The following is a 57,240-nucleotide window of genomic DNA, read 5'->3' as shown; positions in this document are numbered from 1 at the left end:
CCCGTTCCCATTCCGAACACGGCAGTTAAGCTCTTCAGCGCCGATGGTAGTTGGGGGTTTCCCCCTGTGAGAGTAGGACGCCGCCAAGCCATTTAAAAAGATCAGCCATCCGGCTGGTCTTTTTTTGCATAATGCAAAGAAAAATCATTGGATATAAAGGGATTATCAATTATGGAAACTTTTATAAAGACATACACGTATTGAAATTCTTCATCATACATTGTTAAAAGCATCCCCGGTTCTCTTAAACTATTTAAATTAATGTATGCGAACAATGGTTTTTGGGGAGAATGCAGGTATGGAGGTGGAGATGTTGGGGACAACAACAACCAAAACAACGGCAGGGGAAACGTGCGCGGTTTGTGAACAAATAAAAGGGATGGGTATACATCTATATACGACTTTTATTTGTGAGGAATGCGAAAGGGATATGATCGGGACGGATACGAACGATCCCAAGTACCAATATTACTTAAAGCAATTAAGAAAAATCACTAATCCTGAAATATTTTCATGAAAAAATAGTTTGTGGAAAGTTAAAGAGTCAGAGAATAAAGAAATGGTGTGTTTCTTTATTCTCTGACTCTTTTTTTGGTACTTTAGAAGAATGCTTGGCAACATGCTCCCATGTTTCTTTCTGTATGTTCCCTCCAAATAGACTGTTCGGAGATGCATAATTGCCTTTCTGTCGACGCAATATGAGATAAAATTGAACTTATTTGATAAAATGAAAAAATACTATGATATGAGGGAAGAGAAGATGAATCAGTCACAGACACCGTTGTTCGACGCAATGAGTGCTTTTCATAAAAAAAGCCCAATATCTCTGCATGTCCCAGGGCATAAAAATGGATGGGTATTTAATAAAAAGGGCCAAGCCTTATACAACCCCCTGCTTGGTATTGATGCCACGGAGATAAGCGGTTTAGATGACCTGCATGCTCCAGAGGGCGCCATTTTAAAGTCCGAGCAACTACTCTCTGATCTATATGGTGTAAAGCGGAGTTATTTTCTGGTTAATGGGTCAACCGTAGGCAACATTGCCATGATTCTTGCTACCTGCCGGGAAGGTGATAAGGTCCTTGTCCAAAGAAACTGCCATAAATCAATTTTACATGGATTGATGTTAGCGAATGTACAACCGATTTTTTTACAACCATCTTATTATGAGAAATGGGGCATTGCTGGGGGTGTAGGATCAAAATTAATTGAAGAAGCCTTAAGTGTACATCCAGATATAAAAGCCATCATTGTTACCTATCCTAATTATTATGGTCTTGGTGAAGACTTGACCGAAATGGTAAGACTCGCACATCAAAAGGGGATTCCTGTGCTGGTGGACGAGGCACATGGCGCTCATTTTCAGTTAGGAAGTCCGTTTCCTAAGCCGGCAATTTCGGCAGGGGCAGATGCCGTTGTCCATTCAGCTCATAAAACACTGCCGGCTATGACAATGGGGTCATTTCTTCATGTGAATTCATCCTTAGTTGATGTCGATCAAGTATCATTCTATTTACAAATGCTTCAGTCGAGCAGTCCATCTTACCCAATTATGGGATCGCTCGACTTGGCCAGGGCCTACTTAGCCGCTTTCACATCAGAAGATAAAAGATCCCTTATTGAAAAGATATCAGACTTCAGAGGGGAATTAGGTGCCCTCCAAACAGTAAGGGTGCTGGAGGCGCCACCAGGCACCTTGGCAGACCCATTGAAAGTAGTCATTCAATCAACAAATGGTTTAAGCGGGTTTGAGTTACAGCAGCTATGTGAAGCCGAAGGTATTTTTACGGAATTGGCTGATCCTGATAATTTATTAATGATTTTACCCTTATTAAAAATGGGTGCCGAATTTCCTTTTCATGAAATCGTTCAAACTATAAAAAGTGCCACTGAAGCCAGAACTGGAAACAAGGAAGCAGAGCTTGGGGTCCTCTGGCCAGATGGAAGGTCAATGACAGGACTTGAAATGCCATACTCCGTCATGAAGCATAGTAAATCAAAACCTGTCGCATTTCGGAAAGCAGTGGGTGAGGTATCTGCCGAGATGGTCATTCCTTATCCGCCGGGCATCCCTTTAATTATGTCCGGGGAAATGATTACTCCTGAACATATATCCAATTTAAGGAGACTGCTGGAACTGGGATCAAGGTTTCATGGCGGTTCCTCCCTTTCAAACGGAGAATTGATCGTTTATGAAAGCGGGCAGACTGGTTAAAATGATATACTAGAAACAAAGAACCTTGGAGGTACATCGATGAAACGTGGTATTTTTATAACAATGGAAGGGCCTGAGGGTGCCGGGAAAACAACAATTACCCAAATGCTTGGCAAGGCTCTGCAACAAGAAGGCTATCAAGTACTATTAACGCGTGAGCCAGGGGGAGTTCCCATTTCGGAGCAAATTAGGGAAGTGATCCTTAATAAAGATAATACAGCCATGGACCCGAGAACAGAGGCTTTATTATACGCAGCAGCAAGGCGTCAGCATTTAGTGGAAGTGGTCATGCCTGAGTTGGAAAGAGGGGGAATTGTCCTCTGTGACCGATTTATAGATAGCTCGTTAGCCTATCAGGGGCATGCAAGGGGTTTGGATATAGAAGAAGTTTACAATATCAATAAATTCGCAATTGGAGATATGATGCCAGATGCCACGTTCTTTTTTGATATCGACCCAGAAGAGGGATTGAGACGTATCCAATCCAATGGGGAACGGGAAGTGAACCGGCTGGATCTTGAAGCCCTCGACTTCCATGAAAAAGTTTGTGAGGGATATCAGTTCATTATAAATAGATGGAAAGACCGTTTCATTATCGTGGATGCAGGCCGGACAATAGATGAAGTCCTTGAGGAAACGAAAGCAAGCTTGTTGAATTTTTTAGCGAAAGCAGGAAATAGGTTTCCATATTAGTCAACCAATACTATTCCAGGCAAGGACTAGTTGCTATAATGGAGTTAGTAAATTCAGAGTAACCGGAGGATGATGAAAATGAAAATGATCATTGCTGTCGTTCAAGACAAGGATAGTCATCGCCTGCTGAATGAATTAGTGGAAAATAATTTCGGAACGACCAAGCTAGCCAGCACTGGCGGGTTTTTAAAATCAGGTAATACGACTTTTATGATTGGCACAGAGGATGAACGTGTTGACCAAGCCATCCAGATCATCAAACAGAATTGTCAGTCACGATCCCAATTAGTATCACCGGTTTCACCGATGGGCGGGAATGCCGAGTCCTATGTACCTTATCCAGTGGAGATTCAAGTAGGCGGTGCGACCATTTTTGTTCTGCCGGTTGAAAACTTTTTGCAATTTTAACGGTTAGTTTCAGGGAGGTTCATTATGAAAATCAACCATGATATCCCTATTAAGCTGGATAAATCGCGTCAGGATGGCAAACCGTTTCAAACCGGAAATGGCAGATTTCAACAAATGGTCCAGACACAGGATCAAAAGATGCAAATCCAAATATTAAACCGTTTGATAGTCGATATTGAAGGGGCGGGTCAGCGTTTAGTAAGGTCACGTACTTTTAGGGAATTGGCAAAATATAAAGCCTTGGTTAAACGGTTTGTTAAAGAAGCGGTTGAAGATGGACTGGAACTGAAGCAATCCACGAGCTGGAATGAATATGGACAGAGCCGGCCGTTGAAAACCGTGGAAACGATAGATGCAAGATTAGTTGAGTTAAGCGAGGAAATTCTTAATAAAGAGAAAAGCTCGCTTGAAATATTAGAAATGATTGGCGAGATTAAAGGTCTTCTGATTAATTTATATACTTAAGTGAGTTGATGGTTTTGGATAAAACATGGCAGGACATGAGTCAAATTCAGCCGCAGGTAATGACGATGCTGCAAAATAGCATAACGAAGAACAGGGTGGCTCATGCGTATTTATTTGAAGGGGAAAAAGGGACAGGTAAGCAGGAGATAAGCAATGCCTTTGCCAAAAGCTTACTATGTGAAGCCCCGACAGCAGGTTATGAGCCATGCGAACTTTGTCGGAATTGCAAACGGATTTCAAGTGGGAATCATCCTGATGTCCATTTGATAGAAAGAGACGGTCTCTCAATAAAGAAAGAACAAATTAAGGGCCTTCAGGAAGAATTTTCGAAAAAAAGCGTAGAGGCAGATCGGAAGGTTTATATGATTGCCGATGCGGACAAAATGTCGGTGGGGGCAGCCAACAGTCTATTGAAATTTTTAGAAGAACCTTTGGCTGATACTGTAGCAATATTGATGACTGAACAGCTTCAGAGGATTCTACCGACTATATTATCAAGGTGCCAAGTGATTTCGTTCAAGCCATTATCTCCGGAGAATGTGAAACGGAAGCTTATAGAACAGGAGTTAGAGCCACAGCTAGCTTCAGTTATCGCACACATAACACAGAATGTGGAAGCTGGAATCGAGCTTAGCCATGATGAATGGTTTGTACAAGCTCAAAAAATAGTGGTAAAATTATATGAAGTGTTAAAACTTAATTCCTTGAAGGCATTGCTGTACCTTCAGGAGGATTGGTTCACACACTTTAAAGAAAGAGAACAGGTTGACAGAGGTCTTGATTTGTTACTTCTTATATATAAGGATTTATTATACATTCAGTTGGACAAAAAGGACTTCGTTGTGTTCCAAAATAAACTGAAGGAATTTGAAACTCACGCTCTTCATCTTTCCCCAAGACGCCTTGCTGAACATATGGGTTGCATTTTGGAAGCAAAAAGGAAGCTGATGTCCAACACGAATCCACAGCTGTTGATGGAACAGCTTGTGCTGAATTTGCAGGAGGGATCATGATTTGTATGATGTTGTAGGTGTCCGTTTTAAAAAGGCGGGCAAAATATACTACTTCGATCCGGGTGAATTCGCTATTCCTAAGGACGATTTTGTAATAGTGGAGACTGTCCGCGGTGTTGAATTCGGTAAAGTCGTTACAGCCCGTAAACAAGTAGATGAAAACGATGTTGTCCTGCCATTGAAAAAAGTACTTCGGGTCGCTGATGCTAAAGATAAGCTGATTGTAGACGAGAACAAGGCGGCTGCAGAAGAGGCTTACTCTATATGTTGTCAAAAGGTTGTGGAGCATAAGCTTGATATGAAGCTGGTTGATGTGTCATATACTTTCGACAGAAATAAAGTCGTGTTTTATTTTACAGCGGATGGTCGCGTGGATTTCCGTGATTTAGTCAAAGATTTAGCTGCCATATTCAGAACTCGCATAGAACTGCGCCAAATTGGGGTAAGGGATGAGGCAAAGATGCTTGGTGGCATCGGACCTTGTGGCAGAATGCTTTGTTGCTCCACATTTCTTGGAGATTTTGAACCGGTTTCCATCAAAATGGCGAAGGATCAGAATTTATCATTAAACCCTACAAAAATCTCAGGTTTATGCGGTCGATTGATGTGCTGTCTGAAATATGAAAATGATGAGTATGAAAGTGCGAAGGAAATGCTTCCTGATTTAGGTGAAATGATTAATACGCCTGGTGGCAAAGGCAAGGTAGTGGGGCTTAATATTCTAGAACGCGTACTTCAGATTGAACTAATCGAGCAAGAAAGAGTATTAGAGTATACTCTAGATGAGATTCTAAAAGAGGGAGCCGTTTCTATTCAAGCCACAGATTATTAAGGTGGTGGGAGAGCGTGGATAAGAAAGATATTTTTGAGTCGGTGACCAATATGGAAACCCAGATAGGCCAATTATATAAGCAGCTTGGAGAATTGAAGCAGAACTTAGCTGAAATCCTTGAGGAAAATCAGTCGCTCAAGCTGGAGAACGAGCATTTGCGCCATCGGTTGGGCCTTGTGGAAGTCAAAAGTGCGCCCGCAGCAGTAAAGGTCAAACAAAAAGTGAAAAACCGTACGGCAAGTACGGACAAGGTTATGGATATCGGGGAAGGCTATGATAATTTAGCCCGTATCTATCAAGAAGGCTTTCATATTTGCAATCTGCATTTTGGCAGTTTACGAAAAGAAGGGGATTGCCTGTTCTGTTTATCTTTTTTAAACAAGAAGTGATAATGGAATAATATAAAAGATGTTCCATCTCTTTTACGTGATAGATAGACCGTTTACAATATATAGTGATTCGGGGTCTGACGCATACTATGAGTCAGACCCCTTTTTGTACGATAGTAATGTAGAAGCATGGTCCCTAAACATGCTTTTTCCATACATGATTAGGAGGGTAACAGCAATGGTAGAACTTAAAGGAGATGAGCGCCTGGATTATCTATTGGCTGAGAATTTAAGGATCATCCAGAGCCCATCGGTGTTCTCTTTTTCATTAGATGCCGTTTTATTATCAAGATTCGTAAATGTACCGATCCAAAAAGGGAAAATCGTAGATCTTTGCTCAGGTAATGGGGTCATACCTTTGCTGCTGAGTACAAGAACGAAAGGGACAATTACCGGTGTTGAAATTCAAGAGCGGTTATATGACATGGCCCAGAGGAGCATGGACTATAATGGCGTATCCTCCCAAATCGAGATGATTCATGGGGATATAAAAGAAATTCCAAAACAGATAGGGTATAGCAAATATGACGTCGTTACTTGCAATCCACCCTATTTCCCGACGCCATCTATCGAGGAAATTAACAAAAATGAGCACTTTGCAATTGCCCGACATGAAATAATGTGTAATCTTGAGGACGTCATTCGTGTTTCAAGTCAGTTGCTGCGTCAAGGTGGGAAAGCTGCATTCGTTCATAGACCGGGCCGTCTGATGGATATCCTGCATTTCATGAGGATGTACAGAATTGAACCGAAGCGATTGCAATTCGTTTATCCGAAGAGTTCAAAAGAAGCGAATACGATTCTTATAGAAGGGATTAAGGACGGCAACCCTGATTTGAAGATTCTTCCTCCGCTTGTTGTATATAATGATCAAAATGAGTATAACCCGGAAATCAGAAGGATTTTATATGGAGAGGAATAAGCATTATTTTTATGTTTTGAAATGCAGGGACGGCAGCTATTATGCGGGGTATACAAATAATTTGCACCGTAGGATCGATGCTCATAATCAAGGCAGGGGTGCAAAGTATACACGAGGCCGGACCCCGGTTGAACTGATTTATCATGAATTATTCGAAACACGGACATTGGCCATGCAGGCTGAATATAAATTTAAGCAATTAACAAGAAAACAAAAGCAAAAGTGGATGGCAAAGGAGGATACATGATATGTGGCAGCAAAAGAGTTTTGAAAAAGAAGGATTGGAGCCAGCTCTATATCTGGTTCCTACACCGATAGGAAACCTTGAGGATATGAGTTTCCGGGCTTTAAGAATCTTAAAGGAAGCGGATGTCATTGCTGCTGAGGACACGCGAAATACGAAGAAATTATGCAACTACTTTGAAATTTCGACACCTATCGTCAGTTACCATGAACATAATAAGGAATATAGCGGGAAGCAAATGCTTGAGAGGCTTCGATCTGGAGAGGTCATCGCATTGGTAAGTGATGCTGGCTTGCCGACGATATCCGACCCGGGATATGAACTGGTCAAAGATGCCATTGCCGAACATTTTAAAGTCATCCCGTTGCCGGGGGCCAATGCTGCATTAACTGCATTGATCGCATCTGGACTGATTCCGCAGCCTTTTTACTTTTATGGCTTTCTACAACGGGGAGCAAAAGAAAAAAAGCAGGAACTGGAAAAATTAAAAAAAATGGAATCAACTTGGATCGTTTATGAATCGCCACATCGATTGAAAGAAACGTTGAAACATATGCATGAAATTTTAGGTGACCGTCGTATAGTATTATGCCGCGAATTAACCAAGAAATTTGAAGAGTTCATTCGGGGGACTGTGAGTGAAGCATTGACGTGGGCGATGGAATCCGAAATCCGCGGTGAGTTCTGTTTAATAATAGAAGGTGGGCAATGGTCGGAGGATGAACCTGAAGAAGCTTGGTGGATGGCCCTTGACATCGTCGGTCATGTTAATCATTATATGGAAACCAAGCAGTTCACTTCAAAGGACGCAATCAAGCAGGTCGCAAAAGATCGCAATATGCAAAAACGTGATGTATATCAAGCGTATCACATTGATATACAATAATAATAAACATAAAAAAACTTCCGAAGACCGGAAGTTTTTTTATATCATTTATTTAGAAGCAGTGAAGTTTTGTTGAATTTCTTGAATAAGTAATTCTGCACCTTCACGGCTAAGAATCAATTTACCATTAGCAAGTGTAAGGTTGTTATCGGAAACTTCACCTGTAACTTGGCAAGTCATGTTTGGTTTGTATTTTTTCAAGATGATGCGCTCATCATCAACATAGATTTCAAGAGCGTCTTTCTCAGCGATACCCAATGTACGACGAAGTTCGATTGGAATAACCACCCGGCCTAACTCATCAACTTTACGAACAATACCTGTAGATTTCATTTTTATAAATTCTCCTCTCAGTTACAATCTAGTACCCTATTTCTATTTTTTTCGCCATTATTCGACAAATTTTTTTATAAATTTATAATACCAGCCATTCCCAAATTCGTCAATGATTTATTTTCATTTTTTTGTAAGAAATAGCATGGCTCATTCCGTGTGATAAAAAGGCTTTTAAAGAGAAAAAATCGGTTATGTCTTTAAAAGTAACGAAATAGCAGGATACAAAGAACTACTAACTTCACCACATTTCGACAAAGTGTGCATATAAAAACATACTTCACTATTATATGATTAAATATCATTTAGTTTCAAAACAAAAGTTCTGAATTAAGGATAATTTTCTGAAAAAGTTTACGAATATGTGAGTTGTTGCACAAAAAAAGAAATTTAGGTATATTTTGTTGAGGTAAGAGGTAATGCTGACATAAGGGAAGTTCACGCTCAGGACCCTTATTTTGAAAATGAGATTTGCTTATAATTTTTTTATTCTATTAACATGTTGATTAGATTAGTGATTATTGTCGCGCAGAATTGTATATAGCGTTAAAATAGAGATAATAGCTTAAATATAGTCTTATGGCTTGGGTCAGTCCTAAAGCCGTTTTTCAAAAGATGAGGAGGGAACGAAGTGCAAGATAAATTAAAAACATTCTATATCACGACACCCATATATTATCCGAGTGGTAATTTACATATAGGGCACGCGTATACGACAGTGGCAGGGGATGCCATGGCTCGTTATAAAAGGATGCGTGGCTTCGATGTCATGTATTTAACAGGCACTGATGAACATGGTCAAAAAATCCAGCGTAAAGCGGCTGAGGAAGGAATCACTCCACAGCAATATGTAGATAATATCGTATCAGGGATTAAAGAGCTCTGGGAAAAGCTTGATATTTCATATGATGATTTCATCAGGACGACGGAAGATCGCCATAAAGAGGTCGTAGCCAAGATTTTCAAAAGGCTATTGGACCAGGGTGATATATATTTGGACCAATATGAAGGATTATATTGTACACCTTGCGAATCTTTCTTCACGGAACGTCAGGTGGAAGAAAGCAATGGAAACTGTCCCGATTGCGGCAGGCCTGTTGAAAAGGTGAAAGAGGAATCTTATTTCTTTAAGATGAGTAAATATGCGGATCGGTTACTGAAGTTTTATGAGGAAAACCCGGATTTTATTCAACCGGAATCCCGCAAAAACGAAATGATCAATAACTTCATCAAGCCTGGATTGGAAGATCTGGCCGTTTCACGTACTACTTTCGATTGGGGCATCAAGGTGCCGGGAGATCCAAAGCATGTTATTTATGTATGGATTGATGCTTTGACCAATTATATAACGGCATTAGGGTATGGAACGGATAATGATTCTAAATACTTGAATTATTGGCCGGCCGATGTACATCTGGTCGGAAAGGAAATCGTTCGTTTCCATACAATCTATTGGCCGATCATGTTAATGGCTCTTGACGTGCCGCTTCCAAAGAAAGTCTTTGCCCACGGATGGCTTCTCATGAAAGAGGGTAAAATGTCCAAATCAAAAGGGAATGTAGTGGATCCCGTTACATTGATTGATCGTTACGGTTTGGATTCTTTACGCTACTATTTATTGCGTGAAGTACCTTTTGGTTCCGATGGAGTATTTACACCGGAAGGGTTTGTGGAACGGATCAATTTTGACCTGGCAAATGATTTAGGGAATTTATTAAATCGAACAGTTGCAATGGTCAATAAGTATTTTGATGGTGTGATTCCGAATTACGGAGGATCCAATGGCGAATTCGAAAAGGCTTTGCTTGAAATGAACCAAGATACGGTAGGCAAGTATGAGGAAGCAATGGAAAACATGGAATTTTCAGTTGCACTAACATCCATTTGGCAACTCGTGAGCAGAACTAATAAATTCATTGATGAGACCCAGCCATGGACTCTTGCTAAAGATGAATCAAGGAAAGAAGACCTTGCTAGTGTCATGGTTCATTTGGCGGAATCATTACGCAGGACGGCAATCCTTTTGAAACCGTTCTTGACGCAAACACCGGAAAAAATCTTTGCTCAGCTTAGCATCAAAGATGATGTGTTAAAGTCCTGGGACAGTTTAGCGGAGTTCGGTCAAATTCCTGCTGAAACAAAAGTCTTGAAGGGAGACCCGATCTTCCCTCGTTTGGATATGGAAGAGGAAGTTTTATATATTAAAGAACAAATGCAGGGGGATGCCCCTAAGGCCGAGGAAAAAGTGGAAGAGACGATTCCCGAGGTTGATGAAATCACTATTGATGACTTTACAAAAGTGGAGCTTCGTGTTGCTCAGGTCACGGAAGTTGAGCCTGTAAAGAAGGCGGATAAGCTTCTTAAACTTCAGCTTGATTTGGGTTATGAGAAACGGCAAGTCGTATCAGGCATTGCACAGCACTATAAACCCGAAGATTTAGTAGGCAAAAAAGTGATATGCGTAACGAATTTGAAACCTGTTAAACTTCGTGGCGAGCTCTCTCAAGGAATGATTTTGGCGGGAAGCCAGGATGGTGTGCTCTCAGTCGCTACAATAGATTCATCGATTCCAAATGGTTCAAAGGTGAAATAAACCGATGAAAACATAAAGGTGTTTCATATGAAACATTTTTATGTTTTTTTCTTTATGATTTTGGAAAAAGTAATTGAATAACAGGTTTATTTTTTGGTCCTGCATTTATTTGTTGGGCATATAAGGTCCTTTGTAATCTGTTTGTTACCTAAATGTGAAACATAAAACTTTCATTTTTTTATAAAATAGTGCTAGAAAGGAAGAAAAATAATGTTATTTGATACACATGTACATGTTAATGCGGAACAATTCAACGAGGATCTCGAAGACGTAATAGAAAGAGCTAAGGAAGCAGGAGTCAATAATATGGTAGTTGTTGGTTTTGACCGGCCTACTATTAAAAGGGCAATGGAATTGATAGAAGCTTATGATTTCATGTATGCCGCAGTCGGCTGGCATCCTGTCGATGCTATAGATATGACAGAAGAGGACTTACAATGGATCGAGGAATTATCCAACCATCCAAAGGTTGTGGCCATTGGTGAGATGGGCCTGGATTATCATTGGGATAAATCACCGAAAGATGTTCAAATGGAGGTGTTCAGGAAGCAAATCCGATTGGCGAAAAAGGTGGGGCTGCCCATTATCATCCATAATCGGGAAGCGACCGCGGATATCGTGAACATACTAAAGGAAGAAGAGGCATCAAGGGTTGGAGGCATCATGCATTGCTTTAGCGGAAGTGCAGAAACGGCTTTGGAATGCATCAATATGAATTTTTATATTTCATTGGGTGGCCCTGTGACCTTCAAGAATGCAAAAAAACCAAAGGAAGTGGCAGCAGCCGTACCTTTAGACCGTTTACTGATAGAGACCGATTGTCCATACTTGGCTCCCCATCCTTATAGAGGGAAGCGTAATGAACCTTCGTATGTGAAGCTTGTTGCTGAACAAATTGCAGAAATAAAACAACTCACAATAGAGGAAGTTTCCCAGGCAACAACGGAAAATGCCAAGAAATTATTCGGCATTAACTGACATTTTTTTTTACAATATCTCCCGGGGTTCGCCAGCCAAAATCGAATTTTTTAAGGTTTCTGCAAATCTCACTGCAACTATAGGCTTATTATGTCGAGAAGTCGCCCTTTCCTTTTCCATATGGAATATGCATAATAGGTAGTAATTTCCTGAATGAGAAGTGAATGGGTTGACAGCTTGATAACTAAGTCTATATAATCACCGGGAGGAAGGAGGAGTTTTTCATTCTATTAAAAACTATGAAAAACCTTATTCCCAAACCTTTTGGGAAGAAGAGAATGGCAATTGCCATTTGCAGTGCTATTCTTGTTTCTGCAGCATTGGGAATACTAATATATCAAGGAACAAAGGATACAGTAACAATCATGCTAGACGGAAAAAAAGAGGTAGTGCGTACACACGCGGCTACTGTAAATGATATGTTGGAAGATTTAGAGATTACCGTTCAAGCCGCAGACTATGTCCACCCATCAAGAAATGCAAAGGTGGACGATGATTTAGAGGTGGTTTGGAAGCCTGCACAAAAAATCGTCATGGTACAGGATGGTAAGAGGAAGGAAGTTTGGTCCACCGCCGATACGGTAAACGAACTTTTAAAAGACCAAGATCTTAGTGTGAAGGAACAGGATAAGATCACCCCTTCAAAAAATACGAAGCTGAAAGCGAATATGGAAGTTGCCATAGACAAAGCCTTTTCACTGAAATTAGTGGTAGGTGGAGACGAAAAGCAGGTTTGGTCAACTTCGACTACTGTCGCTGACTTTTTAAAGCAACAAGGGGTAAAACTCAATGATTTGGATCGAGTTGAGCCAGAATTAACCGAAAAAGTTGAAGCTGAGAATACGGTAAACGTAGTTCGAATTGAAAAAGTCACCGATGTAGTGGAAGAACCAGTTGACTTTGCTGTCATAACTAAAAAAGATGACTCTTTATCAAAAGGGAAAGAGAAAATTGTCAAAGAAGGAAAAGACGGACTCGTTTCTAAGAAATATGCAGTTATTAAAGAAAATGGCAAAGAGGTCAAAAGAGAATTACTTTCAGAAAAAGTAGTTAATGAAAAGCAGGATAAAGTTATAACGGTCGGAACTCGAACGACGGTTGCCCAGGCATCACGCGGAGTAACTAACGTTAGTTCTTCAAGTGGAAAAGAAATATACGTATCATCAACTGCTTATACTGCCAGTTGTAAGGGCTGTTCCGGTGTCACGTCCACAGGCGTAGATCTAAAGAGTAATCCGGGTGCGAAAATCATTGCTGTCGATCCAAGCGTAATTCCTATGGGGTCGAAAGTATATGTAGAGGGATACGGCTATGCTGTAGCTGCTGACAAAGGCGGAGCAATAAAGGGAAATAGGATTGACGTCTTCTTTTCCTCAAAAAATGATGCCTATCGCTGGGGTGTAAAGAGGGTAAAGGTTCGCGTATTGGACTAATAAGGTTTCTCTCGCAGGAGATGAATTCGTCTCCTGTTTTTTGCGTTTTATTTTCCATTTGTTGAAAAACCCTATGTAAAACTGTTTTAATAAGATAGACGTTTCACTATTCCATAAGATTTCAATATATGCGTGTAAACTTTCATAAATGATCTTGACTGGATTCTCTATCCAGAAAATTTTACGGGGGACCTGTTACGTTTATCCAAGAGCTAATCAAAGCGCTTGCGCTTTTCTGTATGGAGGAAACCATGAAAAAGATTAAAGAAATTATTGTTGTAGAAGGAAAAGACGATACGGTGGCGATAAAAAGGGCTGTTAATGCTGATACAATAGAAACCAACGGTTCCGCGGTCAATGAGTCCTGTATTGAGCAGGTGAGGCTTGCACAAAAGACACGTGGAGCCATCATTTTCACAGACCCTGATTTTCCTGGCCAAAAAATCAGGAATATAATTTCAGAACAAGTAAAAGGCTGTAAACACGCCTTTTTAACGAAGAAGGAAGCCCTTCCTAAGTCAGGTAGAGGAATTGGGGTGGAACATGCTTCTCCTGACGCAATTCGTAATGCTTTAAAGGATGCCCAATTAATGGATGAAGAGGCTTCAGAAGAGATTTCACAGCAGGATTTAATAGATGCAGGTTTAATCGGGGGATCCGGTGCCAAGGAACGAAGGGAAAAACTTGGATCTATTTTAAAAATCGGGTTTACCAATGGTAAACAGTTATATAAGAGACTAAAAATGTTCCAAATATCAACTGAGGCTTTTGAGAAAGCGATGGTACAGATAATTCAGGAGGAAAAAAATGAATAAGGATATTGCAACCCCTGTCAGAACGAAAGAAATATTAAAGAAATATGGATTCTCCTTTAAAAAGAGCTTAGGCCAAAACTTTTTAATCGATACGAATATCTTGAAACGTATTGTCGAACATGCCAATTTGACAGAGGAAAGCGGCGCCATCGAAATTGGGCCGGGAATCGGGGCTTTGACGGAACAACTGGCGAAAAGCAGCAAAAAGGTTGCGGCCATTGAGATTGATCAGCGTCTACTGCCCATCTTATCGGATACACTGTCTCCCTATAATAATGTAAACATCATTCACGGGGATGTTCTCAAGGCTGATGTCAAGAAGGTCATCGAGGAGGAATTTGCCGGCTTCTCGGACCTGATGGTTGTTGCAAATTTGCCATACTATGTCACGACGCCCATCATTTTAAAGCTATTGTCCGAGGACCTGCCCATTAGAGGCATCGTGTGCATGCTGCAAAAGGAAGTGGCTGATCGAATTGCCGCAAAACCTGGGACAAAGGAATACGGTTCTTTATCCATTGCCATTCAATATTATACTGAAGCAGAAACAGTGATGATAGTACCCAAAACGGTATTCATGCCTCAGCCTAATGTTGATTCAGCTGTAATCCGCCTTACTAGGCGCGTTAAGCCAATCGTCGAGGTCCTGGATGAGGATTTCTTATTCACTGTGACCCGGGCGAGCTTTGCACAGCGTCGGAAAACGATTTTAAATAACTTAACCAGTCAGCTGCCAGATGGCAAATCGAAAAAAGAACTCATACTTGCCGCTCTCGAGGCCGCAGAAGTAGATCCTTCCAGACGGGGCGAAACACTGAGCATCCAAGAATTTGGCCGCTTAAGTGATGCGTTATTGCCGAATTTCAAATAAAGAAAATGTGAAGATTCAAGTCGGAATGGGGTCACTCCCAGCTTCCGGCTTTTTTTATTTTAAAAGTGGCCCATCATGAGGGGATGTACCCGAAAATGTAAGCAATCTCTATCTTTCACCAATCAAGAATGGTTCGCATAACTTAAGAATGAAAATAAACTAGGGCGGGCTGAAAATAAGTCTTCTCATGGGGTGGGGCCATGAATATTCAAATAAACGATATTGTTGGTCGGGTTTCTTATAAATGTGACGTGTTGTTCCGGGTAATCGATATCCGTGATATTGACGGAAGGCGTGAAGCTATTCTTTATGGGGAAGATATCCGACTGATTGCAGATGCACCTTTTCAAGATTTAATGATTATTAATGATAATGAAAGAAATGATCGACAAAGGTCGAATGAGGTACTTCAAGAACAATCTTACCGCTTATTAACACAAGATCTAGAGCTGCAACAACAAAAAAATGGCTATCAATCCAGTAATGGCTATCGGTATAGCGGTGAATATTTTCAGATACCAGGCAGGGTCCTCCATGTGGATGGGGATGCATCTTACTTAAGGAAATGCATGGATCTATATCAGAAATTCGGTATTCCGGTCAATGGCATCTATTGCAATGAAAAGGAAATGCCCCAAAGAATCGGGGGGTTGTTGGACCATTATCGGCCGGACATTCTAGTTGTCACCGGTCATGATGCCTATTCAAAATCAAAAGGATCGATGTCCGATATTAATGCCTACCGTCACTCAAAGGATTTTGTACAGACAGTTAGGGAAGCGCGAAGGAGGGTTTCTCATTTAGACCAACTGATTATATTTGCCGGGGCTTGTCAGTCGCATTTTGAATCGCTGATCCAAGCGGGGGCAAATTTTGCAAGTTCTCCTTCCCGTGTTAATATACATGCTCTTGATCCGGTATACATCGTCGGAAAGATAAGCTTTACGCCTTTTTCCGAACATATTCATGTATGGGATGTCCTTCGGAATACATTAACGGGAGAGAAGGGGTTGGGGGGAATTGAGACAAAAGGGGTGTTACGGACCGGGTTGCCTTTCAAGCCATTTCAGGAAGAATGAACGAGCTGCATTTTGAAAGAATGCAGCTTGCTTTTGGTGGGGAAGAATTCGGATATCCTCCCCAAAAAACTGGTTTTTTGGGGAGTAATGTCACTAGGTAATGATTTAATTACGAAAATTCGGCTTAATAAATAATGGTATAGTTCGTTTACATAATTTTTCATTTCCCAGGATATAATAAAATTGTTCGCGATTTTGCCGAATTTCAGATAAAAATATATTGACTACATTTTTAAGTGCTGATATAATTTATTATTTTGTTTGCGTATATTTGTAAATTGTGATATACTTAACTTAGTGAGGTGGACCGAAAATGCCAAAAACTCTAGCTGATATTAAAACTGCACTTGATTCAAACCTAGGTAAAAGATTGCTCTTAAAAGCAAACGGTGGAAGAAGAAAGACTGTAGAACGATTTGGAACTTTGGCGGAAACTTATCCGGCTGTTTTTGTAATTGAGCTCGACCAAGATGAAAATGCGTTTGAAAGAGTATCTTACAGCTATGCGGATGTTTTAACGGAAACCGTAGAACTAACATTTTTAAACAAACAACAAGAGATGTAACTTAGACGAGGCAGCGAACAACTTTGTTTGCTGCTTTTTGTTTTGTATAGAATATCCTGTGAGCTCCAATAAAGGCTTAAAAAGGATGTAATGAAATAGCGTATGATGCAAACACTATGCATGTGACGGCATGTGAAAGGGGTTGCTTCGCTTGAGCAGGAAAAAAGGGATTATGTCAAATGATCTTAAAGAGGAATTGGCTAAAGAACTTGGATTTTACGATGTTGTCCAGAAAGAAGGCTGGGGAGGAATCCGGGCCAGGGACGCAGGAAACATGGTAAAACTTGCCATCGAAAAAGCACAACGTCAATTGGTGAACAAAGAGTAAGATAAAACACTTAATTGTATCATGCCGTCATGTTGAAGGAAGCCGGACTCTTTATACAATGTATAGCTCTATTCATTTTTGCTTACATTGTAGTTAAGGAGTCTGGTTTTTTTATGTATCGGTGAATGCTATATGGATATGTAGCAAGTCTTTTGGGGTGCAGGAAGTAGCTGCTCTCCCATGTGCCTACATGTGTCTATTCTCCTCTAAGGGCCAATCTTAGCTTCATTACATTGAAATTACGATGAAAAACCCTTTAGAATATAAACAAATATGATAGAATAGGACAAGAACTTTTAAGAACGTTAAAGTAGGTGGACATATTGAAGCTTATGGAAAAAGCCCCGGCTAAAATTAATTTGGCTTTGGATGTGCTTTTCAAACGGCCTGATGGGTATCATGAGGTGGAAATGATCATGACGACAGTCGACCTTGCCGATAGAATTGAACTAAAGGAAATAACGGGAAATCATATTCAAATTCTATCCCATAATCGATTTGTTCCGGATGATCATCGGAATTTAGCTTATCAAGCCGCATTTATTCTAAAGGAACGTTTTGGGATCAATAAAGGTGTTTCTATAACTATAGAGAAAAATATACCTGTAGCCGCAGGACTTGCTGGTGGAAGCAGTGATGCCGCAGCTACCTTGAGAGGCTTAAATAGATTGTGGAAGCTTGGTCTTTCCATGGATGAACTTGCAGAAATAGGAGCTGAAATTGGCTCTGATGTTTCATTTTGTGTATATGGAGGTACGGCATTGGCCAGAGGGCGCGGGGAAAAAATCACGCATCTTCCTGCACCGCCAAAATGCTGGGTCATCTTGGCCAAACCGACGATCGGCGTTTCGACAGCAGATATATACAAAAGGCTCCAAACTTCAAAAATGGAGCATCCGGATGTACCTGGAATGATTTCGGCTATTATGGAAAACAATTATCACGATGTATGTGAAGGGTTGGGTAATGTTCTGGAACAAGTGACATTGCAGTTATACCCAGAGGTTGCGAACATTAAAGATCAAATGAAGACATTTGGAGCAGATTCGGTCTTGATGAGCGGAAGTGGTCCGACCGTTTTTGGTTTGGTGGAACATGATTCGCGCATGCAAAGAATTTATAATGGACTTCGCGGATTTTGTGATCAAGTCTATGCGGTCCGTTTACTGGGTGATCGAAACAATCTTGAATAGAAACGTACATTAGTGGTATAGTTGCTATATAATATTCGGAATTCACAAAGGGGGTGTCTCAATGAAATTTCGTCGCAGCGAGAGGCTAGTCGATATGACCAATTATTTATTAGAACATCCAGGGGAACTTGTTTCGCTGACTTATTTTGCTGAAAGATATAGTTCGGCAAAGTCCTCGATCAGTGAAGATTTGACAATCATCAAAGATACCTTTGAACAACGCGGGATAGGTTCTTTAACAACCGTTCCAGGTGCGGCCGGTGGAGTGAAATATATTGTTTCCATCAAGGAAGAAGAAGTCAATGCCTTCATTGACGGATTATGCGATACGATCGCTAGTCCCGAAAGGCTACTTCCTGGCGGTTATCTATATATGACAGACATATTAGGACATCCGCAAACCGTGAATAAGGTTGGAAGGATAATCGCCTCAATGTATGCCAAGAAAAATGTCTCAGTCATCATGACAATGGCAACCAAAGGGATATCATTAGCATACGCCGTGGCAAATTATTTGAATGTTCCAGTTGTCATTGTAAGTAGGAATAATAAAGTAACGGAAGGTTCTACAGTGAGCATCAATTATGTTTCAGGCTCTTCAAAGAGGATCCAGACTATGGTACTCTCTAAGAGAAGCTTGGTTGAGGGTTCGAATGTATTAATTGTAGACGATTTCATGAAGGCTGGAGGTACCATTAACGGTATGGTCAGTCTATTGGATGAATTCAAGGCAACAGTTGCCGGAATTGCGGTGCTGGTCGAATCCGAACATACGGAGGAGTGCCTTGTCGAGGACTATGTTTCTTTAATCAAGTTGACACAGGTGGTCGAAAGAGACAAAAAAATCAAGGTCAGCCGTGGGAATTATTTTACGAAAAAGGAATAGGGGGAATCATTTCATGAAAACGATACATACGGATGAAGCACCGGCAGCGATCGGACCATATTCACAAGGCGTGATCGTGGATAAGTTATTTTTCAGTTCAGGACAGATCCCGCTTACTGCTTCTGGTGAAATGGTAACAGGGGATGTCAAGGAACAAACGCACCAGGTCTTTAAGAATCTCCAAGCTGTATTGAAAGAAGCTGGGGCTTCACTGGAAACTGTCATTAAGGCTACAGTATTCATTAAAAGTATGGACGATTTCGGTTCGATTAATGAAATATACGGAGAATATTTTTCTGCTCACAAACCTGCTCGCTCTTGTGTAGAGGTTGCTCGGCTTCCTAAAGATGCACTAGTTGAAATAGAAGTGGTAGCGCTCGTTAAATAAACGGGCGTTTTTTTTATTTCTTAAGGGAATTCGTAATGGGTAATTTTCCTATAATATAAGCTTGATTATGAGTATTTTTGAAAACTAGGCTGAATTTTCTAAAAAAATTACAGATAATAGAAGGAGTTCACGTTTTTTTGTTGAATATGTACTTTAAGTTTTAACAACAACAAAAAGGGATGGTGAGCTTAAATGGAAGTAACTGACGTAAGATTACGCCGTGTGAATACGGATGGTCGTATGAGAGCTATCGCATCAATTACACTGGATAATGAATTTGTGGTTCATGATATTCGTGTGATCGACGGAAACAATGGTTTATTTGTAGCAATGCCAAGTAAACGAACTCCAGATGGAGAATTCCGGGATATCGCTCATCCAATCAATTCCTCGACACGCGGGAAAATTCAAGAAGCTGTCTTGACAGAATATCATCGATTGGGAGAACTTGAAACTGAATTAGAGGAAGCTGGAGCAGGTGCTTCTTAAAATAACCTTACTTTTAAACTTTAAATTTATAATTTGTGCATCTAGAGCCTACTTCATAAGTAGTGCTCTTTTTTATTTATTCATAAACAGATAAGTTTAGAACGTATCCGCTAATCATGCAGACATTTTCTTTAATTGTCTAAATTGTAAAATTAAGGTGATATATTCAAAGTTTAAGTACCCAACCTTTTTATTTTTTAAACCTTTTTGTTCATCCTGATATTGAAATTCATGTAAGTGGAATTAAAGGGATATCCCTCTAATGACCTGTAGATGAAATGAATCGGTAACTTGTTTTCGGAATGGGAGTAACAAAGGTTGCAGTACTTCCTGAGGGCTTATACATAGGGCATGGCGCGATCATGGCGGTGTTTTGGGATAATGGGGGTGGGTGGTGTTAAAAAGGGGAGGAGACATGGTTTCTGTTCATTGACCAGGCATATATCATTAATTTCGTGATGTAAAATAATGCTCCAAGGTCCAATAATAACATTTGTAAGGGTGTCGGAAATTGAATTTTTTTCACCTAATCGGTTGACAATTATATGTACTTTTAATTGTTACCTTGAAAAGAATCACTATTTGAGATAATATTTTTAGTGGATAAAAAGGTGAAAATGGAGGCCTGTTATGAGTAATCGCTATGCAATAATATTGGCCGCTGGGCAAGGTACTAGGATGAAATCTAAGCTTTATAAGGTTTTGCACCCTGTTTGCGGGAAACCAATGGTACAACATGTTATCGATCAAGTCAATCAACTTCAAATAGAAGATATTGTAACAGTCATCGGCCATGGAGCTGAGAAAGTTCAGGAACAACTTGGTGATTCATGCAAGTATGCCTTACAAGAACAGCAATTAGGTACGGCACATGCTGTAATGCAAGCGGAAAGCGTTTTATCCGTAAAAAGTGGTACGACCCTTGTTATTTGCGGTGATACGCCCCTGATTAAAGCGGAAACGATGAAAGAGCTTATAGCATTGCATGAGCAAAGTCAGGCGAAAGCAACAATCTTAACAGCATATGCAGATAACCCTGCTGGCTATGGAAGGGTCCTTCGCGGTGAAGGCGGACTTGTAGAAAAAATCGTCGAGCATAAGGATGCCTCTGATGAAGAAAGATATGTTAAGGAAATAAATACCGGTACATATTGCTTCGATAACCAAGCATTGTTTAGCGCGCTGAAAAAAGTTTCAAATGAAAATGTCCAGGGAGAATATTACTTGCCGGATGTTATTGAAATCTTAAAAGAAGAAGGCGAAGTGGTGACGGCCTTCCAATCCAGTGATTTCGAGGAGACATTGGGTGTGAATGACCGTGTGGCTTTATCGCAGGCTGAGCAAGTTTTACGAAACCGCATCAATGAAACGCATATGAGGAATGGTGTAACGATCATCGATCCACTTACAACGTTCATTGAAGCGGATGTGCAAATCGGACAGGATACAGTCATTAACCCTGGGTCATTCATTAAAGGAAAAAGTATTATCGGGCAGGATTGCTTGATTGGCCCGAATACGGAAATCAGTAATTGTGAAATTGGTGATGGAACGGAAGTCCTCCAATCGGTTGTACACGAAAGCAGTATTGGAAGTTTTGTTAAAATCGGTCCATTCGCACATGTTAGACCTCAATCAGATATTAAGGATTCCGTTAAGATCGGTAATTTTGTCGAAATTAAAAAGACCGTTTTTGGCGAAGGAAGCAAGGCCTCACATTTGAGTTATATTGGTGATGCAGAGGTTGGGGAGAATGTTAATATAGGTTGCGGATCTATTACCGTGAATTACGACGGGAAAAATAAACATTTGACGAAGATTGAAGATAATGTCTTCATAGGCTGTAATTCTAATCTGGTTGCACCTGTGACAGTAGGAGAAGGAGCATATGTAGCTGCTGGGTCAACCATCACGCAAAATGTACCGCAGGAAGCCCTATCCGTTGCACGTGCTCGTCAAGTTAACAAAGAAGATTATGTCAAGAATTTGAAATTTAATAAATAACCGACGGAGGTCATCATGTCAAATCAGTATTTAGATCCTAATTTAAAAGTATTCTCTTTAAATTCAAACTTCGATTTAGCTCAGGAAATTGCTGCTGCAATCGGTGTTGAACTTGGAAAATGTAGCGTAACAAGTTTCAGTGACGGTGAAGTTCAAATTAATATCGAAGAAAGTATTCGTGGCTGTGACGTATACGTGATCCAATCAACAAGCCAACCAGTCAATGAAAATTTAATGGAACTTTTAATTATGATCGATGCTCTTAAACGTGCTTCAGCTAAAACGATCAATATTGTAATGCCGTATTACGGTTATGCTCGACAAGATCGTAAAGCACGTGCGCGTGAACCAATTACAGCTAAACTTGTCGCAAATCTTTTAGAAACGGCTGGTGCCCACCGTGTAATCACATTGGATCTTCACGCACCACAAATTCAAGGTTTCTTCGATATTCTGATCGATCACCTTGTTGCTGTTCCGATTTTAGCTGATTTCTTCAAGGAAAAAGATTTAAGTGATATCGTCATCGTTTCCCCAGATCATGGTGGTGTAACACGTGCCCGTAAAATGGCCGATCGCCTAAAAGCACCGATCGCCATTATCGATAAGCGCCGTCCAAGACCGAACGTGGCTGAAGTCATGAACATCATTGGTAATATTGAAGGGAAGACAGCAATACTGATTGATGACATCATCGATACTGCAGGAACTATTACACTAGCGGCCAATGCCCTTGTGGAGAATGGCGCTAAAGCAGTGTACGCTTGTTGTACACACCCAGTCCTTTCAGGTCCTGCCATCGAAAGGATTCAAAATTCAACGATCAAGGAATTGGTCGTGACTAACACGATTGCCCTATCTGAAGATAAGAAAATCGATAAAATTGTTGGACTTTCTGTAGCACCTTTGATTGCAGAGGCAATTATTCGTGTGCATGAGGAACAATCAGTCAGCACATTATTCGATTGATAACAAAATAAACGAGAACACGGCGAGCCTTCGGGCTCGCCGTGTTTCCGTTTAAAAGTTTCAGAAGATACTTAATTCTCAGTTGACAGATGAGAATAGTAATAATAAAATGGCTATACAAATTCAATTCATATTCAAGGAATGAAAAACTGTACTAACGCAAGTGCATACTGGTTAATGCCGATCGGACTACCGAAGGCTCCTTTTCACTTACCATTGAACATTAGGCATCGTTTTGCCCTATTGTCCTATTGGTGAAGGAAAGGAGCCTTTTATTTTTATATAAATAGTTTAAGAAGGGTGTGCGGAATATGAAGAAAAAACGAAAGATATGGCTGCTGTCCATCTTCAGCATCTTCATGCTGATAGTAAGTGCATGTGGGCAGGAAAAGAACAGTTCCACAAGTGCTGACGCAAAAGAATCAGATAAAACCATCCGAATCGGTTATCAAAAATTCGGGACATTAAATATTTTAAAATCAAAAGGGGAGCTGGAAACACATTTAAAAGAAGTGGGATATACTGTCGACTGGACTGAATTCCCTGCAGGACCTCAGCTGCTTGAAGCCTTGAATGTCGGCAGCATTGATTTTGGGCACACAGGGGAGGCGCCACCGATATTTGCACAAGCAGCCAAGGCACCGCTTGTCTATATTGCTAATCAGCCGGCAAACCCTTCGGGAGAGGCTATAGTCGTGCAAAAGGATTCACCCATTAAAAATGTGAATGATTTAAAAGGTAAGAAGGTTGGCTTGAATAAAGGTTCAAATGTTCATTACCTATTGGTCAAAGCGTTAGAGGAAGCAGGCCTTACTCTTGATGACATACAGCCCGTCTACTTACCGCCGGCAGATGCGAGGGCTGCTTTTGAAGGAAACCAAATCGATGCCTGGGTAATATGGGATCCATTTTTATCAGCGGCGGAATTGGAACTTGAAACGAAAACCATTCAGGATGGAGAAGGACTGGTGGCGAATCGTGAATTCTTTTTGGCAACTGATTCATTTGCCGGGAACGAAGAGGCTTTGAAGATTATCAAAGAAGAACTGATAAAAGTTGATAAATGGATTGAAGAAAACCCAAGGGACGTCGCTGAATTCCTATCTCCGGAAATTGGAATGGGTGTGGAGGCATTGGAAAAAACATTAAAAAGAAAAGAATATGGACTTGAGGAGATTTCCAGTACGGTTTTGGATGATCAACAAAAGATTGCCGATACCTTTTTTAATCTTAAATTAATTCCAAGCAAGATTAATGTTTTAGATGCTTCTGCAGATCTTAAAAAAAATTAAGGGGGAAATAAAATGAAAGTATTTTGGTTTTTGCCATCACATGGGGAAAGTCGCTATTTAGGATCGACAAAGGGAGGGAGGGCGATCACGCTTCCTTATTTAAAACAAATAGCACAGGCAGTCGATCATTTGGGTTTTGAAGGGGCTTTGCTTCCAACAGGTCGGTCCTGTGAGGATGCTTGGGTAGTGGGTTCTTCATTGATCTCTGCAACGGAAAGAATGAAATTTTTAGTTGCGATTCGTCCGGGTTTAATGTCGCCAACCTTAGCTGCGCGTATGGCTTCAAGCTTCGACCGGCTGTCGAATGGACGTCTCTTAGTCAATGTAGTAACTGGAGGGGATCCGGTCGAATTGGCGGGTGATGGCGTATTTCTGAATCATAAGGAACGATATGGGCAAACAGATGAATTTCTTGATATCTGGAGAAAGGAGATGTCAGGGGTTAAAGTGGACTTTGAAGGGGAGCACCTAAAGGTTGAAGGCGGGAATATCCTGTTGTCATCCGTACAAAAACCGTACCCACCGCTCTATTTCGGAGGTTCATCCGACCCGGCCATCGATATATCAGGAAAGCATATTGATGTGTACTTGACTTGGGGTGAGCCCGTGGTGCAAGTGGCTGAAAAAATTGAAAAGGTACGTAAAAAGGCAGCAGAATATGGACGTGAGGTCAGGTTTGGGATACGGATGCATGTCATTGTAAGAGAATCGGAAGAAGAGGCTTGGCGGGCGGCGGAGGAACTCATTAAATATGTGGATGACGAAATGATTGAAAATTCACAAAATATTTTCGAAAGGTTTGATTCAGTGGGCCAGAAGCGGATGTCGCAACTCCATAACGGAAACAGGGATTCGCTTGAAATCAGCCCTAACCTATGGGCAGGTGTTGGTCTTGTGCGCGGGGGCGCCGGTACGGCCCTAGTCGGGAGTGCGGAAAATGTTGCTGCCAGAATGAAGGAATATGAAGAAATAGGAATAGAATCCTTTGTTTTATCTGGATACCCTCATCTTGAAGAAGCGTACAGAGTTGCGGAATTATTATTCCCTTTACTCCCTGTTGAACTTCTGCAAGGCCCCGTTTCAAAAGCTACGAGCCCATTTGGGGAAATACTGGCTAATGACCACTACCCTACAAAAGGAAGTGAAGTTGAAGATGCAGAAAAAGTTAAACAAAAAGTTCAATAGGTCCCACCTCATATCATGGCTTGTGCCCATTCTCCTTTTGGTAACTTGGCAGCTGCTGTCTTTGTGGGGGATTTTGTCGGATCGGATATTGCCTGCCCCGACTGAAGTGTTTCAAGCAGGTGTCGCTTTATTGGGGACAGGTGAACTTATTGATTATATCGGCATCAGTGCTCAGCGTGCCTTCATCGGCTTTTTAATAGGCGGGATTATTGGTTTTGTACTAGGTTTATTAAATGGATTATCATCCATTGCTGAAACCTTATTCGATACCTCGCTTCAGATGTTGCGTAACATTCCGCATTTAGCTCTAATACCGCTGGTGATTCTATGGTTTGGTATAGAAGAAGAAGCGAAAATCTTCCTTGTCGCTTTAGGGGTTCTATTTCCTATCTATTTAAATACATTTCATGGAGTGAAATCGGTGGATAAGGAATTAATCGAAGCGGCGAGGGTTTATGGGTTAAGTGGTTTTTCTTTATTCTGGAATGTGATCCTCCCTGCAGCCTTTCCATCCATTTTGGTGGGCATCCGCTTCTCCTTTGGAATCATGTGGGTCACATTAATTGTCGCAGAAACAATATCCGCTAATTCCGGAATAGGATATATGGCTATGAATGCCCGGGAATTCATGAGGATGGATATTGTTGTTCTCAGTATTCTCTTATATGCCTTATTGGGAAAAATATCGGATGTTGCGGCCAAAATAATTGAAAAAAGATGCTTAAAGTGGCATCCATCATACCAATGAGGAGGTCATAAATATGAAATATCAAAATTCGTTGGAGCTGCAGGGGGTAAGAAAGGATTTTGGGGGGGGTGAAGTATTAAAGGGGATGGACCTCACATTTAAAAAAGGGGAATTCGTAGCCATTGTCGGTAAGAGTGGCTGTGGAAAGAGTACCTTGCTTCGTCTTGTGGCAGGACTGGAAAAGCCGACGGTCGGGCAGATACTGGTGAATGGAAAGCCGTTGAATGGATTAAATAAATCTTCACGTACGATGTTTCAGGATGGAAGGCTTTTTCCTTGGAAAAAAATCCTTGAAAATATTGGGGTAGGCTTAAAAGGGGATTGGAAGCCAAATGCCATGGAATTACTGGAGCAAGTGGGCCTTGCAGATCGAGCAAATGATTGGCCGTCCGTTTTATCCGGGGGGCAAAAACAAAGGGTTGCATTAGCGAGGGCATTGGTGAACGAACCTGACATTCTCCTCTTGGATGAGCCGTTAGGGGCATTGGATGCTTTGACGAGAATTGGCATGCAAAGGCTGATTGAAGAACTATGGAGGAAAAGGGACTTTACTGCCTTACTTGTTACACATGATGTTGAAGAAGCCGTAATGCTTGCCGACCGTGTCATATTAATCGAAGAAGGCAAAGTCGTCATGAATAAGGGAATCAATCTGCCGAGACCACGGAAAAAGGATAGCATTCAATACTCATCACTGGCAGCCCAAATCCTTAACCGAGTGATGCAAGGTGAGGGAGAAATGGAAAACAAATCGATTCACGCTTGAATTAGAGAAAAAAGAATGAAAAAAGATTTTGCAGCGAATTCCTATGTTTACCATATGTTTATCCTCTTCTTGCACCCTGCGGATTTTACCTTTCATGTTTAATGATTCGCCATTTAGGGAAATGTTAAATATAGAGAAACTTGTAATTCATATTTAGGAAGGCGGAGGATGTATGAGTAATATATTAGCTGCAAAAGAACGTACGGATTCAAAACACTCTAATTTAAGGAATTTGAGAGAAAACGGCGAAATCCCTGCGATTGTATATGGCAATAAAAATGACAGTACGGCCATTTCAGTCAATAATATTGAGCTTCAAAAGACAATAAAGGAAATAGGCCGTAATGGAATCATTTCTTTGGACTTGGAAGGTACGAGTTATAAAGTCATGCTCTCTGACTATCAAAAGGATCCAATAAAGAACTCCATTTATCATGCAGACTTTTTAATTGTAGATATGTCCGCTCAATTACAGGCACAAGTTCGCATTAACCTTGTCGGTGTTTGTAAAGGCGTGAAAGACGGTGGGGTCCTTCAGCAGTCTCTTCATGAAGTGACGGTTACGGCTAAACCTAATGACATTCCTGAATCCATCGATGTTGACGTAACCGAACTTCAGGTAGGGGATACAATCTACATATCCGATATCCAAACGAATCAGCAAGTTAAAATCGACCACGACGGTCAAGAAGTCGTTGCATCTGTTTTGGCTCCTCGTCAGGAAGAGGAAATAAGTACAGGTGAACAGCAAGATGGCGGTATCCCTGAAAATGAAGTAGGAAGGGAAACCAAGGCATCACCAGAGTCATGATGCCGGGATTAAACAAGTGAATCGTGATATAATAGGCGTAGCTCTTACGAGTTACGTCTTTTCAATCGCTGGATGCATCCATTTAAACTGGACCATTTTTTGTAATGGATTCCTTTAATTAGGATTTTCCCTAATTAGTTCTCCGGTCGCTTGCAGGCCAGCTTGAAATTAGGGTACTATTTTTCTAAAGGTCAATGATCTTTGAAAAACTTCGTCCCAGCGTAACTCCCTAAATAACCGTAATGACGGAGTGTGAATCATGAAAATTATTGTAGGGTTAGGGAACCCAGGTAGACAATATGAAAAAACTCGGCATAACGTCGGATTTGAAGTAATAGATGAGTTATCCAAAAGATGGTCGATTCCACTTGATCAAGCAAAACATAAGGGGATATATGGTACAGGAATGGTAAAGGGAGAAAAAGTTTTATTGCTTAAACCCTTAACCTACATGAATTTGTCAGGAGAATCCATTTCGGCTGTCATGCATTTCTTTAAGGTGGATATCGCGGATGTGGTCATTATATATGATGACCTTGATTTACCTCCAGGGAAGCTTCGCCTTCGTCAAAAAGGAAGTGCAGGCGGTCATAATGGGATAAAATCTTCAATTGCCCATTTGGGTACGCAAGAATTCAATCGAATCAGAATAGGCATTGGCCGCCCGATTGGCCGTATTCCGGTATCTGATTATGTATTAGGGCGTTTTTCGCCTGAAGAATGGGATCATGTCGGGGCAACGATCGAAAAAAGCGCAGCTTCTTGTGAAGCCTGGATGGAAAAACCTTTTATACAGGTCATGAACGAATATAACCAATAAGCACAGAGTAATTATAAGTAAAGAATAATATCTTCCTGTTTCGCTGAATAAAACCCCTCTACTTTTGTACATACTAACACTATTACTAAATAGGGGGTTACCAAATGGCTCTCCATTATCGATGCCGACATTGCGGAACTAAGCTGGGCTCAATCGAGGCACACTCACTGAGTACGGAGCAGTTAGGTTTTAATCAACTTACCGATGAAGAGCGACAAGAGATGATCGTTTATGATTCTGAAGGGGATATGCATGTAAGGGCGATATGTGAAGATTGCCATGAATCGCTGCAAAGAAACCCTGATTTATATGAAAACGATTATATTATTCATTAGCGGGAGAGGGCTTTGGACAAAATCCAAAGCATTTTTCCGTTTGTCTGGAATACCAGGGCAGGGCACATAAAATTGCCGTTAATAAAGAGGACGCTTGGTGAAATGGCCAAGTTCTAATACAGCAAATGGTTTTTCGCACGTTAAAGAGAGGGGGGAAAGAAAATGAATGGATTGCAGAACTTGTTCTCCAAACAAGATGATGTTCATTCGTTAATAGCCGGCATCGATGAAGGACTTAAGGAGCAAATCGTCTCTGGTCTGACAGGTTCCTCGAGATCACTATTGCTGGCTTCCGTATATGAAAAGACGAATAGGCCTATTTTATTAGTTACCCATAATTTATTGCAAGCACAAAAATTCCATGAGGACTTATCCAGTTTCATTCCCGAGGAAGAATTATATATATATCCAGCCAATGAATTGATTGCGGCTGATTTGAGTGTTGCCAGCCCGGAATTAAGGGCCCAACGTGTAGAGGCATTGAACTTTTGGGCGGAGGGAAAGAAAGGGATTGTCATTGCGCCAATTCCCGGGGTGCGCCGTGTGCTTCCCCCAAAGGATATTTGGAAGAGGCATCAGCTCGCTTTTAATTTAGGGGAAGACATCGAACTTGAACCAACGCTTAATAAATTCGTTGCCATGGGTTATAACCGGTCTGAAATGGTTGCTTCTCCCGGTGAATTCAGTATCAGGGGCGGTATAATCGATATTTACCCGATCACCGAACCTAATCCAATACGAATTGAATTATTCGATACCGAAATAGATTCAATAAGGACTTTTTCAAGCGAAGATCAGCGATCCATCGAGAAACTCAAGAAAGTGACGATTGGTCCCGTCAGTGAGGCTTTGCTAGAGACGGAGCATATCGAAAGAATCATAACAAGGCTGGAGAGCGGATTAAGTAAAAGCTTGAAGAAACTTAAAGACGAGAAAACCAAGGAACAGCTGGTTCAAACGATCAGTTACGAACTTGAACAGCTGAAAATGGGGAATATACCCGATAAAATCTTTAAATACTTAAGTTTAGCGTATGAAGATCCAGCTAGTTTGATAGATTATTTACCGGTAAATGGTTTGGTTTTCTTAGATGAAATCAGTAGAATCCAGGAAATCAATGATTCTTTGGAAAAAGAAGAGGCTGGGTGGTACACGGACCTTTTAAGTCAGGGACAAATTATCCATGACATAAAATTGGCTCATCCCATGCAGGAATTAATAATGAAATCCAGCAGGCCGTTTATATACCTTTCATTGTTTTTACGGCATGTACCGCATACGAATCCTCAGAATATCCTGAATTTTGCCAGTAAACAAATGCAAAATTTCCATGGACAGATGAATGTGTTCAAAGCTGAACTGGAACGTTGGAAAAAAGGGAAATATACAGTCGTCATACTTGGACAGGATGAAGAACGGGTTAAAAAGCTGCATTCGGTTTTAGCCGATTATGATATAGAGGCCGCAGAACTGTTTAATGCGAACAGCATTCTTCCGGGTAAAGTACAGATTTTACGCGGAAGTCTAAATAGCGGCTTTGAGTTACCTATGCAAAAATTCAGTATCATTACGGAAACGGAATTGTTTAATAAGAAGTCAAAGAAATCAATACGGAGACAGAAACTATCGAATGCGGAGCGAATCAAGAGTTATTCCGAACTGAAGATCGGTGACTATGTCGTTCATGTTAACCACGGTATCGGTAAATACTTGGGAATTGAAACCCTTACGATAAATGGGGTCCATAAAGATTACCTGAATATTCGTTATCAAGCGGATGATAAATTGTATGTTCCTGTCGACCAAATTGATCTTGTCCAAAAATATGTCGGTTCTGAAGGAAAAGAACCGAAGCTTTATAAGCTAGGCGGAACGGAATGGAAACGTGTCAAAAGTAAGGTTCAATCATCCGTTGAGAACATTGCCGATGATTTAATCAAGTTATACGCAGAAAGAGAAGCGGCAAAGGGCTATGCCTTTTCACCTGATGGTGATATGCAGAGAGAATTCGAAACATCATTCGCTTATAACGAAACGGAAGATCAATTACGTTCCATAATCGAAATCAAAAAGGATATGGAACGGGAACGGCCGATGGATCGTTTATTATGTGGCGATGTTGGATATGGGAAGACAGAGGTGGCGATCCGGGCCGCTTTTAAAGCCATAATGGATGGCAAGCAGGTTGCATTTCTTGTTCCGACCACAATCCTCGCCCAGCAGCATTATGAAACATTAAGGGAGCGTTTTCAGGATTATCCCATTTCAATTGGTCATATGAGCCGTTTCAGGACTAAAAAACAGCAAACGGAGACGATTAAAGGATTAAAGGCCGGCACGGTGGATATTGTGGTTGGCACGCATAGGATTTTATCCAAAGATATGGTGTACCGCGATTTGGGATTGCTTATCATTGATGAAGAACAGCGCTTTGGCGTTACACATAAGGAAAAGATCAAACGGTTAAAAACTAATGTGGATGTACTGACTTTGACTGCGACGCCGATTCCGAGGACCCTTCATATGTCCATGTTGGGCGTGAGGGATCTGTCCGTCATCGAAACACCGCCTGAGAACAGGTTCCCGATCCAAACTTATGTCATGGAGTATAATGGATCGTTGGTAACGGAAGCCATAGAACGGGAATTGGCCAGGGGTGGTCAGGTTTATTTCCTCTACAATCGGGTAGAGGATATAGCAAGAAAAGCAGAAGAAATTTCCATGCTGGTGCCCGATGCCCGTGTCACCTATGCTCATGGGCAAATGACAGAGCAAGAACTGGAAGCCGTCATGTTCGGCTTTTTAGAAGGCGAATATGATGTTTTGGTAAGTACAACCATTATAGAGACGGGTGTTGATATCCCGAATGTCAATACGCTTATCGTGAATGAAGCAGATAGAATGGGACTTTCACAGCTTTATCAGCTGCGTGGCCGTGTAGGGCGATCCAATCGGGTGGCATATGCATTCTTCACTTATAGGAAAGATAAAGTGTTGACGGAAGTGGCAGAAAAACGTCTTCAATCCATTAAGGAATTTACAGAATTGGGTTCAGGGTTCAAAATCGCGATGCGTGATTTATCCATCAGGGGAGCTGGAAACATTCTAGGGGCTCAACAACATGGCTTCATCGATTCAGTTGGTTTTGATCTGTATTCACAAATGTTGAAAGAAGCTGTAGATGCGAAACGTAATGACCAACCAGCCGAAGAAAAGAATATCCTGGAAATTGACGTTGAAGTGGATGCTTATATCCCTGATGCCTACATAATGGATGGACATCAGAAAATAGAAATGTATAAAAGGTTCAGAGGTATTGCTTCGCTTGAAGAAGTGGAAGAATTACAGGATGAAATGATCGATCGTTTCGGAGAATATCCAGAAGAAGTTTCTTATTTATTCATGATTGCCGAAATGAAGGTATATGCTGAAAAGGCCGGAATTGAAAGCATCAAACAATTAAAGCAGGAAATCAGCATTCTCCTTAGGGAAAAGGTCAGCAGCAATGTGGATGGACAAAAGGTGTTCGAGCTGGGATCGAAGTATGGCCGTATGGTGGGCTTCGGCATGGACGGCAATCGAATGAAGCTGGTCCTGCACATAAAAGGCGTAGAACAAAGCAAATGGCTTAATATCTTATTCGAGATGACCAAAGGTTTACAGTATGTAAAAAAAGAGACGCAAGCCACAAAAAACTGAAATGAATGATTGTCCTCTTGAAGAAATTTTTTTAGGTACCATGGTAAAAAAATGCAACAAAAAGAAAAATTTTTTCAAAGTGCATAGAACTTACCATTAGAAAAATACTAAGTACAATAGCTGGTGATGATTTTGCTACAAAATGAGGATTTATCAAATCAATTAGATGAAAGTGAGGCAACATTAGATGAAAGCAACTGGTATCGTTCGCCGAATTGATGATTTAGGAAGAGTCGTCATCCCGAAAGAAATTCGCAGGACCCTCCGTATTCGTGAAGGAGATCCACTGGAAATATTTGTGGATAGAGATGGAGAAGTCATCCTAAAGAAATACTCTCCTATTAGTGAGTTAGGCGATTTTGCAAGGGAATATGCAGAAGCACTTTATGATAGCCTTGGAAACCCAGTTATGATTTGTGACAGGGATACTTACATTGCAGTGGCAGGCGGCTCCAAAAAAGAATACTTAAATAAAAGCGTTAGTGAACTAGTGGAAAAAATCATGGAAGAAAGAAATCCTGTCCTGGAGTCTCCAAACGGACAAATTTCATTTGTTGATTCCAATGATGAAGAGGTTCAATCTTATACTGCAGCTCCGATCATTGCGAGTGGCGACCCGATTGGTGCCGTCTTGATTTTCTCTAAAGATAGTACCATTGGTGAAGTGGAACAGAAATCGGTTGAAACAGCAGCAAGTTTCCTAGCTAGACAAATGGAACAGTAACCTTGGACATGCCATTATAATTTTAAAGGTGGAAAGGGCAGCAATCGCGCTGTCCTTTTTGCACTTTCTAAAAGGTTAACCGGATGGGGGCAGGCATAAAGAGGGGAAAATATTCTTTGTGGTAAATATGGAAAATAATTAACAGTGTGGCTGGAATTGAAAAATAACCATTTGAATTATGCTATAATAACTACCACATATGAGTGAAAAGGGGAAAAAGAATGGCTGAAAAGCCTTATAAAACATCAAATGAACTTTTTCGAGGTGCGCTGATCTTGAGCGCAGCAGCGATTATCGTAAAAGTATTGAGTGCGGCCTATCGCATACCATATCAGAACATTGCGGGTGACATCGGGTTTTATATCTATCAACAGGTTTATCCCTTCTACGGTGTTGCTTTTACATTATCAACACTCGGCTTTCCGGTAGTCATATCCAAACTTATTGCAGAACGGGAATCTTCCAAAAATACCTTTGCAGTGAAGGACATTTTAGTGACATCATTCGTCGTCTTAAGTTCGATAGGAGTCATGATGTTTGCTGCACTATTCCTTGGCGCTGATTGGATTGCAGGATGGATGAAGGATCCGCATTTAGCCGGTCTGCTGAGAATCGTTGCCTATTCCTATTTATTAATGCCGATTTCATCTGTTTTAAGAGGCTATTTTCAAGGAATAAACGACATGTTACCGACGGCCAGTTCGCAGGTCGCTGAACAATGCATCCGTGTGTTGACGATTCTGGTTCTTTCCACAATATTCGTGTATCAGGGCTACTCTGATTATGTGGTCGGCAAGGGGGCGGTCCTCGGTTCGATAACAGGCGGCATAACTGGCCTGGTACTGCTTATTGCTTTCGTTATTTTAAGAGAAGAATGGAAGCTTTTTTTACGAATGAGAATCAAACCGGTAAATTTCATCAAAATTTCCAAAGTCCTGATTTTCCAAGGATTCGCCTTTTGCATAACTGGCTTGATCCTTATCTTGTTTCAGTTTGTCGATTCACTGCACCTGTATTCCCTACTAAGGGAAACCGGGATGGGGGAAAGGGAAGCCAAAGAATGGAAAGGGGTATATGATCGAGGACAGCCGTTGCTTCAGCTAGGTACAGTCGTGGCTAATTCTTTTGCATTGGCGCTAGTACCTGTAATATCCGGATTCGTTCAGAGGAAAAGTGAACATGAATTATTGAATAAGATCAAATTGGCGCTTCGTGTAAGTGCGACGATAGGACTCGCTGCTGCTATTGGGCTGGTGGTGACGATGAAGCCTGTCAATCATATGCTGTTCACGGATGCCAAAGGGACGATTACTTTAGCAATTTTCTCTTTATCGATTTTATTCACATCCCTCATAATGGCAGAAGCGGCAGTGATTCAAAGTTTAGGCTATTCGTTCGTGCCGGTGATCATTACGATTGTGGGTGTGGGCAGCAAGTGGGCTTTGAACCTTGTTCTAGTGCCCCATTACAATATCGCGGGGGCAGCCTCGGCAACAGTGCTTGCGTTTATGATCATGACTGTATTATTTTATGTGGTATTGAGAGTACATATTAAGAAGACATTAATTGAAAAGAAGCACGTGTTAATAATCTTGAAGAGTACGGTTTACATGGGTACGGCGGTTGTTTTATTCAATGGCTTATTCGAATTGATGTTTTCAGGCGAGAGCCGGTTGTTAGCTACGATCCAAGCTTTGATCGGTGTAGGGATTGGTGCAGCCGTCTTTGTGATGACCGCCATTCGTGCCGGCTTATTTGGTGAAGAAGAACTTTCACTTATACCTGCGGGTTCAAAGCTAAAACGATTTATAATAACGAATAGGAGTATACGAAATCATGAATGAGATTACGATAATAGGCCTTGGTGCAGGGGATTTAGATCAGCTTCCACTAGGGATTTATAAAAAATTGATCCAAACAGAACAATGTTTCGTCAGAACGATTGATCATCCGGTAATCGGGGATTTGAAAGGGGAAGGAATAAATTTCTTCGCGTTTGACGGGATATATGAAAAGCACGACCAATTTGAAGCTGTATATGAAGAAATTGCCGGAACATTATTACAAGAGGCATCAAACCGTTCCGTTCTATACGCCGTTCCGGGGCATCCTATGGTTGCGGAAAAAACGGTACAGCTTTTGCTCGAAAAGGGTCCGGCTCTTGGAATAGCCATTAAGCTGGAAGGCGGGCAAAGTTTCCTTGATCCCTTGTTTCAGGCTGTTAGAATCGATCCGATTGAAGGGTTTCAGCTATTGGATGGAACAGATCTTTCACCAGATGATTTGCATATTACCCAGCATATGATAATCGGACAGGTGTATGACGCATTCAGTGCATCCAGTGTGAAGCTGACTTTAATGGAAAAGCTACCGGATGACTACGAGGTATATATCGTTACAGCGGCAGGCAGCAGTCAGGAAAAAGTGACAAAATGCGCTCTCTTCGAACTCGACCGTCAGATGGAGTTAAGTAACTTGACGAGTGTTTATGTCCCGCCTGTTAGAGAAGAAGCTTTACGATATAGGGAGTTTTCTAAGCTACGGCAGGTTATCGCAGAACTTAGAGGTCCTGACGGATGTCCTTGGGATAAGAAACAAACTCATGAAAGCTTGAAGAAATATCTAATAGAAGAGGCGTACGAGCTGATTGATTCCATCGATGAAGAGGATGATGAGGGCATGGTTGGTGAACTTGGGGATGTCTTGCTTCAGGTGATGCTTCATTCACAAATCGGTGAAGATGAGGGCATGTTCACGATCGATGATGTGATTGAAGGCATTACGGCGAAAATGATTCGACGCCACCCTCATGTATTCGGAGATGTTGAAGTGAACGGCGAGGAAGACGTATTAGTGAACTGGCAGAAAATCAAAGAAGATGAAAAAGGGAGCGAAACAAAAGCTCCGCAATCCATACTGGATGGGATTGAGAAATCGCTGCCAAACTTACTTCGGGCCGAAGAGTATCAAAAAAGGGCTGCAAAGGTCGGATTTGATTGGGATGAGGTTTCCGAAGCCTGGAAAAAGGTCAGGGAAGAAGTGCAGGAATTGGAAGAGGAAATATTAAGCCCGAACAGGGATGTCGAAAGAATAAAATCAGAGCTGGGCGACCTCTTTTTTGCGCTTGTCAACATTTCACGTTATTATGACATACAAGCGGAAGAAGCCGTCTACAAAGCAAACCAGAAATTCCACCAGCGTTTTACATATATAGAAGAGTGCATTCAAAGGGCAGACAAAAAGTTTGAGGATTATACATTGGAAGAACTGGATTCATATTGGGATGAAGCAAAAGCTAAAGGACTTTAATTAAGGGAGAGATTTGAATGTCGATGAGATTGGATAAATTCCTAAAAGTTTCAAGGTTGATCAAGCGCCGCACACTTGCGAAGGAGGTTGCGGATAAAGGGAGAATCACGATTAACGGACAACAGGCCAAAGCAAGTTCGAATGTGAAAGATGGCGACGAGTTGACAGTAAGATTCGGTCAAAAGCTGGTTACGGTACGTGTCGATAAAATTCAAGAAACGACGAAAAAAGAAGCCGCTGCAGATATGTATACAATCGTAAAGGAAGAAAAGCTAGCGGAGGAGTAAGGACAGGCTTGGTTCTAATTCCACTCTTACGGACATACACTTGTACAAAATCAGTGGTACTGTGAGGGATGAAAAAATGAGCCAATATATTGATCCGAATGCTGGTTACACAAAGGGAACGATCCAAGAGCATGATGTAACGATGAAAGGCCGCCGTTTACTTGATATTACCGGTGTCAAACAAGTGGAAAGTTTTGATAATGAAGAGTTTCTGCTCGAAACGTCAATGGGATTCTTATCTATCCGGGGCCAAAACTTGCAAATGAAGAATTTGGACGTTGATAAAGGCATCGTTTCCATTAAGGGAAAGATTTTCGACCTTGTTTATTTAGATGAGCAATCAGGGGAGAAAGCTAAAGGCTTCTTTGGCAAATTGTTCAAATGACCTTAACGATCCAATTTTATACGTTGCTTGCGATGATAGGCATGGGCAGTGGCTTTGGAGCTGCCCTGGATACGTATAGCCGGTTCCTGAATCGTTCAGAAAGGAAAAGATGGATTGTATTCATCCATGACTTCCTTTTCTGGATCATTCAGGGTCTCCTTATTTTTTATGTTTTGTTTTTAGTGAATGAGGGAGAGTTTCGCCTCTATTTATTTTTGGCCTTATTATGCGGTTTTTCAGCTTATCAAGCACTTTTCAAAGGTTTCTATCTACGTTTTTTAGAGTTTTTGATAATACTTGTGATAAAGTTGGCGAGATTTATAGCGGATTCGGTTCGCATGCTGATATTTCTACCGATAAAATGGGTAATATTATCTGTATTAGCGATCATCATCGGGATAGGTAAGTTCGTTTTTGCATTATTAAAATGGGCGGGGAAAATACTTCTCTTTATTTTGAATATATTCTGGAGGCCATTAAAATGGATTCTGACTTATATATGGAATTTATTGCCGGTTTTTGTTACGAAAAACGTCGGGAAGTTTTATAATAAAGGAAAAGGGATTTTATTGAAAATAAAGAATTCTATATTTAGAACGCTAAATGGATGGAGAAATAAAAAGAAATGAGGAGCGATAAAAAATGAGTAGCCTGCGTAAAAGGAAAGTGGCAAAAATAGAAAATCCCTACGTCGCTCAACAAGAGAAAAAAGTACAAACCGTAGAAAAAAAGAAGCGTGGTCTAATGCGTAGATTAACTCTTTACTCAGTTTTCGCCGCTGTCTTTTTGATTTTTGCCGTTTCCACCCTCATAACGCAAAATGTTGCACTGGATGAGAAAGTACAACAGAAGGAAGAATTGAAGGGAAAGTTAGCTGAATTGAAAAAAGACGAGACCCTACTTAAAGAAGAAATCGTAAAGCTTAATGACGACGACTATATAGCGAAAATAGCCAGACGGGATTATTTCTTATCTGAAAAAGGCGAAATCATTTTTACCCTTCCAAAAGGGAAGGAAGATAGTGACTAATATTGACACTGTTTTTTTACTTTCGTTATAATATAGTATGAAGAGATTTTTTAACATTTCTAAGGAGGAACATTTTTTTTATGTCAATCGAAGTAGGCAGCAAGTTACAAGGTAAAGTAACAGGCATAACTAATTTTGGTGCATTTGTAGAGCTACCTCAAGGTTCAACCGGTCTTGTCCATATCAGTGAAGTGGCTGATAACTATGTCAAGGATATCAATGATCATTTAAAAGTGGGCGATACAGTTGATGTGAAAGTCATCAATGTTAAAGATGGCAAGATTGGCTTGTCCATAAAAAAAGCGATAGACCGTCCTGAAGCTGAGCAAAAACCTGCATACACACCACGTCCGCGCCAAGGCCAAGGAAGAGGGAATGACAGCCGTTCCAAAGACTTCCGCTCGAAAGGTAATAGTTTCCAACCCAAGGAAAACTTTGAGCAAAAAATGGCTAAATTCTTAAAAGATAGCGAAGACCGCTTAACGACCCTTAAACGTAGCACCGAAACGAAACGGGGAGGTCGAGGAGGAAGACGCGGATAAAACTGCTGCTGAAAATAATAGTTTAGCAACTTTTCCTGTGAAATTATTCATAGTGTAGATAAAGGCAAGCTTGCTGGCTTGTCTTCTTTTAATTATCACCAACGACATGAAAAAAGCGCCTCTGTACACTTACTGAGATAAGTGAGCAGAGGCGCTTTTGGTATTTGATGACCCGTACGGGATTCGAACCCGTGTTACCGCCGTGAAAGGGCGGTGTCTTAACCGCTTGACCAACGGGCCGTGAATTTCATGATAAAAGATAGCGGCAGAGGGGATCGAACCCCCGACCTCACGGGTATGAACCGTACGCTCTAGCCAGCTGAGCTACGCCGCCATAATGGTAAGTGCTACTGAAGCACAAGTTATATCTTACATTCGTAAAGAAAAAATGTCAACAAAAAAAATAAAGTTTGTCGGTTTCCAGTTCCTGATTATTTATTCGTGTTATTTTCCGCAAAAATAACCTAAAAACTTTGCTTTTCTTCATAAAAAAAAGAACGCCTGTTTCTGTATTGAAAAAAAAGGCACAAAAACCTGTATACAAATGATTGTTCGAGAAGAATTTCGTCGAACGTTTTTCTTATCCGCTTATAAAATTCTGACAAAAAAATAGACAAGCCCTCTATATAATAAAAATCACTAATACGAATGGGGTGTTGAAATGGAAAAAGCAGAAAGACCTATGATGGAACCTCTTGGAGATGTTCAGTTAAAAGAAGCGAAGGCAGGGGCCATCAATTGGATCCAACAACTGCAAATGAAGACGGAAGACATATTCATAAAAAAGGGTATCTCTTTAGCAATTATCGGTTTTTTATTAGGACGGGCATTAATTCTTTCGCAGCTTGCACCATTTGGACTTCCGTTTTTCGCAGCTGTTTTTCTCATGAGACGTGACAGGGCGCCACTGGCTTTATTCGGATTGATTGCAGGTGGGCTGACCGTTCACTATTCGAATAGTTTAGTCATCTTTACATCGGCGTTCCTGCTCCTGTTATTTCATAAGATCAAGAAGCCCGCCGTGGAAGGACAATTCAAGACGATGTCGATGTACGTCTTTGCTTCACTATTCCTGGTCAACCTGGCCGAGCAATATCTGGTATTTCGAACGATTCAGCTGTACGACTTAATGATGATAGGAGTAGAGGCGGGACTTGCAATGATTTTAACCTTAATCTTCATACAGTCCATCCCGCTGCTGACCATTCGGAAAAAGTCCCAATCATTAAAGACGGAGGAAATCGTCAGCATCATCATCTTGCTGGCTTCGGTGATGACCGGAACCATCGGCTGGATGATATACGATTTATCACTCGACCATATATTCTCGCGATACCTGGTCCTCCTCTTCGGGCTGGCGGGAGGGGCCGCCATAGGCTCCACTGTAGGTGTAGTTACTGGATTGATATTCAGCTTGGCAAGTATTGCAAGTCTTTATCAAATGAGCCTTCTCGCATTTTCAGGGCTTCTGGGCGGTTTGTTGAAGGAGGGAAGGAAGATAGGGGTTGCCGCAGGCCTCTTGATTGCTACATTACTGATAGGTTTATATGGTGAGGGCACCAATAATATTATGGTGACCCTTTATGAATCACTTATAGCTGTGGCCCTATTTATATTGACTCCGTCATCCATAATCAACAAAATAGCGAAACATATACCGGGAACAGTCGAGAATTCTGATGAACAGCAGCAGTATGCCCGAAAAGTGAGGGATGTCACCGCTCAAAGGGTGGAGCAATTCTCACATGTATTTGAGGCGCTCTCTAATAGCTTTTCCCAAGTGGATGAAAGGGGTAGAATGGAGGAAGATGAGAAAGAATTCGACTACTTCTTAAGTAATGTAACGGAAAAGACGTGCCAGCTTTGTTTTAAAAAGGAACAATGCTGGTCCAAGAACTTTAATACAACCTATGACGGCATGCAGGAAATTATGCTTCAATTAAGTGAAAATAATGGTCAGCTCCCCCAAAAAACTTCGAAAGAATGGGAGAAATATTGTAGCCGCGGGCCTCAGGTAATTGGGGCGATATCACAGGAGCTTACTTATTTTGAAGCTAACCAAAAATTAAAAAGGCAGGTGAAGGAAAGTCGGAAACTAGTGGCGGATCAACTGCGGGGCGTTTCGGCAGTAATGGATGATTTTGCGAAAGAAATTCAAAGGGAAAGGAAGAATCATCATGTACATGAAGAATCCATTTTGGAAGCCATCCAGGATTTTGGACTGCACATAGGTCATGTTGAAATATACAGTCTAGAACAAGGGAATGTTGATATAGAGATGAGTGTCCCATACTGCCAGGGCAGAGGGGAATGTGAAAAGTTGATTGCACCTATGCTTTCTGACATTTTAGGGGAAACGATAGTCGTTCATTCAGAAGAGTGTGCAACGTATCCAAACGGGCAATGTGAGGTGATATTTAGGTCAGCAAAAAAATTCACGGTCGAAACGGGTGTTGCTCATGCTGCCAAGGGGGGAGGGCTTGTATCAGGAGATAGTCATACGACCATGGAAATTGGCTGCGGCAAATTCGCAATAGCCATTAGTGATGGAATGGGAAATGGGGAAAGGGCCCATTTTGAAAGTACAGAGACATTGAAGCTGCTTCAAAAATTTTTACAATCGGGAATAGAAGAAAAAATAGCCATTAAATCCGTAAACTCCGTATTATCTCTACGCACTACCGATGAAATATTTTCGACTCTTGATTTGGCAATGATTGATCTTCAGGACGCAAGGGCTAAGTTTTTAAAAATCTGTTCGATACCGAGTTTCATTAAAAGGGGAGATAGGATAATAAAAATTGAATCAAGTAACCTCCCTATGGGAATCATCCAGGATTTCGATGTTGATGTTGTATCAGAAGAGCTGAAGGCAGGGGACATATTAATCATGATGAGTGATGGAGTGTTCGATGGCCCCTCACATGTGGAAAATATCGAGTTCTGGCTTAAACGAAAAATCAAGGAAATGGAAACGGACGATCCGCAGGAAATCTCTGATTTAATATTGGAAGAGGTCATCCGAACAAAAGGGATCATAGATGATGACATGACAGTGGTAACATCGAAAATTAAGCATAACACACCGAAATGGGCATCCATTCCCGTTTCTCCAAAACGCAAAAAGGCCCAGTAGGGGCCGTTTATATATATAATAAATAAAACCAAAAATGAGGTGGTGAAAGGGAAGACGGATAAAAGGTAAAAAGATGAACTCTTTTCAATCACTCCACTCCATGATGTGACTTGATGCAATGTCATCGGCGTATAATTTCCCCTTTTTTAGTCAATTATGGTAACAAATTGATAGGAAGGGAGAGCAAAACATGAAAGCAGGAACATTAAGACAGATTTTGCTTATAACCGACGGATGTTCAAATCATGGTGAGGAGCCGTCTGCCATGGCTGAATTAGCAAGGGAGCAAGGCATAACCATCAATGTCATAGGTGTCATGGAAAATGATGTGATAGATGAAAAGGGACTTAAGGAAATCGAGAAGATTGCTGGTTCAGGAGGTGGCGTAAGTCAAATAGTCTATGCGCAGCAGTTGTCCCAAACCGTCCAAATGGTGACCCAAAAGGCAATGACTCAAACTATACAGGGAGTTATCAATCGTGAACTTCAACAAATACTTGGAGATTCAAAAACGATGGAGGATCTTCCGCCGGATAAACGAGGAGAAGTGATGGAGGTGGTCGATGAGCTTGGGGAAACAAGCAAGCTCGAAGTGCTGATTCTTGTTGATACCAGTGCAAGCATGAAACATAAACTGCCTACAGTGAAAGATTCCTTATTAGATCTTTCCCTTAGCATGAATGCAAGAATGGGTGACAGCCGTTTTTCCGTATTCGTATTTCCTGGGAAAAGAAATGATGTTGAAAAGTTGCTGGATTGGACCCCGAACCTTGAAGCCTTGACGGCAACTTTTCCTAAGCTTAGTACAGGGGGACTCACTCCGACAGGTCCAGCCATTCGTGAAGCTTTAACATATTTCAATAAAAAACGTTCATTGAGGGGATTGTTATCACATGATGATGAACAATACTTTGAGGAATCAATGTAAACTCCTGCCTGGCAGTTTGGTCACTGGAAAATGGAATAAAAACCAGTACAAAATAATTAAGGAATTGGGGTGTGGAGCGAACGGAATCGTCTATTTGGTTGAAAGCGGAAATCGTCATTATGCTTTAAAGCTCAGTGATAATGGGACGTCCATTATTTCGGAGATGAATATCCTAAAATCCTTTTCAAAGGTCCAGGGGTCTACCCTTGGACCTTCCTTTTTGGAAGCGGATGATTTCATGAAAACTGGAAAGCAGCTCCCTTTTTATGTCATGGAATATATCCACGGACACGATTTTTTGCGTTTCATCGATAAGAAAGGGTCATCGTGGATTGGAGTATTAATGCTTCAGCTTTTAACCAGCTTGTCTGCCTTGCATGCCAATGGCTGGGTGTTCGGGGATTTAAAACCTGAGAATTTGATCGTGACTTCACCAGCCTATAAGGTACGGTGCGTGGATGTTGGCGGCACCACCTTAATTGGGCGATCTGTTAAAGAATTCACCGAGTTCTTTGACAGGGGTTACTGGGGGCTTGGATCAAGAAAGGCCGATCCGCAATATGACTTGTTCGCTGTGGCGATGATTATAATCAATTCTGCCTATCCTGGACGTTTCCATAAGAAAGGGGAGGGGTATAGACAGCTTAACGACTTGATTAAGCAGAAAAAGGAATTGCACCCATATAGAAAGATGTTGGATAAAGCACTCCACGGGCAGTATGATTCAGCCCTCCAAATGCGGGAGGATTTGGTCATGGTGCTAAGTAAGCAAAACCACTCGAAGAAAAAGGGCCCGACTCAGGCAGCGACGGGTCAGCCACAAACAATGCAACCGGCAACGAGACAAGCAAGAAGGTCCCAAAACCTTTCAAAAAAGAAAAGTGGCGGTTTTTTTGAAACTTTTTTGCTGGTTGCCATCATATCGATGCTCTATGTTCTTTACATATATGAACAGTTGTTATGATATAGTTATTAGGAGAATGCCATGGAATAGTTGAAACCATTTCATGGTTGATTCGTATAAAACTAATGCCTGTCCATAAAGAAGGAAGAAGATTGTATGTTAAAGGAAAAAGTTCTGAGCACCATTTATAGAAACGAATTGATTAAGGAAAACTCGAATTTGCTAATAGGCGTTTCCGGGGGACCGGACTCATTGGTTCTTCTCCATATCCTTAAGGAAATTCAACCCCTTTTTCAATACGGGATGATCGTTGCAAGTGTTGACCATATGTTTCGTGGTGAAGAATCCTATGAGGATTATAAATATGTCGAGCATATATGTGAACGGTGGGGCATTACATTTGAGGGAAAACGGATCGATGTTCCTGCCCGGATGGAGCAGACGGGGGAAAGTTCGCAAATAACGTCAAGAAAGTTGCGTTTCGCTTTCTATGAAGAAATGATGGATAAGCATCAAGCCTCCACTCTTGTCCTGGGGCATCATGGAGATGATCAAATCGAAACGATGCTCATGCGTCTAACAAGAGGGGCGACAGGTAAAGCAAGAGCAGGTATCCCTTTAAAGAGACGTTTTCATACCGGGAATCTGATCAGGCCTTTTCTTGAAATCACGAAAAGCCAAATAATCGAATATGCGGCCCTTCATAATATTGAGCCAAGGTTTGACCCTAGCAATGAAACGGGTGTCTATGCAAGAAATCGTTTTAGACATGAAGTTCTTCCCTTTTTAAAGAAAGAAAATAGAAAGGTGCATGAGCATTTTCAGCGATTCAGTGAAGAGCTTTATGAAGATGAAGAGTTTTTTTTGAACCTGGTTTCAAGCAAAATGTCGGAGGTTTGGATCCAACGGGATAAAGATCAAGCGGTTATTCAGATTGATAAGGTTCTCGCGATGCCTAAACCTTTACAAAGAAGGGCGATTCAACTAATATTAAACTATCTTTATTTGGAGAGACCTTCATCGCTTTCGGCATTACATATTGACCAACTTTTAGTTTTGTTTTTGAATCCTCAACCATCTGCAGAATTGCATCTTCCGGAGGGCCTTATTGCGGAAAAATCATATCAAACTTGCACTTTTAGATTTTTCCGGCAAAAAAGCCAAAAATATTCCCTTAAATTACAAATTCCCGGTGAGACTATTCTTCCGAATGGATATAAGATTAAAGCGCACTATATAAAAGAAGAAATTCCGGTACTTAGAGGAAATCATTCTTTTATTCTTCCCGAATCAGCTGTTCAGCTTCCTCTTACAGTCCGAACCAGGAATGAAGGCGAACGGATGGCCGTCAAGGGATTAGGTGGAACTAAAAAGTTAAAGGATATTTTTATTAATGAAAAGATCCCGATGCTAGAAAGAAATGTGTGGCCGGTCATCATCGATCAAACGGGAACGGCCATTTGGCTACCTGGTTTAAAGAAATCGAATGTTGAGCCGGATATAATTTCTGATGAAAAATCTTTAATCTACTTAGAATATAAAAAAGCTTAATTCTTCATGGGGGGCAATTAATTACAATGACCATGCAAAACGACATTGAAAAGGTTTTAATAACAGAGGAAGAACTTCAAAAAAAAATCAGGGAATTGGGTGCGCAGCTTGAAGCTGATTACCAAGGTAAGTTCCCGTTGGCTATCGGAGTGCTGAAAGGCGCCATGCCATTTATGTCAGATTTACTGAAACGTGTGGATACACATCTTGAAATGGACTTTATGGATGTTTCAAGCTATGGTAACTCCACTGTATCTTCCGGTGAAGTGAAAATCATCAAGGATCTTGATACATCAGTTGAAGGCCGGGATATTTTAATCATCGAAGATATTATCGACAGCGGTTTGACTCTTAGCTATCTTGCGGAACTTTTCCGTTATCGAAAAGCAAAATCAATTAAAATCGTTACCTTATTGGATAAACCAACAGGCAGGAAAGCGGATATCACTCCGGACTATGCCGGGTTCATCGTTCCGGATGCATTTGTTGTCGGATATGGTCTTGATTTTGCGGAAAAGTATCGTAATCTCCCGTATATTGGCATATTGAAGCCTGAAATTTACTCGAATTAATCGTACCTGTTTGAAAGAGAAGACCAGATAAAAACAGCGGTGTTAAATTATTGTAATTCATTAATTTTGTATGATAGTATTTACTATAGTTTGTTTACCCGTGGGAGGAGGTAAGGGATGAATCGGATCTTCCGTAATACCATATTTTATTTACTGATCTTTTTGGTCATCATTGGGATTGTAAGCATTTTTAATAATAACAATGAACCAACGGAGAAAATGACCCAAGATGAATTCTATAAGCATTTGGAGAATGGGGACGTTACAGCACTGACGATGCAGCCCGAAAGCAGTGTATTTGAAATCACAGGAAAGCTCAAAGGTTACGAGGAAAACAAATTCTTTGTGACGTACGTGCCTTTCAGTGAATATTCGCAAAGTCGAATCAATGATGCCGTTACCAAATTGGATAAGGACATCATCACTGTTGAACCTCCAGAAAAAACAAGTGGCTGGGTGACATTTTTCACTTCCATAATTCCATTTGTAATCATTTTTATCCTCTTCTTCTTTTTACTTAACCAAGCTCAGGGCGGCGGTGGTGGCCGTGTCATGAACTTCGGGAAAAGTAAGGCGAAATTGTATAATGATGATAAGAAAAAAGTACGCTTCAATGATGTTGCCGGAGCGGACGAAGAAAAGCAGGAACTTGTCGAGGTTGTTGAATTCTTGAAAGATCCTCGCAAATATGCCGAACTTGGAGCCCGTATTCCTAAAGGGGTACTTTTAGTTGGGCCTCCTGGTACAGGTAAAACTTTACTTGCACGAGCAGTAGCTGGTGAAGCCGGAACTCCTTTCTTCTCAATCAGTGGTTCTGATTTTGTTGAAATGTTTGTGGGTGTCGGTGCATCCCGTGTTCGTGATTTGTTTGAAAATGCTAAGAAGAATGCACCATGTATCATCTTTATCGATGAAATTGATGCAGTCGGACGTCAACGTGGCGCAGGTCTTGGTGGCGGTCACGATGAACGTGAACAGACATTGAACCAACTACTGGTGGAAATGGATGGTTTCGGTGGTAATGAAGGAATCATAATCATCGCTGCGACTAACCGTGCTGACGTATTGGATCCGGCATTATTGCGTCCAGGACGTTTTGACCGTCAAATAACGGTAGGCCGCCCTGATGTTAAGGGCCGTGAAGAAGTCCTGAAAGTGCATGCACGCAATAAACCATTAGCAGAAACAGTCGATTTGAAAGCGATCGCTCAGCGTACACCAGGATTTTCTGGTGCAGATCTTGAAAACTTACTGAATGAAGCGGCGCTTGTAGCTGCCCGTCAAGATAAGAAGAAAATCGACATGTCCGATTTGGATGAAGCTTCGGATCGCGTTATCGCTGGACCTGCCAAGAAAAACCGTGTCATTTCCAAAAAGGAAAGAAATATTGTAGCGTGGCATGAAGCAGGCCATACCATTATTGGATTGGTTCTGGATGATGCCGAAATCGTTCATAAAGTTACGATTGTCCCTCGTGGTCAAGCTGGCGGTTATGCAGTTATGCTGCCGAAAGAAGATCGTTTCTTCATGACGGAACCTGAGCTTAAAGATAAAATCGTAGGACTATTGGGTGGCCGCGTATCCGAAGAAGTTACATTCGGAGAAGTGAGTACCGGTGCGCATAACGACTTCCAGCGTGCAACGGGCATAGCTCGGAGCATGGTCATGGAATATGGAATGAGTAAGCTTGGGCCTCTTCAATTCGGTAATTCTCAAGGCCAGGTCTTCCTAGGCCGCGATTTCAACAATGATCAAAACTATTCAGATGCAATAGCATATGAAATCGATCTTGAAATTCAACGTATCATCAAGGAAGCTTACGAAAGATGTAAGACGATACTTACTGAAAACCGTGAAAAACTTGATTTGGTTGCAAGAACCTTGCTTGAAGTGGAAACACTTGATGCTGAACAAATCAAAAGTTTATTCCATAATGGTAAATTGCCAGATCGTGATTATACGGCTCTGAATGGGAATCTTACCACTGATGAGAATGTCAAGGTGAACATCAATACGAAGAAGGAAGAAAAAGAAGCCTTATTAGATCCTTTGGATAAAAGAGGACCTGAGGACCTTGAAATAACGGAGGAAGGATTGAATACTCCTCCAATCAAAGAAGGTGCACCTCAAGATCAGCCGCTTTCCTTCCCGAACGAAGATGACAATAATAAAAAGTCTTAAGATGACTAAATTCAAAAGGGTATTTCCGCCTCGGAAATACCCTTTTCTTAACCCTTTTTGGGATTATGTTAAAGATTCTGGGATACCTTTCTAAAAGTGCGACTAATAGCGTGGCAAATAACAGTGTGTTATGATGTTGGAGAATAATTTACCGGAGTGATGAAACGATGATTTTTGTATTGGATGTTGGGAATACGAATACTGTATTAGGCGTATACGATGAAGATATTTTAAAATATCATTGGCGAATTGAGACTAACCGTCACAAGACAGAAGATGAGTATGGAATGGTCATAAAGTCTTTGCTGCAACATGAAGGTCTTTCGTTTGATCAATTTGATGGAATCATTATTTCTTCGGTAGTTCCGCCAATTATGTTTGCGCTTGAACGCATGTGCAAAAAATACTTTGGAATTAAACCGCTTATAGTTGGACCTGGAATAAAAACTGGATTGAATATTAAATATGAAAATCCCCGTGAGGTGGGAGCGGATCGAATCGTTAATGCTGTTGCAGGCATTCAGGAATATGGAAGCCCTCTCATTATCGTGGATTTTGGCACGGCAACGACATATTGCTACATAAATGAGGATAAACAATACATGGGCGGAGCCATTGCTCCGGGTATAAATATTTCTACTGAAGCACTTTATTCAAAAGCAGCCAAACTTCCAAGAATAGAAATCAGCCGACCAGAAGGGATTATCGGGAAAAATACGGTATCCGCCATGCAGGCTGGTATTTTGTATGGGTATGTTGGGCAGGTTGAAGGAATCGTTAATCGAATTAAAGCGCAAAGTAATCTAGAACCAACGGTAATAGCGACAGGTGGACTGGCTACCTTAATTGCTAATGAGTCTACTGTGATTGATGTTGTTGAGCCATTTTTGACCCTGAAGGGATTGCAGTTGATTTATAAACGAAATCGTGAGCAAGTGAAGAAGTAATACACAGCATGGAAGGAGCAAAATGAATGAAGGATTATCTAATAAAGGCGTTAGGCTATGAAGGACAGGTTCGGGCATATGCTGTTTCAACCACAGACACCGTAGGAGAAGCTCAGCGACGCCATTATACATGGCCTACTGCTTCTGCTGCCCTTGGACGGGCTATGACGGCTGGTGTCATGATGGGCGGAATGTTAAAAGGAGAAGAGAAGCTGACGATTAAAATCGAGGGCGGTGGACCGATCGGTTCCATACTGGTTGACAGCAATGCAAAGGGAGAAGTACGCGGATATGTCACTCACCCCCAAACCCACTTTGATTTGAATGAGCAAGGAAAACTGGATGTAAGGAAAGCGGTTGGTACCGATGGATTGTTGACTGTTGTGAAAGATATTGGTCTTCGTGATCACTTTTCAGGGCAAGTTCCGCTTGTATCTGGAGAATTAGGGGAAGATTTCACTTATTACTTTGTTACTTCCGAACAGGTGCCTTCATCTGTGGGGGTTGGGGTCTTGGTGAATCCGGATAACTCGATCCTTGCAGCGGGTGGATTTATCATTCAGTTAATGCCGGGTGCATCCGAAGATACGATTTCCAAAATTGAAAAACGACTAAGCACGATAACTCCTGTTTCTAAGATGATTCAAAGTGGCATGACTCCTGAAGAAATCCTGAACGAAATTTTAGGTGAGGGCAATGTGAATATACTAGAAAAAATGGATGTCCAATTTTCCTGTCAATGTTCTAGGGAAAGAATTGCGAATGCATTGATAAGCCTAGGGCAAGCTGAGATTCGGGATATCATTGAGACAGAGGGTCAAGCGGAGGCACAATGTCATTTTTGTAATCAGACCTACCAATTCTCGAAGGAAGAACTCGAGGGACTAGAAGCAGAAGCCAAAAAATAATATACGGGGGATAAGGGTTTGCCAAAACAAAAGCTTCGGGCGATTATCGCTGGCCTTGCCTTGTTGAACCTATTGACTATCATTATCTTTGTCATAAAACCACTAATCATTTCACAATCCGTCATTGGGGAAGAAACGGCCGCTAAGGTTGGATCAAAGGATATTTCCCGGGAAGCATGGATTAATGAGCTCGAAAAAAGATATGGGGAAGATGTACTTGAGGAAATGGTCGATAAAGAGGTAGTGAAACAGGCAGCTGAAAAATACAAAGTGAAAACTTCGGATGAAGAGCTTGATCGGGAACTTAAAATGATGAAAACGATGTATGGGACTGCAGGTCAGAACCTTAATAAAAGTAACGATCAACTGAGGCAGGAAATTCAGTCGAGTCTCCTCCTCCAGAAGCTCCTCACCAAGGACGTCTCGGTTTCCGAAACGGCAATGCGGAATCATTATGATAATAATAAGGATATCTACAGAATTCCTACTGCTTTCCATATTTCCCATATTACCTCGTCTACTAAAAAGCAAGCAGACCAAGTCATACGTGAACTGGAGAAAGGTGTCTCCTTTGATGTCTTAGCGATGGAAAAGTCCCTTGATGAATTCACTGCCAATCAAGGAGGCGACATGGGTTATATATCACAGGATAACGAGCAAGTCTCCAAGGAATACATTACCGCTGCAGAGCAATTGAAGGTAAAAAAGTGGAGTGATGCAATCCAAACGGAAGATGGCTGGGCCGTTCTCTATCTGCATGAAAGGATAGAGGGCAAGCAGTATGAATACGAAGAAGTTAAAGACAAGATTCACCGCCAAATAGCTCTTGAACAGATTCAGGCACCGGTCTCGGGGAAAATTTTCTGGGACGAATTTGATGTAGAATGGTTTTATGGATTGAAAGATCAAAAGTAGGTCGATGGTTGTGTGAGAAAATTTAGAATATAGTATATAATCATTGACAATGAACTAATAAAACTGGTAACTTTAGATTAATAAAACCAATAAACATACTCGGTATTGAAATGATAAGGAGTGGAGAAAATGGCACGTATAGCTAATTCTGTAATCGATTTAATTGGACAAACACCTATTGTGAAGTTAAACAAGCTTCAAAATGAAAACAGTGCAGATATTTATCTGAAACTTGAGTATTTTAACCCAGGCAGTAGTGTAAAAGACCGTATCGCCCTTGCGATGATCGAAGCGGCAGAAAAAAGTGGTAACCTTAAGCCAGGTGATACGATCATTGAACCTACAAGCGGAAATACTGGAATTGGTCTAGCGATGGTAGCTGCGGCAAAGGGCTATAAATCAATTCTGGTTATGCCGGAGACGATGAGCTTGGAACGCCGTAACTTGCTTCGCGCTTATGGCGCAGAATTAGTTCTTACTCCTGGACCTGAAGGAATGAAGGGTGCAATCGCAAAGGCGATTGAGCTGTCCAAAGAAAAAGGGTATTTCATTCCACAGCAATTCGAGAATGAAGCCAACCCTGAAGTTCATCGGAACACTACGGGCCCTGAAATCGTTGAAGCCTTTGGTGATGAAGGTCTGGATGCATTCGTTGCCGGAATCGGTACTGGCGGAACCATAACAGGTGCTGGAGAAGTCCTGCGTGAAAAATACCCTGACATTAAAATTTACGCTGTTGAGCCTGCGGACTCTCCCGTATTATCGGGTGGTACTCCAGGCCCTCATAAAATCCAAGGAATCGGTGCAGGCTTCGTTCCAAGTATTTTGAATACAGATCTCTATGACGAAATCATTCAGGTCAATACAGAGGAATCGTTTGATTATGCACGTCGCGCAGCAAAAGAGGAAGGAATCCTCGGTGGAATTTCTTCTGGAGGCGCAATAGCGGCTGCCATTAAAGTGGCTGACAAACTGGGAAAAGGCAAAAAGGTACTTGCTATTATTCCAAGTAATGGTGAACGCTACTTAAGTACACCATTATATAACTTTGAGTAAGACCAGACACTAAAAATGAGAAGCGAAGTTCCTCAGGGGCTTTGCTTTTCTTTTTGTAGTAAAGTCTGCAGAAGTGTTTCAAATCTTAATGGAGCTTGCACTATGCCTATGTAAATGGGTACACTCGTATATATAGATTTCTTTAGGTGAAGGAGAACGTTGGATGTCATTAGCTAGAGCGTCAAAAATAAAATGCGGTTCATTTGATTTGGATTACAGCAATAAAACCTTAATTATGGGGATTTTGAATGTTACGCCGGACTCCTTTTCGGATGGCGGGAAATATAATCGGATAGATGCTGCTTTAAAGCATGCCGAACGGATGGTCAACGACGGAGCGGATATATTGGATGTAGGCGGAGAGTCCACCCGTCCTAACTATGAGAGAATATCGGATGAAGAGGAAATAGAAAGAGTAGCCCCAATTATTGACGCCATATCCCGTAATATCGAGGTTCCAATATCGGTTGATACGTATAAATCAAGAGTAGCGGAAGAGGCGGTAAAAGCGGGAGCCCATATATTAAATGACATTTGGGGGGGGAAAGCCGATTCCTTGATGTCAAAGGTTGCTGCGGAATATAAGGTGCCGATTATTTTGATGCATAACAGGGATAATATGGGTTATGGACATTTTGTCCGGGATGTACTTCAAGATTTATTCGAAAGCATCAAGTTGGTAAAGGATGCGGGAGTCAAGGATGAAAACATCATTCTCGATCCAGGAATTGGCTTTGCGAAAGATTTAAAGTTGAATTTGGAAATGATGAGGAATCTTGATAAGCTGGTATCATTAGGTTATCCCGTACTGCTAGCCACATCAAGAAAGTCCATGATTGGACATGTTCTGGACCTGCCGCCTAGTGAGCGGATGGAAGGAACAGCCGCCACAATCTGCCATGGCATTCAACAAGGCTGTCAAATGGTTCGTGTACATGATGTGAAGGAAATGGCACGGACTGCAAAGATGATGGATGCTCTATTAGGAAAAGGTGAATGAAATGGATAAGATATATGTGAATAAAATGGAGTTTTACGGTTATCATGGAGTTTTTCCGGAAGAAACGAAGCTTGGTCAGCGGTTTAAAGTGGATTTAATCGTCCAGACTGATTTAGCCAAGGCAGGGAAAAGTGACAACCTTGAAGACTCAATCAACTATGGCGAGTTATATGAAGTGTGTAAAAGTGTTGTTGAGGGAGAACCTTTTAAGTTAGTGGAAGCTGTAGCTGAAAAAATTGCCTCTGAACTACTTGATAAATATTCTTCCATCGAGACATGCACCGTGAAGGTTTATAAACCAGATCCTCCAATAGCAGGTCACTATGATTCGGTTGCTATAGAGATTGTAAGGGGACGCTGATTGTGGTAAATATTGCTTACCTTTCAATAGGTTCGAACTTAGGGAATCGCCTTGAAACATTCCAAAGAGCTTTCCAATTATTGTATGAAAATCCGCATATCAAATTGGTGACATGCTCTTCTTTATATGAAACGGACCCGATAGGATATGAAGACCAGGACTGTTTTTTAAATGCTGTCCTTAAAGTGAAAACCGATTTAGAACCCGAAAGATTACTTCACGCTTGTATGAAAATTGAACAGGATTTAGGGAGAAAAAGGGAAATTAGGTGGGGTCCCCGTACTTTAGACCTTGACATTTTGTTATATAATCATGAAAATATTGAGACAGAGATTCTTTCAGTCCCGCACCCTCGTATGCACGAGAGGGCTTTTGTTATCGTGCCTTTAATGGAAGTGGACCCTGATATATCACTTCCGCAAATGCTTGCACCTTTGAGCGACCTGCTTGAACAGATTTCGGATAAAGAAGGAGTTCGATTATGGAAGGTGAAAAATGGGGAAGGCGTATTCGCGCTTTTCGAAAGTTAAAGGGTTATACCCAGGAAGGGTTTGCGAGAGAAATAGGTGTTTCCGTTTCGTTGCTGGGAGAAGTCGAACGAGGGAACCGCACCCCTTCAGAGGCATTTTTACTGGAAGTGGCGGAAATTCTTCATGTTTCCATTGAGGAGCTTCAGCCGCCTGAGGATAAATGAAAGAATGTTTTAGGAGGTCCAACGTGTTAAAAATAGGCGATATAGAAATGAAGAATCCCATAGTGCTGGCGCCGATGGCGGGAGTCTGCAACTCGGCATTCCGCTTGACCGTCAAGGAATTTGGTGCTGGTCTTGTTTGTGCGGAGATGGTCAGTGACAAGGGAATCGTTATTCAAAATGCTAAAACGATGAATATGCTTTATATAGATGAAAGAGAAAAACCGTTAAGTTTGCAAATCTTTGGAGGAGAAAAGAAAACATTGGTCGAAGCTGCACAATTTGTAGATAAAAATACAAATGCTGACATCATTGATATCAACATGGGCTGCCCTGTACCTAAAATCACCAAATGTGATGCGGGTGCGAAGTGGCTTCTCGATCCAAACAAAATTTATGAGATGGTTTCAGCGGTGGTTGATGCTGTTGAAAAGCCGGTAACGGTGAAAATGCGCATTGGCTGGGATGATGAGCATGTTTTTGCGATTCAGAATGCTCAGGCTGTTGAACGCGCAGGCGGTAAAGCCGTTTCCATGCATGGCAGGACACGAGTTCAAATGTATGAAGGAAAAGCTAACTGGGACATCATCCGTGAAGTGAAGAAGTCGATTAATATTCCCCTTATCGGTAACGGTGATGTGGAAACTCCACAGGATGCGGAAAGAATGCTGAAGGAAACGGGTGTTGATGGAGTCATGATCGGCCGTGCAGCCCTAGGTAACCCGTGGATGATCTACCGGACTGTAAAATATCTAGAAACGGGTCAACTGATGGATGAACCTTCAGTTCGTGAAAAGATGGACGTTTGCGTGCTTCATATGGATCGTCTGATTGCGTTGAAAAATGAAAATGTAGCTGTTCGTGAAATGCGTAAGCATGCTTCTTGGTATTTAAAGGGTGTTAAAGGGAATGCTCAAGCTCGCAAAGGAATTAATGAATGTGAAACAAGGGAAGATGTTGAAAAGCTTCTTTATGGACTTGTGGATGATATCGAAGCGAAGCAACAAAATATCCAAATGGTCTGATGTTTGACATTACCTTCCTATTTTCCTATAATACGCTTATCTTAAACTGCCAGTAATCCTGGCAGTTTTTATATGTACATAAACAATGTTTTATGATAAAAAGCTGTTGAATTCCTTTACTTTATGTAAGAATAAATATGTATGCAAAAGTGTTTCTGATTAATTATATAAGGTTTTTATTAATAAAGATGGAGATGATTTTCGTGAGTCATGAAGAATTGAATGACCAACTGCAGGTAAGGCGCGATAAAATGCAGGCCATGATGGATAATGGACAAGACCCTTTCGGGAGCAGATTCGAGCGCACACATAACACTCAGGAGCTAATCAGTGCTTATGGTGAATTAGAAAAGGAAGATCTTGAAGAAAAAGAAATTGAAGTTACGATCGCTGGCCGTGTCATGACGAAGCGTGGAAAAGGGAAAGCGGGATTTGCCCATATCCAGGATATTAGCGGTCAAATCCAAATCTACGTCCGTTTGGATAACATAGGTGAAGATTCTTACCAAATTTTCAACCAAACGGATCTTGGCGATATCGTAGGGGTAACTGGCGTTATTTTCAAAACGAAAGTCGGGGAACTTTCCATTAAAGCTAAAGAATATGTGTTCCTTGCTAAAGCGCTTCGCCCGTTGCCTGATAAATTTCATGGCCTAAAGGATGTTGAAGAGCGTTATCGGAAACGTTATGTCGATTTAATTACAAATGAGGAAAGCAAAAACACGTTGATCATGCGCAGTCGTATTGTACAAGCCATGAGACGGTATTTGGACGATCATGGATACCTTGAAGTGGAGACGCCTCTATTGCATTCTGTTGCCGGTGGAGCTGCTGCACGTCCTTTCCTTACTCATCATAATGCCTTGGATATGCCTTTGAATTTAAGGATTGCCCTTGAACTTCATCTGAAACGCTTAATCGTTGGCGGGTTGGAGAAAGTTTATGAAATTGGCCGGGTTTTCAGAAATGAAGGAGTATCAACAAGACATAATCCTGAATTCACATTGATCGAATTATACGAGGCTTATGCGGATTACCAAGATATCATGAGTTTAACGGAAAACCTGATTGCCCATATAGCTCAAGAAGTTCTGGGTACGACTACCATCCCGTATGGGGAGTATGAGATAGAGTTGAAACCGGAATGGAAACGACTTCACATGGTTGACGCTGTAAAAGAATATACTGGTGTGGACTTCTGGACTCAAATGAGTAAAGAAGAAGCCCAACAGCTTGCTAAAGATAATGGGATTGAAGTTAAGGAATCCATGGAGTTCGGCCATATCGTAAATGAATTCTTTGAACAAAAGGTGGAAGATAAGTTAATTCAACCTACATTCATCTATGGACATCCAGTGGAAATCTCTCCTTTAGCAAAGAAAAATCCGGAAGATTCCCGTTTCACAGATCGATTTGAGTTATTCATTGTAGGTAGGGAGCATGCAAATGCCTTCACGGAACTTAATGATCCTATTGATCAACGTCAACGCTTTGAAGCTCAATTAAAAGAACGAGAGCAAGGTAATGACGAAGCTCATGAAATGGATGAAGATTTCTTGGAGGCGTTAGAATACGGAATGCCGCCTACTGGCGGACTGGGAATTGGTGTTGACCGTTTGGTTATGCTATTGACCAATTCTCCTTCTATACGTGACGTCCTGTTATTCCCTTTAATGAGACATCGCTAATATAAGCAAAATGAGTTTTAATTGCAGGGCCGAATTCGGATGGCTGGGATCATTGGGCGTAGCTCCTGATCCTGGTAGGTCCAATTCGGTTTTTGTTTTTTAATTATAATTTCATGTCTTTTAATAGATTGGATTCTAGGGTTTGAAAGAAAAACAACATTATCTCAAAAAAACTTTATAAAAGGTATTGCGCAGTTAACGTAATGGTGTTATATTTATATCTGTCGTTACGAACGAGTTGCAAACAGATTACAAACTTTAAAAAGTTTTAAAAAAGTTGTTGACTTGCAGTAATGAAAATGTTATTATAAATAAGCTGTTCCGAAAGAAATTGCTCTTTGAAAACTGAACAAAACAAAGCGCCAACGTTAAATTTTAAGTGAGCACACACTATCAAAAAAGCAAAATGAGCAAGTCAAACATTTCTTCGGAGAGTTTGATCCTGGCTCAGGAC

The 57,240-nt window shown here is 41.2% G+C and carries 58 protein-coding genes, 2 tRNA genes and 1 rRNA gene; 58 read left to right on the top strand and 3 right to left on the bottom strand.

What is annotated here, in order from left to right; translation table 11 throughout:
- The 12 genes from rrf to rsmI all read left to right on the top strand — a co-directional run.
- Positions 1 to 89 (top strand): 5S ribosomal RNA (rrf, locus tag Q8G36_RS23480); the annotation flags it as partial.
- Between the two features lie 209 nt (positions 90 to 298).
- The gene (locus Q8G36_RS23475; RefSeq protein ID WP_305162152.1) at positions 299 to 517 is read left to right on the top strand and encodes a sigma factor G inhibitor Gin; all 219 of its coding nucleotides are present in this window, start codon (positions 299 to 301) and stop codon (positions 515 to 517) included.
- A gap of 243 nt (positions 518 to 760) precedes the next feature.
- Positions 761 to 2,215, top strand: a complete 1,455-nt coding sequence (locus Q8G36_RS23470) for an aminotransferase class I/II-fold pyridoxal phosphate-dependent enzyme (protein WP_305162153.1) — start codon at positions 761 to 763, stop codon at positions 2,213 to 2,215.
- A gap of 39 nt (positions 2,216 to 2,254) precedes the next feature.
- Positions 2,255 to 2,908, top strand: coding sequence for a dTMP kinase (tmk, locus tag Q8G36_RS23465; protein WP_305162154.1), 654 nt, complete (start codon positions 2,255 to 2,257; stop codon positions 2,906 to 2,908).
- 78 nt (positions 2,909 to 2,986) lie between these two features.
- The gene (locus tag Q8G36_RS23460) at positions 2,987 to 3,316 is read left to right on the top strand and encodes a cyclic-di-AMP receptor (protein WP_061440312.1); all 330 of its coding nucleotides are present in this window, start codon (positions 2,987 to 2,989) and stop codon (positions 3,314 to 3,316) included.
- 24 nt (positions 3,317 to 3,340) lie between these two features.
- A complete protein-coding gene (locus Q8G36_RS23455) occupies positions 3,341 to 3,781 on the top strand; it encodes a YaaR family protein (protein WP_305162155.1) in 441 nt (146 codons plus the stop codon).
- 8 nt (positions 3,782 to 3,789) lie between these two features.
- Positions 3,790 to 4,794: a DNA polymerase III subunit delta' gene (gene holB, locus Q8G36_RS23450; protein WP_370694105.1), complete on the top strand. Its 1,005-nt coding sequence runs from the start codon at positions 3,790 to 3,792 to the stop codon at positions 4,792 to 4,794.
- Position 4,795: 1 nt separating this feature from the next.
- Positions 4,796 to 5,626: a PSP1 domain-containing protein gene (locus Q8G36_RS23445; protein ID WP_061440314.1), complete on the top strand. Its 831-nt coding sequence runs from the start codon at positions 4,796 to 4,798 to the stop codon at positions 5,624 to 5,626.
- A 50-nt stretch (positions 5,627 to 5,676) separates the two neighbouring features.
- The gene (gene yabA, locus Q8G36_RS23440) at positions 5,677 to 6,015 is read left to right on the top strand and encodes a DNA replication initiation control protein YabA (RefSeq protein ID WP_370694106.1); all 339 of its coding nucleotides are present in this window, start codon (positions 5,677 to 5,679) and stop codon (positions 6,013 to 6,015) included.
- A gap of 178 nt (positions 6,016 to 6,193) precedes the next feature.
- The gene (locus Q8G36_RS23435; RefSeq protein WP_305162158.1) at positions 6,194 to 6,937 is read left to right on the top strand and encodes a tRNA1(Val) (adenine(37)-N6)-methyltransferase; all 744 of its coding nucleotides are present in this window, start codon (positions 6,194 to 6,196) and stop codon (positions 6,935 to 6,937) included.
- Positions 6,924 to 7,184, top strand: coding sequence for a GIY-YIG nuclease family protein (locus Q8G36_RS23430; RefSeq protein WP_305162159.1), 261 nt, complete (start codon positions 6,924 to 6,926; stop codon positions 7,182 to 7,184). The genes Q8G36_RS23435 and Q8G36_RS23430 overlap by 14 nt, the downstream gene beginning before the upstream one ends.
- Before the next feature lies 1 nt (position 7,185).
- Positions 7,186 to 8,067 (top strand): 16S rRNA (cytidine(1402)-2'-O)-methyltransferase, encoded by an 882-nt coding sequence (rsmI, locus tag Q8G36_RS23425; RefSeq protein ID WP_305162160.1) that lies wholly within the window; start codon positions 7,186 to 7,188, stop codon positions 8,065 to 8,067.
- Positions 8,068 to 8,115: 48 nt separating this feature from the next.
- Here rsmI and Q8G36_RS23420 read toward each other — a convergent pair whose 3' ends face one another.
- Positions 8,116 to 8,400 carry an AbrB/MazE/SpoVT family DNA-binding domain-containing protein gene (locus Q8G36_RS23420; RefSeq protein ID WP_048689982.1) on the bottom strand — a complete coding sequence of 95 codons (285 nt, stop codon included), beginning with the start codon at positions 8,398 to 8,400 and terminating at the stop codon, positions 8,116 to 8,118.
- Between the two features lie 631 nt (positions 8,401 to 9,031).
- On the opposite strand from Q8G36_RS23420, the gene metG reads away from it, so the two are divergent.
- From metG to Q8G36_RS23270, 30 genes are all read left to right on the top strand, one after another.
- Entirely contained in the window at positions 9,032 to 10,993 is a 1,962-nt protein-coding gene (gene metG / locus Q8G36_RS23415) for a methionine--tRNA ligase (RefSeq protein ID WP_305162161.1), read from the top strand.
- 210 nt (positions 10,994 to 11,203) lie between these two features.
- Positions 11,204 to 11,971, top strand: a complete 768-nt coding sequence (locus Q8G36_RS23410; protein WP_305162162.1) for a TatD family hydrolase — start codon at positions 11,204 to 11,206, stop codon at positions 11,969 to 11,971.
- 278 nt (positions 11,972 to 12,249) lie between these two features.
- Positions 12,250 to 13,404 (top strand): G5 and 3D domain-containing protein, encoded by a 1,155-nt coding sequence (locus tag Q8G36_RS23405; RefSeq protein WP_305162163.1) that lies wholly within the window; start codon positions 12,250 to 12,252, stop codon positions 13,402 to 13,404.
- A 251-nt stretch (positions 13,405 to 13,655) separates the two neighbouring features.
- Positions 13,656 to 14,219, top strand: a complete 564-nt coding sequence (gene rnmV, locus Q8G36_RS23400; RefSeq protein WP_305162164.1) for a ribonuclease M5 — start codon at positions 13,656 to 13,658, stop codon at positions 14,217 to 14,219.
- Positions 14,212 to 15,090 (top strand): 16S rRNA (adenine(1518)-N(6)/adenine(1519)-N(6))-dimethyltransferase RsmA, encoded by an 879-nt coding sequence (gene rsmA / locus Q8G36_RS23395; RefSeq protein ID WP_305162165.1) that lies wholly within the window; start codon positions 14,212 to 14,214, stop codon positions 15,088 to 15,090. The genes rnmV and rsmA overlap by 8 nt, the downstream gene beginning before the upstream one ends.
- A 200-nt stretch (positions 15,091 to 15,290) precedes the next feature.
- Positions 15,291 to 16,169, top strand: coding sequence for a sporulation peptidase YabG (gene yabG / locus Q8G36_RS23390; RefSeq protein ID WP_305162166.1), 879 nt, complete (start codon positions 15,291 to 15,293; stop codon positions 16,167 to 16,169).
- A 313-nt stretch (positions 16,170 to 16,482) separates the two neighbouring features.
- Positions 16,483 to 16,734, top strand: coding sequence for a biofilm formation stimulator Veg (gene veg, locus Q8G36_RS23385; protein ID WP_034316343.1), 252 nt, complete (start codon positions 16,483 to 16,485; stop codon positions 16,732 to 16,734).
- A 151-nt stretch (positions 16,735 to 16,885) separates the two neighbouring features.
- Positions 16,886 to 17,062 (top strand): small, acid-soluble spore protein, alpha/beta type, encoded by a 177-nt coding sequence (locus tag Q8G36_RS23380; protein ID WP_034316340.1) that lies wholly within the window; start codon positions 16,886 to 16,888, stop codon positions 17,060 to 17,062.
- 323 nt (positions 17,063 to 17,385) lie between these two features.
- Positions 17,386 to 18,255 (top strand): 4-(cytidine 5'-diphospho)-2-C-methyl-D-erythritol kinase, encoded by an 870-nt coding sequence (ispE, locus tag Q8G36_RS23375; protein WP_034316338.1) that lies wholly within the window; start codon positions 17,386 to 17,388, stop codon positions 18,253 to 18,255.
- A gap of 61 nt (positions 18,256 to 18,316) precedes the next feature.
- Positions 18,317 to 19,141 (top strand): pur operon repressor, encoded by an 825-nt coding sequence (purR, locus tag Q8G36_RS23370; RefSeq protein ID WP_048690004.1) that lies wholly within the window; start codon positions 18,317 to 18,319, stop codon positions 19,139 to 19,141.
- A gap of 13 nt (positions 19,142 to 19,154) precedes the next feature.
- On the top strand, positions 19,155 to 19,529 hold the full coding sequence (locus Q8G36_RS23365; RefSeq protein WP_053537019.1) for a RidA family protein: 375 nt from the start codon (positions 19,155 to 19,157) through the stop codon (positions 19,527 to 19,529).
- A gap of 192 nt (positions 19,530 to 19,721) precedes the next feature.
- Positions 19,722 to 20,018 (top strand): septation regulator SpoVG, encoded by a 297-nt coding sequence (gene spoVG, locus Q8G36_RS23360; RefSeq protein ID WP_034316332.1) that lies wholly within the window; start codon positions 19,722 to 19,724, stop codon positions 20,016 to 20,018.
- Between the two features lie 630 nt (positions 20,019 to 20,648).
- Positions 20,649 to 22,022: a bifunctional UDP-N-acetylglucosamine diphosphorylase/glucosamine-1-phosphate N-acetyltransferase GlmU gene (gene glmU / locus Q8G36_RS23355; protein WP_305162167.1), complete on the top strand. Its 1,374-nt coding sequence runs from the start codon at positions 20,649 to 20,651 to the stop codon at positions 22,020 to 22,022.
- Between the two features lie 15 nt (positions 22,023 to 22,037).
- Positions 22,038 to 22,991, top strand: a complete 954-nt coding sequence (locus tag Q8G36_RS23350) for a ribose-phosphate diphosphokinase (RefSeq protein WP_289314093.1) — start codon at positions 22,038 to 22,040, stop codon at positions 22,989 to 22,991.
- 311 nt (positions 22,992 to 23,302) lie between these two features.
- Positions 23,303 to 24,283 carry a sulfonate ABC transporter substrate-binding protein gene (locus Q8G36_RS23345; RefSeq protein WP_305162168.1) on the top strand — a complete coding sequence of 327 codons (981 nt, stop codon included), beginning with the start codon at positions 23,303 to 23,305 and terminating at the stop codon, positions 24,281 to 24,283.
- 12 nt (positions 24,284 to 24,295) lie between these two features.
- Positions 24,296 to 25,468 carry an FMNH2-dependent alkanesulfonate monooxygenase gene (ssuD, locus tag Q8G36_RS23340; RefSeq protein ID WP_305162169.1) on the top strand — a complete coding sequence of 391 codons (1,173 nt, stop codon included), beginning with the start codon at positions 24,296 to 24,298 and terminating at the stop codon, positions 25,466 to 25,468.
- Positions 25,437 to 26,216: an aliphatic sulfonate ABC transporter permease SsuC gene (gene ssuC, locus Q8G36_RS23335; protein ID WP_305162170.1), complete on the top strand. Its 780-nt coding sequence runs from the start codon at positions 25,437 to 25,439 to the stop codon at positions 26,214 to 26,216. The genes ssuD and ssuC overlap by 32 nt, the downstream gene beginning before the upstream one ends.
- 13 nt (positions 26,217 to 26,229) lie before the next feature.
- Positions 26,230 to 26,982 (top strand): ATP-binding cassette domain-containing protein, encoded by a 753-nt coding sequence (locus Q8G36_RS23330; protein WP_305162171.1) that lies wholly within the window; start codon positions 26,230 to 26,232, stop codon positions 26,980 to 26,982.
- 172 nt (positions 26,983 to 27,154) lie between these two features.
- Positions 27,155 to 27,793 (top strand): 50S ribosomal protein L25/general stress protein Ctc, encoded by a 639-nt coding sequence (locus Q8G36_RS23325; RefSeq protein WP_305162172.1) that lies wholly within the window; start codon positions 27,155 to 27,157, stop codon positions 27,791 to 27,793.
- Between the two features lie 259 nt (positions 27,794 to 28,052).
- The gene (gene pth / locus Q8G36_RS23320) at positions 28,053 to 28,613 is read left to right on the top strand and encodes an aminoacyl-tRNA hydrolase (RefSeq protein WP_305162173.1); all 561 of its coding nucleotides are present in this window, start codon (positions 28,053 to 28,055) and stop codon (positions 28,611 to 28,613) included.
- A 104-nt stretch (positions 28,614 to 28,717) separates the two neighbouring features.
- On the top strand, positions 28,718 to 28,948 hold the full coding sequence (locus Q8G36_RS23315) for an anti-sigma-F factor Fin family protein (protein WP_034316319.1): 231 nt from the start codon (positions 28,718 to 28,720) through the stop codon (positions 28,946 to 28,948).
- A 162-nt stretch (positions 28,949 to 29,110) separates the two neighbouring features.
- Entirely contained in the window at positions 29,111 to 32,647 is a 3,537-nt protein-coding gene (mfd, locus tag Q8G36_RS23310) for a transcription-repair coupling factor (protein ID WP_305162174.1), read from the top strand.
- A 187-nt stretch (positions 32,648 to 32,834) separates the two neighbouring features.
- Positions 32,835 to 33,371 carry a stage V sporulation protein T gene (spoVT, locus tag Q8G36_RS23305; RefSeq protein ID WP_063235918.1) on the top strand — a complete coding sequence of 179 codons (537 nt, stop codon included), beginning with the start codon at positions 32,835 to 32,837 and terminating at the stop codon, positions 33,369 to 33,371.
- Positions 33,372 to 33,592: 221 nt separating this feature from the next.
- Entirely contained in the window at positions 33,593 to 35,215 is a 1,623-nt protein-coding gene (locus Q8G36_RS23300; RefSeq protein ID WP_305162175.1) for a putative polysaccharide biosynthesis protein, read from the top strand.
- Positions 35,208 to 36,680, top strand: a complete 1,473-nt coding sequence (mazG, locus tag Q8G36_RS23295) for a nucleoside triphosphate pyrophosphohydrolase (protein ID WP_305162176.1) — start codon at positions 35,208 to 35,210, stop codon at positions 36,678 to 36,680. Before Q8G36_RS23300 ends, mazG begins: the two co-directional genes overlap by 8 nt.
- 23 nt (positions 36,681 to 36,703) lie before the next feature.
- Positions 36,704 to 36,967: an RNA-binding S4 domain-containing protein gene (locus Q8G36_RS23290; RefSeq protein WP_034316386.1), complete on the top strand. Its 264-nt coding sequence runs from the start codon at positions 36,704 to 36,706 to the stop codon at positions 36,965 to 36,967.
- Between the two features lie 76 nt (positions 36,968 to 37,043).
- Positions 37,044 to 37,352 (top strand): sporulation protein YabP, encoded by a 309-nt coding sequence (gene yabP / locus Q8G36_RS23285; RefSeq protein WP_053348985.1) that lies wholly within the window; start codon positions 37,044 to 37,046, stop codon positions 37,350 to 37,352.
- Entirely contained in the window at positions 37,349 to 37,981 is a 633-nt protein-coding gene (gene yabQ, locus Q8G36_RS23280; RefSeq protein WP_305162177.1) for a spore cortex biosynthesis protein YabQ, read from the top strand. Before yabP ends, yabQ begins: the two co-directional genes overlap by 4 nt.
- A gap of 13 nt (positions 37,982 to 37,994) precedes the next feature.
- Positions 37,995 to 38,381 (top strand): FtsB family cell division protein, encoded by a 387-nt coding sequence (locus Q8G36_RS23275; protein WP_101225919.1) that lies wholly within the window; start codon positions 37,995 to 37,997, stop codon positions 38,379 to 38,381.
- 80 nt (positions 38,382 to 38,461) lie between these two features.
- Positions 38,462 to 38,923: a S1 domain-containing RNA-binding protein gene (locus Q8G36_RS23270; RefSeq protein ID WP_305162178.1), complete on the top strand. Its 462-nt coding sequence runs from the start codon at positions 38,462 to 38,464 to the stop codon at positions 38,921 to 38,923.
- 168 nt (positions 38,924 to 39,091) lie between these two features.
- On the opposite strand, the gene Q8G36_RS23265 is transcribed toward Q8G36_RS23270, so the two are convergent.
- Both Q8G36_RS23265 and Q8G36_RS23260 read right to left on the bottom strand, forming a co-directional pair.
- Positions 39,092 to 39,163: transfer RNA gene (locus Q8G36_RS23265), tRNA-Glu, on the bottom strand.
- Between the two features lie 20 nt (positions 39,164 to 39,183).
- Positions 39,184 to 39,257 (bottom strand) — tRNA-Met (locus Q8G36_RS23260).
- Positions 39,258 to 39,584: 327 nt separating this feature from the next.
- Here Q8G36_RS23260 and spoIIE point away from each other — a divergent pair.
- From spoIIE to lysS, 16 genes are all read left to right on the top strand, one after another.
- Positions 39,585 to 42,059, top strand: coding sequence for a stage II sporulation protein E (spoIIE, locus tag Q8G36_RS23255; protein ID WP_305162179.1), 2,475 nt, complete (start codon positions 39,585 to 39,587; stop codon positions 42,057 to 42,059).
- 190 nt (positions 42,060 to 42,249) lie between these two features.
- A complete protein-coding gene (locus tag Q8G36_RS23250) occupies positions 42,250 to 42,987 on the top strand; it encodes a VWA domain-containing protein (RefSeq protein WP_063235926.1) in 738 nt (245 codons plus the stop codon).
- Positions 42,953 to 43,951 carry a protein kinase domain-containing protein gene (locus Q8G36_RS23245; RefSeq protein WP_336622987.1) on the top strand — a complete coding sequence of 333 codons (999 nt, stop codon included), beginning with the start codon at positions 42,953 to 42,955 and terminating at the stop codon, positions 43,949 to 43,951. Before Q8G36_RS23250 ends, Q8G36_RS23245 begins: the two co-directional genes overlap by 35 nt.
- A gap of 96 nt (positions 43,952 to 44,047) precedes the next feature.
- Positions 44,048 to 45,442: a tRNA lysidine(34) synthetase TilS gene (gene tilS, locus Q8G36_RS23240; RefSeq protein ID WP_305162180.1), complete on the top strand. Its 1,395-nt coding sequence runs from the start codon at positions 44,048 to 44,050 to the stop codon at positions 45,440 to 45,442.
- A 32-nt stretch (positions 45,443 to 45,474) separates the two neighbouring features.
- Positions 45,475 to 46,014, top strand: coding sequence for a hypoxanthine phosphoribosyltransferase (gene hpt / locus Q8G36_RS23235; RefSeq protein WP_137018539.1), 540 nt, complete (start codon positions 45,475 to 45,477; stop codon positions 46,012 to 46,014).
- 117 nt (positions 46,015 to 46,131) lie between these two features.
- Positions 46,132 to 48,195 carry an ATP-dependent zinc metalloprotease FtsH gene (ftsH, locus tag Q8G36_RS23230; protein WP_305162181.1) on the top strand — a complete coding sequence of 688 codons (2,064 nt, stop codon included), beginning with the start codon at positions 46,132 to 46,134 and terminating at the stop codon, positions 48,193 to 48,195.
- A 167-nt stretch (positions 48,196 to 48,362) separates the two neighbouring features.
- Positions 48,363 to 49,142, top strand: a complete 780-nt coding sequence (locus Q8G36_RS23225) for a type III pantothenate kinase (protein WP_063235928.1) — start codon at positions 48,363 to 48,365, stop codon at positions 49,140 to 49,142.
- Between the two features lie 26 nt (positions 49,143 to 49,168).
- Positions 49,169 to 50,050, top strand: a complete 882-nt coding sequence (hslO, locus tag Q8G36_RS23220) for an Hsp33 family molecular chaperone HslO (RefSeq protein ID WP_305162182.1) — start codon at positions 49,169 to 49,171, stop codon at positions 50,048 to 50,050.
- Positions 50,051 to 50,068: 18 nt separating this feature from the next.
- Positions 50,069 to 50,965, top strand: a complete 897-nt coding sequence (locus tag Q8G36_RS23215) for a peptidylprolyl isomerase (RefSeq protein WP_305162183.1) — start codon at positions 50,069 to 50,071, stop codon at positions 50,963 to 50,965.
- Positions 50,966 to 51,094: 129 nt separating this feature from the next.
- Positions 51,095 to 52,021: a cysteine synthase A gene (cysK, locus tag Q8G36_RS23210; RefSeq protein ID WP_305162184.1), complete on the top strand. Its 927-nt coding sequence runs from the start codon at positions 51,095 to 51,097 to the stop codon at positions 52,019 to 52,021.
- Between the two features lie 163 nt (positions 52,022 to 52,184).
- A complete protein-coding gene (folP, locus tag Q8G36_RS23205; RefSeq protein WP_305162185.1) occupies positions 52,185 to 53,021 on the top strand; it encodes a dihydropteroate synthase in 837 nt (278 codons plus the stop codon).
- Between the two features lies 1 nt (position 53,022).
- On the top strand, positions 53,023 to 53,382 hold the full coding sequence (folB, locus tag Q8G36_RS23200) for a dihydroneopterin aldolase (RefSeq protein WP_251436634.1): 360 nt from the start codon (positions 53,023 to 53,025) through the stop codon (positions 53,380 to 53,382).
- A 2-nt stretch (positions 53,383 to 53,384) separates the two neighbouring features.
- A complete protein-coding gene (gene folK, locus Q8G36_RS23195) occupies positions 53,385 to 53,912 on the top strand; it encodes a 2-amino-4-hydroxy-6-hydroxymethyldihydropteridine diphosphokinase (protein ID WP_305162186.1) in 528 nt (175 codons plus the stop codon).
- A complete protein-coding gene (locus Q8G36_RS23190) occupies positions 53,864 to 54,076 on the top strand; it encodes a helix-turn-helix domain-containing protein (RefSeq protein ID WP_251436630.1) in 213 nt (70 codons plus the stop codon). The genes folK and Q8G36_RS23190 overlap by 49 nt, the downstream gene beginning before the upstream one ends.
- A gap of 23 nt (positions 54,077 to 54,099) precedes the next feature.
- Complete coding sequence (dusB, locus tag Q8G36_RS23185; protein WP_305162187.1) at positions 54,100 to 55,098, top strand: tRNA dihydrouridine synthase DusB; 999 nt, start codon at positions 54,100 to 54,102, stop codon at positions 55,096 to 55,098.
- Positions 55,099 to 55,286: 188 nt separating this feature from the next.
- Positions 55,287 to 56,786, top strand: a complete 1,500-nt coding sequence (gene lysS, locus Q8G36_RS23180) for a lysine--tRNA ligase (protein WP_305162188.1) — start codon at positions 55,287 to 55,289, stop codon at positions 56,784 to 56,786.
- Positions 56,787 to 57,240: the final 454 nt, after the last annotated feature.

This window comes from Peribacillus frigoritolerans, from assembly GCF_030676415.1.
GTDB classification, from domain to species: Bacteria; Bacillota; Bacilli; order Bacillales; family DSM-1321; genus Peribacillus; species Peribacillus frigoritolerans_A.
This window is presented reverse-complemented; position numbering and strand designations above follow the sequence as displayed.

Coding starts and splice junctions, on each gene's coding strand:
- Q8G36_RS23475 (WP_305162152.1), top strand. CDS start 299: ATGGAGGTGGAGATGTTGGGGACAACAACAACCAAAACAACGGCAGGG.
- Q8G36_RS23470 (WP_305162153.1), top strand. CDS start 761: ATGAATCAGTCACAGACACCGTTGTTCGACGCAATGAGTGCTTTTCAT.
- tmk (WP_305162154.1), top strand. CDS start 2,255: ATGAAACGTGGTATTTTTATAACAATGGAAGGGCCTGAGGGTGCCGGG.
- Q8G36_RS23460 (WP_061440312.1), top strand. CDS start 2,987: ATGAAAATGATCATTGCTGTCGTTCAAGACAAGGATAGTCATCGCCTG.
- Q8G36_RS23455 (WP_305162155.1), top strand. CDS start 3,341: ATGAAAATCAACCATGATATCCCTATTAAGCTGGATAAATCGCGTCAG.
- holB (WP_370694105.1), top strand. CDS start 3,790: ATGGTTTTGGATAAAACATGGCAGGACATGAGTCAAATTCAGCCGCAG.
- yabA (WP_370694106.1), top strand. CDS start 5,677: ATGGAAACCCAGATAGGCCAATTATATAAGCAGCTTGGAGAATTGAAG.
- Q8G36_RS23435 (WP_305162158.1), top strand. CDS start 6,194: ATGGTAGAACTTAAAGGAGATGAGCGCCTGGATTATCTATTGGCTGAG.
- Q8G36_RS23430 (WP_305162159.1), top strand. CDS start 6,924: ATGGAGAGGAATAAGCATTATTTTTATGTTTTGAAATGCAGGGACGGC.
- rsmI (WP_305162160.1), top strand. CDS start 7,186: ATGTGGCAGCAAAAGAGTTTTGAAAAAGAAGGATTGGAGCCAGCTCTA.
- Q8G36_RS23420 (WP_048689982.1), bottom strand. CDS start 8,400: ATGAAATCTACAGGTATTGTTCGTAAAGTTGATGAGTTAGGCCGGGTG.
- Q8G36_RS23410 (WP_305162162.1), top strand. CDS start 11,204: ATGTTATTTGATACACATGTACATGTTAATGCGGAACAATTCAACGAG.
- Q8G36_RS23405 (WP_305162163.1), top strand. CDS start 12,250: ATGGCAATTGCCATTTGCAGTGCTATTCTTGTTTCTGCAGCATTGGGA.
- rnmV (WP_305162164.1), top strand. CDS start 13,656: ATGAAAAAGATTAAAGAAATTATTGTTGTAGAAGGAAAAGACGATACG.
- rsmA (WP_305162165.1), top strand. CDS start 14,212: ATGAATAAGGATATTGCAACCCCTGTCAGAACGAAAGAAATATTAAAG.
- yabG (WP_305162166.1), top strand. CDS start 15,291: ATGAATATTCAAATAAACGATATTGTTGGTCGGGTTTCTTATAAATGT.
- veg (WP_034316343.1), top strand. CDS start 16,483: ATGCCAAAAACTCTAGCTGATATTAAAACTGCACTTGATTCAAACCTA.
- purR (WP_048690004.1), top strand. CDS start 18,317: ATGAAATTTCGTCGCAGCGAGAGGCTAGTCGATATGACCAATTATTTA.
- Q8G36_RS23365 (WP_053537019.1), top strand. CDS start 19,155: ATGAAAACGATACATACGGATGAAGCACCGGCAGCGATCGGACCATAT.
- spoVG (WP_034316332.1), top strand. CDS start 19,722: ATGGAAGTAACTGACGTAAGATTACGCCGTGTGAATACGGATGGTCGT.
- glmU (WP_305162167.1), top strand. CDS start 20,649: ATGAGTAATCGCTATGCAATAATATTGGCCGCTGGGCAAGGTACTAGG.
- Q8G36_RS23350 (WP_289314093.1), top strand. CDS start 22,038: ATGTCAAATCAGTATTTAGATCCTAATTTAAAAGTATTCTCTTTAAAT.
- Q8G36_RS23345 (WP_305162168.1), top strand. CDS start 23,303: ATGAAGAAAAAACGAAAGATATGGCTGCTGTCCATCTTCAGCATCTTC.
- ssuD (WP_305162169.1), top strand. CDS start 24,296: ATGAAAGTATTTTGGTTTTTGCCATCACATGGGGAAAGTCGCTATTTA.
- ssuC (WP_305162170.1), top strand. CDS start 25,437: ATGCAGAAAAAGTTAAACAAAAAGTTCAATAGGTCCCACCTCATATCA.
- Q8G36_RS23330 (WP_305162171.1), top strand. CDS start 26,230: ATGAAATATCAAAATTCGTTGGAGCTGCAGGGGGTAAGAAAGGATTTT.
- Q8G36_RS23325 (WP_305162172.1), top strand. CDS start 27,155: ATGAGTAATATATTAGCTGCAAAAGAACGTACGGATTCAAAACACTCT.
- pth (WP_305162173.1), top strand. CDS start 28,053: ATGAAAATTATTGTAGGGTTAGGGAACCCAGGTAGACAATATGAAAAA.
- Q8G36_RS23315 (WP_034316319.1), top strand. CDS start 28,718: ATGGCTCTCCATTATCGATGCCGACATTGCGGAACTAAGCTGGGCTCA.
- mfd (WP_305162174.1), top strand. CDS start 29,111: ATGAATGGATTGCAGAACTTGTTCTCCAAACAAGATGATGTTCATTCG.
- spoVT (WP_063235918.1), top strand. CDS start 32,835: ATGAAAGCAACTGGTATCGTTCGCCGAATTGATGATTTAGGAAGAGTC.
- Q8G36_RS23300 (WP_305162175.1), top strand. CDS start 33,593: ATGGCTGAAAAGCCTTATAAAACATCAAATGAACTTTTTCGAGGTGCG.
- mazG (WP_305162176.1), top strand. CDS start 35,208: ATGAATGAGATTACGATAATAGGCCTTGGTGCAGGGGATTTAGATCAG.
- Q8G36_RS23290 (WP_034316386.1), top strand. CDS start 36,704: ATGAGATTGGATAAATTCCTAAAAGTTTCAAGGTTGATCAAGCGCCGC.
- yabP (WP_053348985.1), top strand. CDS start 37,044: ATGAGCCAATATATTGATCCGAATGCTGGTTACACAAAGGGAACGATC.
- yabQ (WP_305162177.1), top strand. CDS start 37,349: ATGACCTTAACGATCCAATTTTATACGTTGCTTGCGATGATAGGCATG.
- Q8G36_RS23275 (WP_101225919.1), top strand. CDS start 37,995: ATGAGTAGCCTGCGTAAAAGGAAAGTGGCAAAAATAGAAAATCCCTAC.
- Q8G36_RS23270 (WP_305162178.1), top strand. CDS start 38,462: ATGTCAATCGAAGTAGGCAGCAAGTTACAAGGTAAAGTAACAGGCATA.
- spoIIE (WP_305162179.1), top strand. CDS start 39,585: ATGGAAAAAGCAGAAAGACCTATGATGGAACCTCTTGGAGATGTTCAG.
- Q8G36_RS23250 (WP_063235926.1), top strand. CDS start 42,250: ATGAAAGCAGGAACATTAAGACAGATTTTGCTTATAACCGACGGATGT.
- Q8G36_RS23245 (WP_336622987.1), top strand. CDS start 42,953: ATGATGATGAACAATACTTTGAGGAATCAATGTAAACTCCTGCCTGGC.
- tilS (WP_305162180.1), top strand. CDS start 44,048: ATGTTAAAGGAAAAAGTTCTGAGCACCATTTATAGAAACGAATTGATT.
- hpt (WP_137018539.1), top strand. CDS start 45,475: ATGCAAAACGACATTGAAAAGGTTTTAATAACAGAGGAAGAACTTCAA.
- ftsH (WP_305162181.1), top strand. CDS start 46,132: ATGAATCGGATCTTCCGTAATACCATATTTTATTTACTGATCTTTTTG.
- Q8G36_RS23225 (WP_063235928.1), top strand. CDS start 48,363: ATGATTTTTGTATTGGATGTTGGGAATACGAATACTGTATTAGGCGTA.
- hslO (WP_305162182.1), top strand. CDS start 49,169: ATGAAGGATTATCTAATAAAGGCGTTAGGCTATGAAGGACAGGTTCGG.
- cysK (WP_305162184.1), top strand. CDS start 51,095: ATGGCACGTATAGCTAATTCTGTAATCGATTTAATTGGACAAACACCT.
- folP (WP_305162185.1), top strand. CDS start 52,185: ATGTCATTAGCTAGAGCGTCAAAAATAAAATGCGGTTCATTTGATTTG.
- folB (WP_251436634.1), top strand. CDS start 53,023: ATGGATAAGATATATGTGAATAAAATGGAGTTTTACGGTTATCATGGA.
- Q8G36_RS23190 (WP_251436630.1), top strand. CDS start 53,864: ATGGAAGGTGAAAAATGGGGAAGGCGTATTCGCGCTTTTCGAAAGTTA.
- lysS (WP_305162188.1), top strand. CDS start 55,287: ATGGAGATGATTTTCGTGAGTCATGAAGAATTGAATGACCAACTGCAG.